Below are 56,092 nucleotides of genomic sequence, written 5' to 3'. Positions count from 1 at the left end.
TGGGCATCGACGAGCCGCGCGTCGCGGTCGTGGCGGCCGTCGAAACCGTGAATCCCAAGATGCAATCCACGCTCGATGCGGCCGCGCTCACGGTCATGGCCACACGCGGGCAGATCACCGGCGGCCTCGTCGATGGCCCGCTTGCTTTCGACAATGCGGTCAGCCCCGCGGCCGCAATGACGAAGGGCATCGTTTCGCCGGTCGCGGGCCGCGCCGACATCCTGCTCATGCCCGATCTCGAAGCCGGCAATATGCTCGTCAAGCAACTCATGCTGTTTGCCGGCGCGGACGGCGCGGGTCTCGTATTGGGCGCACGCTTACCGATCATCCTCACTAGCCGCGCCGATTCGCTGCGCGTGCGCCTGGCGTCGGCCGCGCTCGCCAAGCTCGTTGCCGAACGCACGCACCACGACGCCGCCGCATCATGAGCGATCCGTTTCTCCTTACGTTCAACCCGGGCTCATCGACGATCAAATGCGGGCTGTTTCGCGTAACCAGCGGCTCGCCGATACGCATTGGCAGCGGCAACATCGATTTTCGGAGCGCACCGTTGTCGCTGAACATTTCGAATGGTGGCGAAGCTGTGCGCGTGCCGTTACGCGCACCGCTCACGGAGGATCTGCATGCGGTCATCGATGAAACGCTCGAATGGTTCAAAGACCATTTTTCGTTGAACGATTTCACGTTGGTCGGGCATCGGGTCGTACATGGCGGCGACCGATTCAAAGGCCCCGTCGCGATCGACGATCGCACGCTCGCCGCCATCGAGGAGCTCGTCCCGCTCGCGCCGCTGCACCAACCGCAAAGCGTTCGGCTCATTCGTGCCATCCGAACGCTGCGGCCACACTTACGCCAAACGGCATCGTTCGATACCGCATTTCATCAGGGGCAACCCGATCTCGTGCGGCGCTTTGCGATCGCCCGGCGTCTTTTCGACGAGGGCATCAAGCGATACGGCTTTCACGGCCTGTCATATCAGTTCATCGCCTCGCAACTCGCTCGTCATTTTCCTGCGCTTGCGCATGGCAAGATCGTCGCAGCCCACCTGGGGAGCGGAGCGAGCCTCTGTGCGCTCGAGCGCGGTGCGAGCCGCGACACGAGCATGGGGTTTTCGACGCTCGACGGCGTTCCGATGGCAACGCGATGCGGCGCGCTGGATGCCGGTGTCGTGCTGCACCTGCTCGGCCAGCGCCAGCTCAGGCTCGCCGAGGTTCAAGCATTGCTCTATCACGAATCCGGCCTGCTTGGCGTCTCGGGCATCAGCGCCGACAGCCGCGAATTGCTGGCGAGCGCGTTGCCACAAGCGCGCGAAGCGCTGGACCTGTTCGTCTTTCGCATTGCCGGCGAAGTCGCCAGGCTGGCGACCTCCATGGGCGGACTCGACGCACTTGTTTTTACAGCCGGCATCGGAGAGCACCAACCTGCCATTCGAGCGGCGGTCTGCGAACGCCTGGCATGGCTTGGGGTTCGGATCGACGCTCCGTCGAACGCACGCGACGCGCGCGTTATCAGCGATAGCACGAGCAAGCTAGACGTGCTCGTGATCGCGACTGACGAAGAGCAGGTGATCGCGCAAGAGGCTGTATCCATTCTTGATGGCCAGCGCTCGGCGACAGCGTTGGGAGGCACCTAATGAAAGAACACGCCGGCACAGTCACCGAGCCGCATGCGGCATTGCCGCGTTCGGCGGAACTCGACGCGATCGCGCCTACTCCGGCCGCCGATGACCAGGACGTCTCGCTAGTCAGGGCACAGCAGGAAGCCGCCGAGCGCGTGCGGCAACTGATCGCGAGCCCAAGCTACCGGCAGGCCGACGAAGACCGGGCCTTCCTGTTGCGCCCCGAGATGTGCGGCGTGCGCCTGCAACTGGACTTCTGGAAGACGGAGGAAATCCTGCAGCGCCACGGCATCGAGCACACGATCGTCGTGTACGGCAGCACCCGGCTCATCGAGCCTGCGGCGGCGCAGCAGCGCCTCGACGCGGCGCGGCAAGCGCTCGCCGGCGCGCCCTCGGATCCACAATGCCGAAGAGCAGCCGCCATCGCCGAGCGACTGCTCGCGAAGAGCGCGTACTATTCGATCGCCCGCGAATTCGGTCGACTGGTCGGACGCGCGTGCGCGTCAGGCGCACCGCCGCAGCTCGCGATCGTCACCGGCGGCGGCCCGGGCATCATGGAGGCCGCCAATCGCGGCGCATTCGAATCCGGCGCACCGAGCATCGGCTTGAACATCTCGTTGCCGCGCGAGCAGCTCCCGAACCCCTACATCAGTCCCGACCTTTGCTTCAAGCTCCATTACTTCGCGATCCGGAAGCTCCATCTGCTCGAGCGCGCCAAGGCCGCCGTGTTTTTCCCCGGCGGCTACGGCACGTGCGACGAACTGTTCGAGGTGCTCACGCTCCTGCAGACGGGAAAGATCGCACCGCTGCCCGTGGTGCTCGTCGGCGAGCAATACTGGCGGCGTGCGATCGACTTCGATTTCCTCGTCGAGGAAGGCACGATCGCCGCCAGCGATACAGCGCTGTTCTCGTTCGCTGAGGATGCCGAGGAGATCTGGCAGTCGATCGCACGCTCATGAGGATGGCTGCAATCCACGGGCGAAAACGGCGCGTGTGCCGTCCTCGCCCATGAAGCACTAGCTACCAAGAGAGCCCGACATCTCACCCGACGACGAGATTGTCGATCACCGCGTGCACGCCCGGCGCGGACCATGCGGCGCCACGAGCGGCCGAGCGCTCGGCGTACGAACCCACCGTGCCGGTCAGCGTCACCGTGCCGTCGCGAACCTTGATCTGGATATGCTTGGCTTCTCGCTCGGCATGCCGCTGCATCGCCTTGCCGATCTTCTCCGCGACATTTTCTGCCGCCTTCGGGCCAGCCACGTCGATCAGGTTCGTCACGCCGGTCACGCTGCGCATTTGGCCGATCGTGCGCCCGGCGAGATAGCTCAGGTGGGCGTTGGCGAGCTCGCCGCGCAACGTCACCCAGCCATTTTCGACCTGCACCTGGATGGCGTCTTGCGGAACCCCGACGGTCCAGCGCAGCAGCGAACGCACTGCATTGGCGATGTCTTCGTCGGTATGCACGTCGTCGTGCGGCAACCGGACATGCATCTCGACGACCACGGCCTTCACGCCCGCGACTCTTTGGGCCGCCTTCTCGGCGGCGATCTTTTCCGCGTAACTCGAGGGGTGGCCCGACAGCGTGACGATGCCGTCCGTCACCTCGACGCCGATCTGCGCCGAATGGATCAGAGGCGAGAACTCCAGTTCCTCTTCGACTTCGTGCTTCAGTTGCTTGTCCGTTTTCATCGCGCCCTCCTTCGGGCCACATGCGCAATCGTGCTGCCTGACGCTCAATTGATCTGCAGACGCTTTTGCTCGGTGTCCTTCTTCTTTTGCAGCGTCAGCGTCAGCACGCCATCCTGATACGTCGCGGACGATGCGCCCTCGTCGATGTCGTTCGCGAGCGAGAACGAGCGGCTCATCACACCCGAATAACGTTCGCGGCGAATCACCTGCTCTCCTTGCTTCAGTTCCTTGTTGCGCTCGGCCTTGGCGCTGATCGATACCACGTTGCCGTCTATTTTCACGTCGATGTCTTCCTTATTGACGCCCGGCATCTCGGCTTTCACGGTATAAGCGGCATCGCTTTCCGAAACGTCGATCTTGATGTCCGAGAGCGGCGCGCCGCCTTCGAGCGTCAGGCTGCGCATCGGCCGGAAGAAGCCCTGGAACAGGTCGGCCACCGGCTCGAGCGAAAACGGGTCATAACGGGTCGGGCTGCTCATAGCACTCACTCCTTGGTGGAAACTCACAACACAGGTGCGTGCGCACCCGTGACAGTGCCTGCGTCTCGCGCTCCGGCAGCTTCGTGCCTCGTCGGTTGCATGAGACCATGCACGAACTACTCTAGCCAGTGTCGTCGCCAGCCGATTGACTTGCGTCAACTCGCAGCCATCTGCGCTGCACCGCCGTAAAGGCGCTCGCGGTTCCTATTTTTTTTACCGCATATGCATGCCGCCGTTCACCGCGATATCAGCGCCCGTTACGAACGCTGCATCGTCCGAACAAAGGAACGCCACGAGCGCGGCGACTTCATCGGGGCGTCCGAGTCGACCAACCGGAATCTGCGGCAAGATGTGCTTTTGCATGACGTCCTCGGGCACCGACGCAATCATCGCCGTATCGAGGTAGCCGGGCGATACCGTGTTGACCGTCACGCCGCGCTTGGCGACTTCGAGGGCCAGCGCTTTCGTGAAACCGTGCACGCCCGCCTTCGCGGCCGAATAATTCGTCTGTCCAAAAGCACCGCGCGAGCCGTTCACCGACCCGATATTCACGACACGCCCGAAGCCGCGCTCCACCATCCCGCCGATGAACGGCTTCGTCACGTTGAACAGAGCGTCGAGGTCCGTGCGCATCACCGCATCCCAATCCGCCTTCGTCATCTTCGCGAGGGTGCTGTCCCGCACGATGCCCGCGTTGTTGATCAGCACGTCGACTGTGCCGTGATCGGCGAGCACACGTTTCGCGCATTGGTCGCACGAATCGAATTCGACGACGTCCATCTCGTAGGCGTAGAACTTGCGCCCCGCGTCGCGCTCGTGCATGAGCCACGTCGACACGTGATCGTTGCGCTCGGAATGCGACATCGCGACCGTCATCCCCATGGCGTGAAGACGCCGGCTGATCGCCGCGCCGAGGCCTCCCATGCCTCCGGTGACAAAGGCAACCCGTTTAGCGGACATGCTGTTCTCCTCGAAAGAGAAATGCGCTGGACACCGGCGCGGCGTATCGGCAAGCGTCGTCAGCGGCGCAAAGAATTCGCTTGACGAGATCACTGTACGCAGCCGCTTTCGCACGCAGTTGATTTCCATCAATCAAACGTGAACCGTCCCGATGCGCTCTATGCGATTCGCTCTATGCGATGCGTTCCAGCATCGGCGGATTGTGCATCGGGAGCCCATGCTCGATTGATCTGTGTCAATCCGCAATAAAACGCCGCTTCTAGACTCTTAATTACGCAAAGGCACTTCCGTTCCCTTGCAGACCAAGAGGTTCGATCATGTACCAACGCATCCTCGCGCCGATCGACGGTAGCGGCACAGCACAGCGCGCGTTCGAATTCGCGCTCCAGGCAGCCCGCGAGAACGGCGCAGAACTGATTCCGCTGTACGTCGTCGAGGTTCCGATCGCGGCCTATCAGGCGCCCGGCTTCAATCCGGCGATCGTGCGCGACACTTTGTTCGAAGAAGGCGAGCGCCTGAAGGCGGAAACACTCGCCGCCATGCAGCGGGAAAACGTCAAGGGCGAGCCGTACGTGGTCGAAACCGCCGTACCCGGCGGCGACATCGCGGAATGCATTCTGGAACAAGCGCGTGCCAACCACTGCGACCTCGTCGTCATGGGGACGCATGGCCGGCGCGGCGTCCGGCGGCTCATGCTCGGCAGCGTCGCCGAGCGCTTCTTGCGCATGGCTTTCTGTCCGGTGCTGTTGATTCCCGGCAGCGTCGAAGGCGCCGCCCCGGCGGCGGCTGCAGCGCCCTCCCAAACCGAAAAGGAACCGTCATGACCTATCAGACTTTGCTCGTCCATGTCGACGACAGCCGCCATAGCGAAGCGCGCGTGGACCTCGCGCTAGACCTCGCGCTCAAATACAACGCGCACCTGGTCGGCCTGTATGTGGTCTGCCAGGAGATATTCCGCCCGCTACTCAAGCGCGACGACAGCCTCAATTTGGGCACACTGGAAGCGCAAGGCGTGGAGCGCAGGTTGCGCGCACAGGAACAGTTCACCGCCGCAGCCAAGCGCGCCGGATGCCGGTTCGAGTGGCAGGCGCCCGCGGGTGCCGCGGTTGACGCCGCCACCTTGTACGCCCGCCATGCGGATCTGCTGATCGTGGGTCAGGAAGACCCCGACGACCCGGCGTCGTATGTCGCTCGCAATTTCATCGAAGATCTCGTCATGACAGCCGGGCGTCCCGTAATCGTGGTGCCGTACGCAGGCCGCGTCGCGTCGTTCGGCGAGAACGTCGTCGTGGCGTGGGACGGCAGCCGTGAAGCCGCTCGCGCGCTCGCCGACGCGCTGCCGATCCTCAAACGCGCGCGCTTCGTAACGGTCTCGACAGTGGTGAAGCACCCGGACAGCGACGAGCCGGCGGGGTTCGACGTCTCCGGTTATCTCGAGCGGCACGGCATACGTGCGGGGTTTGCCTCGATACCGCGCGCGTCGGGTGTCAGCACCGGCGCGACGCTCCTTAACCAGTTGAGCGACGTGCACGCCGACCTGCTCGTGATGGGTGCCTATGCTCATGCACGCGCACGGGAGCAGGTGCTGGGCGGCGTCACGCGTACGATGCTCGAAACGATGACGGTTCCCGTGCTGATGTCCCACTGATTCACCGCGCGGCCGGCGCCGTATGCGAGAAGCGCACTCGACGTGCGTCGGTCTGCGCCTGGCCGTATCCCAACTTTCACGCTGAGCGCGTCTCTTCCGGAAACAGCAATGAATGTGCGGCAAAAGCAATATGCAACGGGTACGGTCTGGCTGGTGGCTGCGGTGTTCGGCTCGTCGGCATTCGCGCAGCAGCATGAACCCACCGAGCTGATCGATCAGCAGCATTGCATGTTCTGCCATACCGTCGACGCGCCGTTTCTTGCGCCGTCGTTCCATCAAATCGCCGACCGCTATCGGGACAAGCCGCACGCCGCCGCAATGCTCGAGCACAAACTACGTCTGGGCGGAAAAGCGCACTGGGGCGACACGTCGATGCCGCTGCCCGCGGATCGCGGCGGCCCGCTGTCGCCCGAGGACGCGCATACGCTTATCCAATGGGTGCTGAGCCAGTAATGACGAGGGCACGCATGGTCGCCGGCACCAGGCTAAAAATTTCCCGCTGCGCGATGTTCATAGCGTTGCGCACACGGAGAAGACAGTCGGGCGTGCGTAGAATCCCCTGCTGAATTCGACGGGGTCTGCCGGGGCCACCCGCGATGAGCAGGCCTTGCGTTCACGCGCCGCAACGGATGCGGATACCCCGAGCCTATCGGCTCAAAGCCGATTGGGCGCGCTGCAACCACTCGCTGTTGTGGTCACGGGCGTAACGCGTCCAATGCCTCGCATCGTGCACGATCTCGGCGTAAAGTTCGCGCGCTCGCCGACGATCGGCGTCGTCGCCCTGCGTCGCCAGCCAATCGGCGTACAAGCAACGAGGCGCTGCATCGCTTGCGCTGGCGAGCGCGACCTCGAATGCGGCGCGCGTGCCCGGTGCGCCGATGGCCGCCAAAGCTCGTGCGTACAGCAAGGCGGGTTCGGATTGCTGACGGGCGACGGGATGAACGGCGAAGAGCCTTTCCAGCGTCTCCTGCGTACCCGCGGCGTCGCCGTTGGCAAACTGCGCTCGCGCCAATCCCTGGAGCAAGCCCGGATCGGACGAGAACGGCCCCGTAGCCGCCGCTCGGTAATGTTCGAGCGCTTCGGCGGCGTTTCCCGCATCGAGCAGCGCGGCACCGAGCCGCATGCGATGCGCGACGGTCGGCGCGCGATCGAAAGCCACGCGCGCCTCGCGTACAGCTCGATCCGGATCGACGAACTGCGAGAAGGCCCGCGTTGCCGCCCTCGCTCCACGCGACTGGCGCAGGCTGGGCAAGTAAACAACGAACAGATAGACCAGACTGCCTAGGCCAGGGAAGAGAAACAGAATCACCAACCAGTACATGTTCTGCTGCGTGCGCACGGCATGCACCGCAAAAATGAGGGCGATGACGATGTGGATGCTTATTCCGAAAATACGCATTTGGAGAAGCTCGATCGTGGTCCGTTGTCGACGGTGCGCCGGCGAATCGGCGAACGCCATTGTGACAGAAGTGATGCCGCGCTCTCTCCAATGGCGAACTACCGGGCAACGATCGAATGGGCGCACAACGGGCGGGCGCTTCGCATAGCGTTCTTTCAACGGCACAGCGGTCCCCCACAAGACAAAAAGATCATCCTATGCAACGAGGGCCGGAAGATCGATCATTTGTAGTCCAGGTATCGCTGTCAGCGAGGGCTGAAACAAAGATGAATAGCTACCCGATCGAAGTCGATTTCCCCGACATTGCCGCGCACGCGCCTGGCAATACCGGTATCCCGTACCTGTACACGTTCGATTCGGGCGTGGCCGGCCCGCACGTCATGATCAACGCCCTCACGCACGGCAACGAGGTCTGCGGGGCGATCGTCGTCGACGAACTCTTGCGCGCACGGTTGCGCCCCCGTCGCGGCAAGCTCACGCTGTCGTTCGCCAACGTAGCGGCGTATGCGCGATTCGATCCCGCCGCGCCGGACCGGGCGCGCTTCGTCGATCAGGACTTCAACCGCGTATGGACCGCGGCGAAGCTCGACGATCTCGCGACGCGTTCGGCGGAACTGGACCGCGCCCGCGCGATGCGGCCGGCGATCGATACCGTCGATCTGCTGCTCGACCTTCATTCGATGCACGAGAAAAGCTCGCCATTGATCGTCGCCGGTCCGCTGCAAAAGGGCGCCGAACTCGCGGTCCGCCTCGGCACACCGGCCACGGCGATCCTCGACGAAGGTCACCCCGAAGGCCGCAGAATGCGCGACTACGAGGGCTTCGGCGATGAAGCGAGTCCGAAGAACGCCCTCCTGATCGAATGCGGGCAGCACTGGGAGCGAGGTGCGGTCACTGTCGCGCGAGACAGCACCGCGCGCTTCCTGCTGTTGGCGGGCATCGTCGACGAAAGCGATCTGCCGGCCGAATGGCTCAGGCCGCTCCCCGAGGAAATGCGCGTCGTGCGCGTCACGGAACCGGTCGTTGCGAAGAGCATGGACTTCCGGTTCGCCGCACCGTATACGGGCCTCGAAGTGCTCGAGAAGGCCGGCACCGTCATCGGGTGGTCAGCCGGTCAAGCCGTCACCACACCCTACGACGACTGCGTGCTCGTCATGCCGTCTCTACGCCAGTTGCGGCCCGGCGTGACAGTCGTCCGGCTCGGGCGAATCGAACAGCGCATCGCCCTTTCGCCGGACAAACAGCAACAAACAACGTAATTGCATGGTGTCGCGATCGGGTACGCGACCGAGAGCCGACCCGCTCAGCCACGCACCGGAACGCCATAAGCGCTGACGATGCGTTCATCCTGCTCGGCCGCCGAGAACGACTCCCACTCGAGCCCGTTCACATCGATGCTGCTCGAATAGGCCTGCACCGCATCGTCTTCGAACCCGACATGGCGCAACTGACCAGCGCGCTCCGGGTTCTCGTTGATCGAGAAGTTGAGCAGATCGGTGCGCCACATCGCGTACTGGCCCGGCACCACGGCGGACGGCGGCTGTCCGAGGCGGCGGCTATAGTCCGCAATGGATTCGTCGAGATTCGCAACAGCCAGCGCAATGTGAAAACGCTTCATGATGGGGTCCGCAATGAGTAGTCGACTTCAAGTCGTGCTCATCGTACCTGCGGCACACCCGCGCAACCAGTTCAGCGGTCATGCTGGTATGGACATTACCTGTCTGCCATGCCGGCCGGCCATGCGGATTCGAGCGTTCACGCAAAACAGCGCATCACTTTCGAGCGGATGGCGTGCCGACGCATGCAAATCGCACGACCTGACAGCGAAACAGCCTGCAATCGCGGAGCGCGGCACGCTCGTGAGTTTTTACTGCGGAATTTTGCCGGTCGCGGTACCTGAAGCGCCCTGCGGCGACATGCCCTGCTCACGCTTTTGCATCAGCGTGCCACCTTGTGGGGATGACGCTGGGTGGCTCGGATCCGCGTAGCGCGTGGTGCTGCCGGGCGCCTGCTGGCCGGGTTGTGTGCCTTGCTGCGTGGTGTCCGGCTGCTGGGCGGGCTGTGTGTTCTGGGCCATGGCGAGCGGGCTTGCGATGACCAGTTGCGCACAGGCGGCTATCAGTATTGGCCTGAAGAATTTCATGGTACCTCCCGGTTCGTGCGGATCGATCGAGTCGGCGGCAAGCCATCGTGCCCGCCGCCTCCCATCGATCCTTGCGGCAAGCCACGTGCCAGGTCTGGACGTGGACACGTGCCGTTGCACCGCATGATCCCGGCTCCCGCCACACTATCGCATCGCTTTCTCCCGCCCATACAGCATCATCATCACGATGATCACGAGCCCGAACACGACCTGCCGGAAGACATCGGCGGGCAGCTTGATGCCCATCGAGGCGAAATAATCCTGCGGCTGCAGCACCGAAAGAATCGACTGCAAGAGGGTAATCAGAATCACGCCGGCTACGGTGCCGAGATAAGTACCGCGGCCGCCGAGCACATTGGTTCCGCCCAGCACGATGGCCGCGATCGTGGGCAATAGATAGGGATCGCCCATGGCCTGGTACGAGCGGTTTGCCCATCCGGCCAGCAGCACGCCGCCGGCCGCCGCGCAAGCGCCGGAAAACGCGAAAGCGATCAACGTGACCCTCCGGCTATCGACGCCGGAAAGAAACACCGCCCGCTCGCGATTTCCGATTGCATAAATCTGACGACCGAATACGGTGCGTGTCAGGATATAAACGGTAATGGCCCCAAGCGCGATCCATACGAGCAGCGGATTGGAAAAACCGGGGATCCACTGACCACTGGCAAGCTCGATCATGAGTGGCGTCGCCCGGTCCTGAGGTGCGAACCCCCCGGTGTGATAGACCATGAGGCCTTGGGCGACGGCATTCATGCCGAGCGTGAAGATCATGGAAGGCGCCCGCAGATAAGCCACACCCCAGCCGTTCACCACGCCGATCAAAGCGCCGCATAAAATCCCGAACGGGACGGCAAGCGGTACGCCAAGCGCGTTGCCGAGAATGCCCGATGCGCCGGTGGCCATCATGCCGCCGATGCCGATCGTCCACGGAATCGAGAGGTCGATCTGTCCCATCAGAATCACGATCATCTCTCCGGTCGCAATCACGCCGAGGAACGCCGCAACCTGAAGTTGTTGACCGAGATAGTCGACGGACAAAAAGCCTGGTTTGGCAACGGCGCCCAACAAAAGGAGCAGCACGATGCAGCCAAATGCGATCAATGTCGCGACGTCGATCTTGGGCAAGGAACGAAGCATGGCGGCTTTAGCGATAGAGATCGAGCTTGTTGCGCACGCGCAGCAGGCGCAGCGAGCCAAGGCTGACGGCGAACAGCAACACCACGCCGACGAATAGCGGCTGCAGCACCGGATTGATGTTGAAGACAACGAGCAGATCGCCGACCGTGCGCATCACGAACGCCCCGAAGACAGAGCCGACTACGCCGCCCGAGCCCCCGAAAAGCGAGGTGCCGCCGATCACCAGCGCGGCAATCGAGTTCAGCGTATAGTCCCCGCCCAGCGCGGCACGCGCTTCGCCGGAATACGTCAGACACGTGAGCAACAGCCCGCCCACCGCGGCGAAGAGCCCCGCGAGCGTATAAGCGCAAAGCTTGGCTCGCGCAATCGGAACGCCGGACATATAAGCGGCCTGTTCCGACGAACCGACCGCATAGGCCGCTCTGCCTAGCGTGGAGTTCCGGTAGGGCATCCAGATCAGAACGACCGCCCCTACGATCAGCACCACCGACGAAGGCACGCCATAGGTCGATCTCGTCATCAGATCGGCGAAATCGCCGTTGACGTCACCGCCCGGCTGCGGTCGCAGCGCAAGCGCAATCCCAAAGTAGATCGCGCTCGTTGCAAGCGTCGCAATGAGGGGCTGCAGCCGCCCATAGACGACGATCAATCCATTCGCGAGACCGCATGCGAGACCTGCCGCGAGGACGCCGGCAATGCCGAGGATCGTCATGGCCGGACTGCCCGTGACGATGACCGATGCGAGGCAATTGGTCAGCATGAAGATCATGCCGACCGACAGATCGAGCCCGCCCGTGAGCACGGGCACGGTCTGCGCCATCGCAACGAGCGCCAATAGCGCACCCTTGTTCGCGGCGGTATTGACGACATCCGAGCTCAGCCCCGTCGGCTGCGCGGCGCCATATACCGTGAACATGATTGTGAAAATTACGGCCGCCGCGAGCGCGCCGCGCTCGGCGGCGAGCCGATATCGCCAGTTTTTGTCGCGCGCTCCGACCGTCATCTTCGCCCCTCGTTCCACCGTTGCATCGGCAACCTCTAAGCAGCGTTCGAAGCCGGCCGCTCGCCCGCCGAAGACAAGTTCAGCGCCGCACCCACGAGCGTGCGCTCGGTCAGCTCGGCGCCTTGCAGCATCCGGCTGATCGTGCCGTCGTAGAAGATGGCCACGCGGTCGCAGCAACCGATCAGTTCGTCATAGTCGGTCGAATAGAAGAGCACGGCCGTTCCCTGCTGCGCGAGCCGGCGCAGCAGCAAATAGATCTCCTGCTTCGTGCCGACATCGATGCCGCGCGTCGGATCGTTCAGGAGCACGATGCGCGGGCGCGTCATCAGCCACTTGCCGATCACCACTTTCTGTTGGTTACCGCCGGAAAGCGCGGCCACGGGACCGTCGAGGCCATCCGATTTGATGGCCAACTGCCGCACGAGCGCGTCGAGCTGCTCGGCCTCCGCCTTGCGGTCGATGCGGCCGAACCGGCTCAGCGTCTCGATCGCGGCAAAAGAGAGATTCTCGCGAACCGTCATCGGCAGCATCAGCCCTTCGTTCTTGCGGTCTTCCGGAATCAGCGCGAGCCCGAGTTCCGGCGACTTCGCCTGACGCGGGCTGCCGATTTTCACGGGCCGGCCAGCCACTTCGATCGTCCCCTCCACACCGATCAGCGCACCGAATAGTGCGAGCAGGAACTGTCGCTGGCCCTGACCGTCGAGACCGCCCAGACCGACGACCTCGCCCGGATAGACTTCGAGCGAAATATCGTTCAATTCCCCGGCCCAGGACAAGTTACGCACGGCAAGCGCCGGTGCTCCTTCGCGCCGCGTTCCGCCGAGCGGCGGGAAGGCACTCGAATACTCACGGCCGATCATCATTTCCACGATGGCATCGTCCGATCGCGTGCCGGCGGCGAAGGTTTCGATGTAGCGACCGTTGCGAAACACGGTGCATTCGTCGGCAAGCTCGGCGATTTCGTGCATGCGATGGGAGATGTACACGATAGCCATGCCCTCGGCCCGAAGCTGCTTCAGCAAGGTGAAGACCTTGGCTACATCGGCTGCTGTCAACGCCGAGGTCGCCTCGTCGAGGATCAGCACTTTTGGCCGCCGTGCCAGCGCCTTGGCGATTTCCACCAACTGCTGGCGCGAGAGCGGAAGCTGGCCTACGGGCGCGGCCGGGTGGATATCCTCGCCGCCGACCCGCGCCAGCATTTCCTGCGCCCGCCGCCGCTCCTGCGCGCGATCGATCAATCCGAGACGGCGAAGCGGATCGGCAATATTGATGTTGTCGGCCACCGTGAGATCAGGCAGCAGCGAAAGCTCCTGAAAGATGCACGATATGCCCGCGTCCGCCGCCGCGGCGGGCGTAGGGAAGCTGACCGGCATACCGCCAAGCACGATGCGCCCGCGCTCGGGTTGGACCACGCCTGAAAGGATCTTGATGAACGTGGATTTGCCGGCGCCGTTTTCGCCGAGAAGCGCATGAATCGAGCCCGCGCGACACGAAAACCGCACGTCCTCGAGCGCCCGGACGCCGCCGTAATGCTTCGACACACCCTCCACGCGGAGCAGTGGATCCGATGCTCCCTCCCCCATCGTCGTGCCTCCCCTTTTCGGCCGCGGCAACGATGCGCGGCCAAGCTCAAGCGTTCAGTTGTTCTGGCTGCTCTGCTTCGCAATTTCCTCGGCGGAGAACCCGATATTGCAACTGGGGAAGTTGTTGCCGGCGAAGAAGCTGCCCGGCAGTTTGGGGAAGACGTTCTTGTCCGGCGTAAAAGGCGAATAGTCGACCGAAGTGGGCAGCGCGATGCTTTGCGGCACCACTTTGCCTTGCAGCGCCGCAATCGCGGTTTTGATCGCCACCGCGCTTTGCGCCGGCCCGGTACCGCCCGACTGGCAGGTCAGGTTTGCCTTGTCGCACAGCATCCGATAAGCGTTCTCCGTCTCGCCGGAGATCGGCGCCTTGAACTTGCCCGCATCGAGCATGGCCTGCACCGTGCCTTGGGAGCCGCCCTGCACATAGATACCGTCGAAAATGCCGCCCGCGGCGATCGCATCCGCGGTCGCCTTCTGCGCGTCGCCCGGGGCCCAGTTGCCGATCACGTCGACTACCTTGACCTTACGGCCCGACTTGTCGAGTACTTCATGAAAGCCCTTGTCGCGGGCGAGATCCACCGGTTGGCCGGACGGTCCGCGTACGTGCAGGAACGTCAGATCGCCGCTCTTCTTTTTGGCTTCCTTCAGCAAGAACGTCGCCGCCATTTCACCGAGCCCGACCTGGTTCACGTTGACCGAGATTTGATCGGGGCTGTCGATGACGTTATCGAACGATACGACGACGACACCCTTCGCATTGGCCTTGCGCACCACGCCCTTGAAAGCCGCGGAATTGTTGGCATCGACGATGATGGCATCGAAGCCTTGATCGATGAAATTGTTGGCGGCCGCAATCTGCGCCGAGATGTCCTGGCCAACCGAGACGACCTTGAATTCCTTGATGTCGTTTTTGACCGCCGGCTGGGAAACATAAGCTTTGGCAACGCGGATCATCTGCACGCGCCAGTCATTGGCAATAAAACCGTTGACGAGCGCGATTCGATAGGGGCCCGGTTTGGCCGGCCACTGGAAGTACTTCGTGTCGGCCGCCTGCGGCTTGAAACAGCCCGGATCGGCGCCGGGCCCGCTGATCACCTTCGGGCCTTGCGCAACTGCTGGAGTCGATAACGCGACCGCCATCAGTGCGCCAACGATCATGGGATGCAGAGCTTTATGCCAAGCTTTCATTGACCTATCCCCATCGAAAGGTATATCGCCGCAATGCGGGCAAGTGTGGAGAGTGGCGATTGCCCTGTCAAGAAGTGAGAGGGATCGTCACTTAATGGGATGTCGTGGAGCAGGTCGTATTTTGCGCTGCAGCAGCGGGCGTCGCACCGCCGATCAATTCCCGTCCGACGGCTTTTCTCCGCTGTCCTCCGTTCTGAAACCGGCCATCTGTTCGGCCAGATCCTGCGGCCGCGCGTGCCGTTCGGGGTGTACATCCCAGTCGAACACCGTGCGCGCCACCTCTGCGTGGCCATGAACGCAATTACTCGAGTCGGCGCCGCTCGTCTCGTATTCGGGATAAATCGGCTGCCGCTGAACTGCCTTCATACGCGCGAGTTGATCATCCGTCATCTCCCCATGGTCGATTACGCGCGACGCCGATTGCGGATCGATGAGCTTGTCGTCACCCGCCTTGATTGCCGGGCCCTTCAGAGCATTGACGCGAAACGGCGTGCCATCGGGCAGATAGCCGCTCACCTTGGAGCGGCGTACCTTCGGTGCATGCGGATCGGTGCGTCGCGAATGTCCGATGGCGCGCGCCAACTCCGGCTCTCTTGCGCGCTCGGCTTCCGACGTTTGATATTGGATGTGTCCGGGATCCGTGACGTCGCCTGCTTCATTGATCTTCGTGTCGCTCACCACCGTGCTGACGCGCCTGCCCGGCAGCGCCGACAACATGGGCGAGACGCTGCGAGCCCGTGAGGCACCTTGGGAAGGCTCTTGTTCGGCCGTGCGGTTGTTCGTCCTTTTTCCAGCGGTGCTGCCCGTCTGGCTAAGCGCTCTCGCGGCGCGGCCCACTCCTCTGCCATGCATTCGGCCCTCTCCGTTGTCGCGATTTATCGTCGGAGTATCGGGTCGAGGCCGTTGTCATGTTTCAAGCGGCAGCGTAAAACCGCTCCCGCCAGCGAAATGTGGGGCGTCCCCTTCGGTATCGGGCCCGAGCGAAGAATCGACCGATTTCAAGGCCTCCATCGATACACGACGACACTGGATCCGTTGTAGTTGTCCTTCGCGATCAGGTACTCCCCGTTCGTTCTCAGATAGGCCCGCAGTCCATACATCGAATCCACGTCGTTGCCGACGTCGATCCTGCCTTCCCTGCTGTTGGTCAGCGTCGCCACTCGCTGGCCGCCGCTCAGGCTGAATACGTCGATGTTCGGCACCGTATGGACGTACCCCACGAAAAGATAGTCTCCAGCGGCTGCAAGCGACTTCGCGCTCGCGTTGTCCAGTACCACGACCGGGTTCGGTCTACGGGTGTTGCCGGCAAGCCAACCGTGATAGACCTCGATGCGCTCGCTCATCTGCGTCCAGTCGAGCGTACTGCCGCTGCCCTGCGCCAGAATCATCGTGTCGCTCTCGGGCAAGTAAACGATTCGCACGAGCGGACGAACGCTGGCCGGGACGGGGATCGTTTCGGGCGGGCTCCACCTCGGTTTCCCATCGGCGCCGAACCCGAGAAGCCGGTAGTGGTAGATCGCGTCGGTCTTATCGAGCGCTGCCCAGACGTCGCCCTTGCTGTCCAGGCAAAAGCCTCCTGTCACTTCCCGCACCGTATCGAACAAGTCGCCGGGCAACGAGCCGTCCGGTATGGCGATATATCCATGCGCGGGATTGAAATGAAAGAAATGAAACGTTCTAGGGTTTTGACTTGCCGCGACCAGAATGAGATTCCCTCCCACGCGGGCCAGTTGTCCGAAATGCTCACCGCGCTGGCTGCCGTCGAGGCGCGGGTCCGAGGGAAACTCGAACGGATCGACGGTATTGGCAAAAAAGACGCCGCCCGACTTTCCACGATAGATGTTCGTACCGCTGTAAAAATCGGTGGCATCGTTACCGGGATCGGGTGCGGCAATCGCTTCGAAATTGAGCGAATGCAATTCCCACTGCATTCGACCGGCCCTGTCATACGCCCGGATATCGGTGCCGCCGGTCCGGGCGAGGTCCCATCCACTACCCCAGGGATTGTTGAGGACATAGAGATTGCCGCTGTCATCGCGTCCGATCCCTACCACGCGATTGAAGCGTTTCTCGCCCGTTTGCCCTTTGATGCCCGTCGAGGTATCGAGGTAGCCGCCGCGCACACCGAATGTGCCCACGAGTCTGGGAAGCCCGTTCGAAAACGAATATCGCTTGATGTTCAAATCGGGGCCTTCGTCGCCCACCAGCAGCTGCTTCGAGGTCGAATCCCAGAAAAGCGCGGACGGCCGCGATTCCTCCGGCAAACGAATGGCCGTCAATTGACGCCCGGCCGCGCTGAACTCGACGATTTCGCCCTCGTCTTTCCGGGCAACCCAGACATTTCCGGCATCGTCCGCGGTCAGCGCGCCCGGTTTCTGAAAAGCGATATCGCGCTGCCAGATGCCATCGACGGTATAGATGCGAACCCGGCTGCCGGGAAAGTCACTCGCGTAGACCAACGATTTCGACGCCGCAAGACCGGCGATTCGATCGGCATGAACGCCGACACTCGCATTGCTGACCTGGAACACCCGGTCGCGCAAGCCAGTCGTTCGATCGAAACGTCCGACCGCCCCGCTGCCGGCACGCGCGCTCGACTGCAACTCCGCAAAGATCGAGGTGGCATTTCCGGCGATGGCCCCGCCTTGAACGTCGTTGTGCCGGCCGATGGAGCCGATCGTTTTACCGTTGCGATAGATTCCGATACCGCCCGCGCTCTCGTCCCACATCGATGCCGTATAGATCGTGCCGTCAGGCGCGACCCACATCGAACGGGCCGCATTGCCGACATGCTCGGCGAGCGAACCGTAAGAATTCGCGAGCCAGTCCGTGGTGTATCCCGCGGCACATGACGGCGCAACCGCCGCGACCATGGCGCCGAAAAGCGCCATACGCATTATTTTGTTTTTCAGCATCGATTTTTGTCCTGAGCTTGCTCGCGAACTTCAATCATAGCAACCGGAATTTGTTGAAAAATTCCCGCAAGCCTTACGCATATTTTTTATTCAATATAGTTAAAACGATCGCTGACGATAACGCGCGCCGTGCCCGCGAAACGCGATCGGAGAAGACTTGATTGCGTTCGCAGCGCCCGCGCTTCGTATCGGTATCGCGGCGGCGTCAGCTTACGTGCTATTTCTTTTGGTTTTATGTTTTGCGCCGCGACCTCTCGCGCCGCACGCAGACGATGCAACGTTTTTTCGTCCAACACATTTCGCACAGAGACGCGGCAGAGGTCGCTCAACAATCGACCTTCGCGTCGCCTTTTCGAAGCCGGAACTCGGCTGTTCCGGCCCAGCGGGCGGCGCCGGCGGCGACATCGAAAGGGGCACTGGCCGGATTACCTGTGTCGCGCATCGGCACATGCAGGCCCGATCGCTCGGAGCCCGACGTCGCCAGGCGCAGCGCGACGTCTTTTGCGGCTCCCGGCAACAAGGCGCATGTGCCTACCGTGAGAGATGCGTTGGTCGCTGCGCTCCTTTCCAGAGCGCAGATGCTTGTCTTGTCGAAGGGGAGGTATGAACCGCTTGTCGTGCGGTATATGCAGGACAAGCATGGCATCCATATCGAGCCGTCGGGGGATGCAATAGCAGGTGAGGTTTTCATAAACCGCGGAGCGAAGCGATTCAAATACATGCGGGATGCCGAAATTCCGAATTTCGTCGCCCGCCGTGAACTGAGCGTCGGCTTCGCGGGCTCCCACCAGGTACATGGCGCTCGGGCGGCCGGCGCCCCACCCGGGCTGCGCGATATTCCGGTGATCGCGCATCCGACTGCACGATTCGTTTTGGCGGCGCATGAAGCCAACATCGATATCCTCCTCAAAAAAATCAGCAACGGACAAACGCTGATACTCACGACGGAATATGTTCCATCGGGTCGTCGCATCGCGGCCGAGAAAGGATGGCCCGTGTATCTTTACCGCTCCGGCAAAGGCATGGCGGAAATCGACGCCGGGGAGTTCCCAGAGCGATTCGATGGCGTAATCGCAATCGCCGACACCGGAAATACGCTTGCCGCGAACGACCTTCACATAGTTCGGGAATTCGATCCCCTTGCGCCGCTTGCGATCCATTTGCTATGGCAAGCAAAGGACCGCAAAGGCAGTGGTCGAACCAGTAGCATGGAGCTGCTCGACGTTCCGTCGGAGAGCCCGGAACGGCAAGCCCGATGGAATCCTTGGCTCGACGGCTCGCACGCCGACAGAATCAAGAAGATGCTTGCCGCCCCGCATCGGCAGGCCCGCACCGAGCACAGCCAGACCGGGAATGAATGGCCGTCAGGTCGCATCGAAGACCCCCGATAAATACTTGAGCGGTTTCGTGCGCTCTCTCACAGGCGGCGAAACATCCGGGAGCAACAATGAATGTACGGACACGCGAGGCCGGCCTCCGCTCTTTCGAGCGGTAGCGTCCCCTTTGTGCCCAACGCCAACCCAATGGAGCGAGCCGTGAGTATCAAGACTTCGGGAACCGCCCATCCGGCCTTACACGGCATGGCTGCGGCGTCATTATTCTGCGTTACGCTCTGGGTGCTGCCGCTGTCGACCTACGCGGCACCGCCCGCCTCCTCACCCGCCAAGACTATTCGTCCCTCGCCCGACAGCGGCAGCCGCAACGGCAGCATTGAAAGCGCACCCAACTACGCGATGTTCGTCGACCGATACGGGCCCGCCGTCGTCAATATCCGTGCAGCGGGCGACGCGGACCGACCGGCGCAACTCGACGCGATCGCCCCCGACGATCCGATCGGCGCCCTTCTTCAGCCCTCTGCCTCGCAACAGGATCAATCCTCGCCCGCTCGTGTCATGTGGGGGCGCGGGTCGGGGTTCATCGTCAGCCCCGATGGGCTCGTCGTGACGACGGCACACACCGTGAACCGCGCGGACGAGGTCACGGTGACGCTGACCGACCGGCGCCAGTTCAAGGCACGCGTGCTCGGCGTCGATCCGCGAACCGATGTCGCGCTGCTTCAAATGCAAGGCGCGTCGAAACTCCCTGTCGTGCGGCTTGGCGACGCTGCGAGGGTAAACACCGGGGAGCCCGTGTTGACGATCGGCGCGCTCGAGGGCGCGCAAAACACGGTCACTGCGGGGATCGTCAGCGTCGCGCCACATGTGTTGCCCGACGGCACGACGTTCCCGTTCTTTCAGACCGAGATTGCCGTGAACCCCGATAACTCGGGCGGTCCCCTGCTGAACCGAGACGGCGCGGTAATCGGCGTGGACGTGCAGCTTTACGTCGACGCACCACGCTATCAAACGATGACGTTCGCCATCCCGATCAAGGCGGCAATCGAACTGCGTACACATTTGCTGGGTCAGGCGAAGGTCGGCGGCGGCAGTCTCGGCATTGCTACGCAGGATCTCGATCCCGGTCTGGCGACGGCGTTCGGCCTATCGCGACCGCAAGGCGTACTCGTCACGCTCGTCGCGCCGACGACGCACGGCACCGCTGCCAACGGTCTGAGGGCCGGCGATGTCATCACGCATGTCAACGGAAAGAGCGTCGATCACGCCGCCGACTTGCGCGATGCCGTCGCGGAGCTGGCGCCAGGCTCGAAGGTCACGCTGAAAATCGTCCGCAACAACAAGCCGATGGCGTTGAGTGCAACGGTAGCCGCGTCCGCCGACGCCGCGGCACCCAGCAGCGACGATCTCGACCGGGTCGGTCTAGCCGTCCATCCGCTCAGCGAAGCGGAACGGCATGCAAGCGGGGTCGAAGCCGGTTTGCTCGTCGACGCGGCCTCCGGTCTCGCGGCGGATGCCGGCATCGAGCCCGGCGATATCGTGGTGTCGGTGAACGGAAAGCCCGTTGCGTCTCGCGAAGCGTTGGCCGCGCTCGTCGCCGCGAGCCCGAAGGTCGCCGCGTTGCTGATCGTTCGCGATAACACGCGTACGTTCGTGTCGCTGAAATCGAGGTAGCGCGGCCCGCGCCGGGCGAAACCGGTTTGCTCCGTTACCGGCCGGCGCCCGGCTCCGGCGCCGCGAAGCTTCCCGTATCCCTCAGGCGCGCCACGGTCCTCGCGCCCAAAAGCGTCAACACGGGCCGGCCGCGCCCGCCGCCCGTGTGTTCGATATCGATCAACTCGCGCGCAACGAGCGACGCGACGTTCGAGTCGTCGATATCGACGCGCTCCGGCGCGTCCGTGGCGACAAATAGCAAAGCGATCTCATGCGGCGTCAGCATTCCGCTCCCCATGTCGGATCGATCGTCGAAAGTGCACGCAGTTTGGCTCAAGCGCCCCGCTCCCGAAACCGGACTCGGGCGGAATGTCGGGTAGGACTTCCTTACTCGCATGTAGGGATATTCCTATTCGTCTGACACGAGACCCGCTAGCGGCAAACGCACGTTCCCTAGCTTTTTCCAGCCTTTCAATTGCGCCCTCTCATGAAAAGAACCACACTTTCAAGACGCACGAGAATGCGTATGAGAGGCGCCTGATGATCAAGGTCCTACTCGCGGACGACCACACCGTCGTGCGGCAGGGGCTGCGCCATATTCTCGAGACGGCCGGGGATTTCGAGGTCGTCGGTGAGGCGGGGGATGGCGCGGCGGCGCTCGATCTGGCTAATCGCGTCGACGCCGACGTGCTGCTCCTCGATTTGTCGATGCCCGAATGCACGGGACTGGACTTGATCAGCCATATCCGTGAGGCAGCGCCGCAATTGCGCATCCTCATCGTGACGATGCATGCCGAGCAACAATACGTCGCCCGCGCTTTCAGTGCGGGGGCCGCGGGCTACATGACGAAGGAAAGCGCCGGGCTCGAACTCATCTCGGCGCTCAAAAAGCTTGCTACCGGCGGCGTCTATATCAGCGTGCCGATCGCCGAACGGCTCGCGGGCCGGTTGCGCGAGCCTGGGCAGGCGTCGGCTCATCAGCGGCTTTCGCGGCGTGAACTCGACGTACTGCGTCGCCTCGCCCGGGGCAAGTCGGTCACTGAAATCGCCACCGAACTCGACCGTAGCGTGAAAACGGTCAGCACATACAAGCAGCGTATCCTCGAAAAACTGAAGCTGCCGCATGAGGCCGCGCTGATTCGCTACGCGGTTCGTCATCATCTGATCGATGCCGAGGAAGAAGAATAGGCAAACATCGGCCATCCGCCGCGCGGTGACGCAAATGAACGAGTTGCCCGACCCATCCCAGATGTTCATGTCGACGTCGCCGCCCGGGCCTCGCGACAGGCGGCTCGCTGCGGGGATCATGGGCGTCTCGGCCGCACTCTTCATCGCACTGGTTCCGTTCGCCGATCGCCCGCTACCGGAGGTATGGGCGTTCATCCCGCTCTATCAAGCGGCTTTGATCGTCAATGATTTCGTCACAGCGGCGCTTTTAGTCGGACAGTTCGCGATCCTGGGTTCAACCGCGCTGCTCGTTCTCGCGTTCGGTTACCTGTTCACCGGCTTCATGGGCAGCGCTCACGCGCTTACGTTTCCGGGCCTCTTCACGACAACCGGGTTGCTTGGCGCAGGAGAACAAACGACTGCATGGCTTTATATGTTCTGGCACGGCGCCTTTCCCATCGCAATCGCAGCCTACGCCCTTTGGAAGCCTACCGCCCATGTGCGCAGCGGCGCCTGCGCAGTCTGGATCGCAGCCTGCGTCGTCGCAGCGTTGCTGGCAACGAGTGCGCTCGTGACACTGACCACAACGGGCCACGCTCTGCTGCCCCGCATCATGGCGGGTCACCGCATGACACCCTCAGTGCTGGTCGTCGTCTGGACGGTATGGGGGCTCAATCTCGCCGCGCTCGTCATCTTGTGGCAACGGCGGCCACACGCCATTCTCGATATCTGGTTGATGGTCGCGCTAGGCGCGTGGCTTTTCGACATCGCCCTCTCGTCCATTTTCAATCGAGGCCGATTCGATTTGGGCTTCTACGCCGGGCGCATCTACGGGCTGCTCGCCTCGTCGACCGTGCTCTTCGCGCTGCTCTTCGAGCATGCCAAGCTCTATGCGCACGTCGTCAATGCCCTGGCGGCAGAACGGACCGAACACCTGCTCGTGCAGGAGAAAACAGCGCAGATCAACGAGGCGAACGCGCGGCTCGAGCATCGTGTGGCTGCGCGCACGCGCGAACTGACCGCGTCGAATGCGGAACTGCGTCGCGAGATCGCGGAGCGCGAGCGCGCCGAGCGAGCCTTGAAAACATCGCGCGAGGAAGTGCGTGAGCTGTCGGCCACCTGCGCCACCGCGCGGGAGGCCGAACGGCGCCGCATCGCACGCGAGCTCCACGACGAACTCGGACAAACGCTCGGCATGCTGAAAATCGACCTCGATTGGCTCATGGACAATGTTCCGCAAGACGACGCTCACGTCGCCCGAAAGATTGCCTCGATGCATACGCTGTTGAGCGGGACGATCAAGTCCGCTCGGCGCATCGCCTCGGACCTCCGTCCGCTGGTACTCGACGATCTTGGATTCGTGGCCGCGACGCGCTGGCTCGTGACGAACGTCGAGCAACGATACGGCATTCATTGCAAACTGACCTTCCACCCGGCCGATCCCGCGCTCGTCGAGCCTTACGCCACTGCCGCCTTTCGAATCGTTCAGGAGGCGCTCACCAACATCGCACGTCACGCGCAAGCGTCGCACGCCGACATTACTGTCGCGCTCAGCGACAGCCAACTCCTGCTGCGGGTCCGCGACAACGGGATCGGATTCGATTTAACCCGCCCGCGAAAGAGCGGATCGTACGGACTCATTGGACTGCGCGAGCGCGCCTATCTGCTGGGAGGCACCTTCGAGATCGAGGCTTCGCCCGGCAACGGCACGAGCGTCGAAGTCCGCATCCCGCTGGAAACAAGCCGCAACAACACGGAGCCGTGGGCGAGCGGCGCCCGCAGCACCGGACAGGCTTAACGTCATTCGTATTACAAAACAGAAAGCGCCCCGGCTGGCCGAGCGCGGCGCCTTGCCTCGCGCAACGCGGGGCATCGAACGCCGTCGAGGGCCGATTGCTGGCGACGTTCGCCGTTTTCGCCAATAATGCGTCGATAACAATCGCAGGACGGAGGCGCCATGGAATATTCCCCCGAAGCCATTCGTACCGTCGCGGTGGTCGGTCACACCGGTTGCGGCAAGACTTCGCTCGTCGAAGCGCTCCTCCACGAAAGCGGTACGATCCATGCGCCAGGCAGCGTCGAGCGCGGCACCACGGTCTGCGATTTCGATCCGCTCGAGCGCAAATATCACCATTCGCTGAGTTCGGCGATCGCGCACGTCGATTACCGCGACACCCGCATCTATCTGGCCGATACCCCGGGTTATCCCGACTTCTCGGGCCTGTCGATCAGTGCGCTGCCCGCCGTGGAGACAGCGGCCATCGTCATCAACGCACGCGCCGGCATCGAAATGACGACGCGGCGCATGATGGCCTGGGCTCAGGCGCGCAAGCTGTGCCGAATCATCGTCGTCAATGGCATCGACGGCGAGAAGGTCGATCTGCCCGATATCGTCGCTCAGATTCAGGATACGTTCGGCAAAGCGTGCCTGCCGATCAATCTGCCCGCCCAGGGTGCGCAAGCGGTGGTCGACTGCTTCTTCAATCCTTCGGGCGAATCGGACTTCCTGACGGTAGCCGCGGCGCACGATGCGCTCATCGATCAGGTGATCGAGCTCGATGCGAATCTGATGGAGCTCTATCTCGAACAAGGCGAAGCGATCAGCCCCGAACAGCTGCATGAGCCGTTCGAGCGCGCGTTGCGCGAAGGGCATCTGGTGCCGATTTGCTTCACCTCCGCCGCCACGGGCGCCGGCATTCGCGAACTCCTCGATATCTTCGTGAAGCTGTTGCCGAGTCCGCTCGAAGGCAACCCGCCTCTTTTTTATCGCGACGTCGATGGCCGTCGCGAGGCCGTTCAAGCTCAACCGCTCGCGGACAAACATGTGCTCGCGCACGTATTCAAGATCGTGGTGGATCCGTACATCGGCAAAATGGCCGTGTTCCGGATTCATCAAGGCACGGTTCGGCGCGACAGCCAGCTCTATATCGGCGACGCACGCCAACCGTTCAAGGTCGCGCATTTGATGACGCTCCAGGGCAAGGAACACGTCGAGATAGCGCGCGCGGGACCGGGCGATATCTGCGCGACGGCCAAGGTCGACGAGATCGGCTTCGATGCCGTTCTTCACGACTCCCCCGACGACGGCAATATTCATCTCGCGCCGCTCGCGTTTCCCACACCGATTTACGGCCTCGCGATCGAGCCCGAGCGCCGCGGCAACGAGCAGCGCCTGTGGGAAATCCTTCAGAAGCTGACGGCCGAAGACCCTTGCTTGCGAATCGAACATTCGGGCAACAACGAAACGGTCGTACGCGGTCTTGGCGAGCTGCATCTGCGACACATGCTGGAACGGCTCGCCGATCAATACAAGGTCTCCGTGCTCACCCGGCCTCCCAGGATCGCGTATCGGGAAACGATCGTCGCGCAAGCGGAAGGACATCATCGGCACAAGAAGCAGACCGGCGGCGCCGGACAATTCGGCGAAGTCATGTTGCGCGTCGAACCCTTGCCGCGTGGCAGCGGCTACGAATTCGTCGATGCGGTCAAAGGCGGCGCCATTCCCGGTCAATTCATGCCGGCCGTCGAGAAAGGGATCCTGCAGGCGATGGAAAGCGGGCCGCTGGCCGGCTTCCCGATGCAGGACGTGCGTGTGACGGTTTACGACGGCAAGAGCCACCCCGTCGATTCGAAGGAAGTTGCGTTCGTCACGGCGGGACGCAAGGCGTTCATCGACGCCGCGCTGAAGGCGCAGCCTCTCGTCCTCGAGCCGATCGTCAATATCGAAGTGATGACGCCCGAGGCGGCCATCGGCGACATCATCGGCGACCTGTCCACGCGCCGCGCCCAGGTACAAGGCACGCGCGCACTCGCCGGACACGCCGTCGTGGTAACGGGAAAGGTGCCGCTATCGGAGCTGACCGATTATCAGTCCCGCCTCAACGCCATAGCCGGAGGACATGGCAACTACAGCATCGAATTCAGTCACTACGACGCGATCCCGCCCAATCAGCAGGAGCGGCTCGCCGCGGAATATCGCAAGCAACACGAAGCTGCGGCGCAGTGAATGCGCCGTCCAGGGCGTGCCTCGATTGACGTGGCGCGAGACTTGCGCACCGACTCAGACCGCCCTCGTCCACACCTTCTGCGATGCGACACCCGTTTTTCACGATCGGTCATTCGACACGCACGCTCGACGAGTTCGTGGGCCTGCTCGAGGCCTCCGATATCGAACTGCTCGTCGATGTGCGCAGCTTTCCGCGCTCGCGAACGAACCCGCAGTTCAACGTGGACACGCTGCCGGATGCGCTGGCGGCGCACGGAATCGAGTACCGTCATCTGCGGGAGCTCGGCGGACGGCGAGGCAAATCGCAGCGCACCGAGCCTTCGGCGAATGGATACTGGACGCATCCCGCGTTTCGCAACTATGCCGACTACGCATGCACCGCGACCTTCGCGCAAGGCTTGGCCGCGCTGCTCGACTTGGGCGCGCGCAAGCGCTGCGCCATCATGTGTTCCGAGGCCGTCTGGTGGCGCTGTCATCGCCGCATCATTACCGACTACTTGCTGGCGCGCGGCGAAACGGTCAGACACATACTGGGGGATCGTCATGTGGAAGCCGCCACCATGACGCCGAGCGCTCAACCTCAGCCGGACGGCACCATCGTCTATCCTGCCGGCACGCAGTCGTGATCAGGCACGATCCGCGTGCCGCCGGCTCCATACGAAAGACGCGAAAAGGAGAAACGCATGTCGAAGATCAAGCAGAAAATCGCCCCTTTTCTCTGGTTCGAAGACCAGGCCGAAGAAGCGGCGCGCTTTTATACGTCGGTATTCGACGATAGTCGCATTATCGACATCAATCGCTACCCGGACGCCGTGCCCGACAAAGCCGGTTCGGTCATGCTCGTCACGTTCGAGCTCGCAGGCCAGGTGTTCTATGCCCTGAACGCCGGGGCGCACCAGAAGTTCAACGATGCCATCTCGCTTCTGGTCGATTGCGAAACGCAAAATGAAATCGACGCCCTGTGGGCGAAGCTCACCGCGGGCGGCGAAGAACGGCCGTGCGGTTGGCTAAGCGATCGCTACGGCGTGTCATGGCAAGTCGCGCCGACGCGGCTTCTCGAACTGATATCGGACGAAGATCGCGCGGTTGCTTCGGCGGCCATGCGCGCAATGTTCGAGATGAAGAAAATCGTGCTGGCGGATATCGAGCGCGCGGTCGCCGCACTCGGTCGGTGAGATCACTGAGGTTCGAGGTGAACAAGCGCCTCCGAGCGCGCTGGCCGGCCGAGGAGAAAGCCCTGCGCGTGCGTACAACCGCAAGCGCGGACGAAGTCGAGTTGCTCGTTCGTCTCGACGCCCTCGGCCGTCGTCGGCATCCCGAGTTCGCGTGCCAGTGCAACGATTCCGCGTACGACCGCCGCCGATTTGCTCTGATGCACGGCCGTTTTGACGAACGATCCATCGATCTTGAGCTTGTCGAACGAAAAGCGCACGAGCGTCGACATCGTCGAGTACCCCGTGCCGAAGTCGTCCAGTACGAGCCCGACTCCCTGTGCCCGCAGGTTCGCCAAATTCCGGCGCGTGTGCACGTCGTCGCTCAGAAACACGCTTTCCGTGACTTCGATATTCAGCCGCTGCGGCGGCAGGCCCGTTGTCTTCAGCACCGTTGCAACGGTCGATGCGAACGAGGCCTCGGTCAATTGAACCGGCGATACATTGACAGCAACCACTGCGGCATCGGGCCAACTCAGTGCATCGATGCACGATTGGCGCAGCGCCCACTCGCCGAGCGGCACGATCAATCCGGTTCGCTCGGCGATCGGAATGAAGGCGGCCGGCAACAACTCACCCCGACTCGGATGCGTCCAACGGAGCAATGCCTCGCGGCCTGTCACCACCCTCGTGGCGATCTCGACGACAGGCTGGTACTCCATGCGCAAGCCCCTGAAAGTGCGCAGCGCGCCTTCGAGATCGCTGCGCATGAGACTCAGTTCTTCGTTCGTTGCATGCGCCGAGGGATTGAAAACGGCCGACGCGCTCTTGCCGCTGCGCTTCACCGCATACAACGCCCGGTCCGCGCAGATCAGCAACTGGGCGCCGGTATCGCCGTGATCGGGGTAGAGCGCAATACCGACGCTCGCACCGACATGCACCGTGGCATCGCTCAATACGAACGGCTGTGAAAGCGCCTTGACGATGCGATCGGCAAGCGCGGACGCGTCGGCCGACAACGTCGTACCGTCGGACACGACGACAAACTCGTCGCCGGCCAGACGCCCGACGAGTTCGCCTTGCGGAGCGATCTCGCACAAGCGCGCCGCCGCACCTTGCAGAATCTCGTCCCCCGCAGCGTGACCGAGGCTGTCGTTGATGGCCTTGAAGCCATCGAGGTCGATCAGCAAAACGGCGAATGCGTGGGCTCGGCGCGGCGAAGCGACGCTCGTTCGCTCGAGCAAAAACTCGCTGATACGGGCGCGATTCGGCAAACCGGTGAGACTGTCGCGATGAGCAAGCCGATGACTGCGCTCACGCGCGGCAAGCAATGCGACGGTGTCGCGATGGCTCCGCAGGGCAACGGTGAAAAATCCGGCCGCGCAAAATGGCGCTTGAAACAGCAATACCAGCTTGCCCGATCCAGGGGAAAGCGCTGCGCCCAAGCCCAACAACCCGAGGATTGCCGAAATCTGCACCAGAACGAGGCGCGGCGTACCCGCGTTGCGTCCGGCCAATCCACCGATCACGCCGACGGCGCAAACGTTTCCAAGCAGGAACAGCGTCGAGTCCCCACTGGTATTGCATAAAAACGTGCCGAAGCCGAAAAGCGCACTCCAGAGGAGGCTCGCGAAAAGAAAGAGCGCGGTGGGCGTTGACGCTTTGCGCGCGCTACGTCGACGGCATACATGAACCACCGTCAAACGCACCGCGAGCAACGCAAGCACGGCGCCGCCCCAGCCCGCATACAGGCTCCTGCGATGAAAATAGTACGCCGTTGCCGCTACACTGATTTCGCATATCGATGCAAAGACTATTTCGGGCGTGCGAGTGAATAGATTGGCTAGCAGCGTTTGTCTGTTTTCGAAGCTCAGATGCGCATCGGAGGAGACGAGCCACTTGAAAAAAGCCGACTTCGGTTCGCTAAAAGCCATATCCAACGGATTCGACGGTAGGAGGGTCGGCGTGAGCCTATCGCGCGATTATTACGTGAAATCGTAAGAATTGCCAAAGAAAGCGGAAACGGGCGAAAAAAGATCGACGCAGCGCATCGAATCATCGGCTTCGCTTCGAAGATCAACCTTTCGCGATCGAACGAACAAACCATCGTCGAGCGCTTAACGTTGCGCTCGAGGCAACGCGCTTTGCAAAACCCGATGATCCGTGTCGCCGCATTCAACGATCCGAAATTGCCGTCAAGTGTCGCCTGACCGGTCAGATAAAACCTCCATGGACAGACAATCATTGCCGCCCGATAGCGAGGTCTCCTCGATCGCCATGAATGAGTCGCTTGGGATCGAAGCAGCCGAACTCGAGGCGCGAGCGAATTGGCACTTCATGAAGCGTGAATTCCGCGATGCGCTGGCGTGTCAGTTGCAAGCCGTTGCCATCCGTCAGCGCGCAAATGACGTGACGGGTGCTGGAAATGGCGCACAAAACGCGGGTCTCCTCTATTTTCTTCTAGGCCACCACGAAGATGCGATACGCGCTTACCGCGAGGCGTTGGAATCGCGTACGAGCACAGGCGACCTTCGCGGGCGAGCCGTGGCATTGGCGCGCATGGCCGAGGTCTATCAGCATATCGGCCGACACGCCCAAGCCGTTCAACTGCTGGAGCAGTCGTTGGACCTTCTCTCACGGGCCGGCACGAGTGAAGACATCGGGACCGCGCTGAACAACATCGCCGTGTCGTACCGGGAACTGGGCGAGTGGGACAAAGCGATGCGATGCTATGAGCGATCGTTGGAGAATCGTAGAGAGACCGGCGACATCGAGGGACTCGCGGCAACGCTTCATAACCTCGGCGTCCTGTATTCCGACCAGTCGCACGACGACCAAGCCCGGAAGCTGCTCGAGGAAGCCCGCTGCCTTCGGGAAACGATGGGCGACATACAAGGAGTCGGGCAAACGACGCTTCGGCTCGGCATGCTTCACGAAAAGCATGGAGACTTCCCGGCCGCTATCGCCGCCTACGAGCGTGCGCTTGCATTGGCCCGGCGAGGGGACGTGCAAAGCAAGGACGATGAAGCCGCTGCACTGCTCAATCTCGCGGATGTCCATTCGAATCAAGGCAATATCGAGCGCGCGCTCGCGCTGCTGAGTGACGCCGAGAAGCTCTTCAACGAAACCGGCATGACGACCGGCGTGGCCATGGCGCAATACGGGCGCGGCAGCACGTTGGCGGCAGCGGGCCGTACGACCGAGGCGCTGGCCTGGTTCGAGGCGGCACAATCGCATTTCTTGCGGCTGCACGACCGGCCTCGCCTCATCTCCACGTTCATTGCCATGGGTACGCTCTTGTCGCGCACCGAGCGGCACAGGCAGGCTCGCGACGCGTTTTCGTCCGCGCTCGAATTGCAAAGACAATTGGCGCTGCGCGCCGACGAGGCGATCACGTTGCAATTGATCGATCGGGAATCCGCCGCCTTAGGCGACACCGGAACCGGTCTCAATCGCCATTAGCAGGTTCATCGTTACGGCCGGCGGTCGTCCATATCAACGGAACGCAACGAACAGGCCGCTCGCCCCCGCCTGCACGCGCCCCCGAATTGCGCTAACCTGTGCAGCGCTCGGCTGAGATTGGCCAACTTCTTACTGGCGACGCAATGACGCAGCCCCTTCGAATCGACTTCGTTTCCGATATCGCATGCCCCTGGTGCGCAATCGGCCTATCCTCGCTGCAACAGGCACTCTCCCGGCTAGGACAAGCCGTCGACGCACAGATCGTCATCCATGCGTTCGAGCTCAATCCGCAAATGCGGCCCGAAGGCGAGGCGATCGTCGATTATCTGGGCAAGAAATACGGACGCACGCCGGAAGAGATCGCCGAAACGCAGGCGGTGATCCGCGAGCGCGGCGCGAGCGTCGGCTTTACGTTCGGCCCGCGCAACAGGGTCTACAACACATTCGATGCGCATCGGCTCTTGCACTGGGCCGGCATCGAAGGCAAGCAGTTGCCGCTGAAACTCGCGCTCATGCAGGCCTATCATTCCGACGGCAAGGATCCGAGCAATCGCGACGTGCTCGTCGAAGCGGCGCAAACGGTCGGACTCGATGCCGAGCAAGCGCGCGATGTTCTGGATAGCGGCCGGTATGCCGATGAAGTCAGAGCCGAAGAACGGGATTTCCAGGCACTCGGCATCCAGTCGGTTCCGTCGATCATTTTCAATCGACGCTACCTGGTCAGCGGCGGACAGCCGGTAGAAGCATTCGAGCAAGCGATCAAAGAGGTTTTGGCGGAAACATAGTTTGCGTTTATCCGCCATCGCGAGAAAGCCGCGAGCGCAACGCGATGCGTTTGCGCCGATCGGCGCAAACGCGGTTGGATGCTCCAGGCAAGAGGCTGTCTCAGCCGAGCGGCGAGACTCTTGCCGGCACCGGTGAGTCTCTCGCCCGTTACGACTTGGTCGGCGCGAGCGAGCCCATCCCGTGCGGCGTCTTCATCGTCGTGCAGGTACCCGTCGGCACGTTCTTGTAGTGCTCGCCGTCATAGTCCATCTTTTGCGTGCCGGCGCAAGTGGTCCCCGCGCCCGCCTTGCAATCGTTATGGCCGGCAAGCGCCACGCCATAGCATTTTTCCACGTTCTGAGCGGCAGCGTTCTGCGCGAATGCGCCGGTTGCCAGCGATGCGAGAACCAGGGCTGCTGCGGAAAGCTTGTTCGTATTCATCAATTCGCTCCTAGATGCCATCAAGTGGTTAGCGATCGCGTGCACCGCATCATGCGGCCTTGCCCGACTATCCGAGCACGGCGCGGGTGCACTGCGCGATCTGCCAGGTAATTCGCCCTATGTGCGCAAGCGGTTACAGCGGTCGAAAAATTTTCGACACGGACTTCACGAAGCTGCGAATGCATCGGCGACAACCTCGATGAGTGCTTGCATGCGGGCCGTCTTATACAAGTCCAGATGGGCGACGAGCCACACCTCGAAGTGCTCGCGGCGATGCGGCATCACACGCACGAGTTCCGGCTCGTCGTCGGCGCGAAAGCATGGCAGCCCGGCAAGACCGAGCCCGGCGATTGCCGCCTCGAACAGCATCATCGTCGATGAAGTCTGAAACGCCACCCGCCCGCGGTTGGTAGGCTCGCCGCAGAGGGCGTCCCACATCGACGGGACCACCGGCTGCTGATACATGACGAGGTCGTGCCCTTCGAATGCCTCGCCTTCACGCGGTGTGCCGCGCGCGGCAACATAGGCGCGCGAAGCGTAAATACCCATTTCCAACTGGGCCAGCCGCCTGACGACGAGCTCCGGCGAATCAGGCCGAACCGTCCGGATCGCGAGATCGGCCTCGCGCCGCGTCAGATTGGCGATATCCACCGATGTCACGCAGACGATGTCGATACCCGGATGCGCACGACGCAGCTTCGCGATGGCGGGCACGACGAACTTTTTGCCGAGCGAGTCCGTCGTCGCCACGCGAATCGTGCCGCTCAGCGCTTCGTCCATCCCCGCCACACGCCGCTCCATCGCCAGGGCCGCCTGCTCCATCGCCTCCGCCGGTGCGACCAGCGCTTCGCCCGCCGAAGTCAACACGTACAGCGAGGGCGTGCGCAGGAAAAGCCGCGCGGACAGCGCCGTTTCGAGCGCCGCGATGCGCCGCCCGACAGTGGCCTGATCGACGGAGAGGCGGGCTGCCGCGCCGCGCAGTGTGCCGGCTCGCGCTACCGCCAAAAAGAAACGCGCATTGTCCCAATGAATCATCGCTGCGAAGGCCCTCCGAGGCTGGATTCGCGCCGGCGATGCAAATTTGCATCATAGAAATGCGATATTACTGCTTTATTGCATCGGGGTGCGTTCGTAGACTGGAGGCATTCAGCCAACGGAGGAACGAATGTCCGATACCGTTCTCGCACGCACGGACGAATGCAAGCTGCAGCGCCGCGACGCATGGCGCAGGCGCGTCACGCTGGGTCTGGTCGCCGGCGGCATGTTCATGGCGGTGCTCGATACCACGATCGTCAACGTCGCGCTGCCCGCGTTGCGTGCGTCGCTCGGCGCGGCGGTGAGCGGCCTCGCATGGATCGTCGATGCTTACACGCTGACTTTTGCCGCGCTGATTCTCGCCGGCGGCGTCGCCAGCGATCGTTTCGGCGCCAAAACGGTGTACCTCGCCGGGCTTGCCGCATTCGTCGCGGCGTCCGCCGCGTGCGGTCTCGCCCAATCCGTCGGCGCGCTCGTCGCGGCCCGCTTCGCGCAAGGCGCCGGCGCCGCTCTGTTTCTGCCCGCCTCGCTTGCCATCGTGCGCGCCACGTTCGACGATGCGCAGGAGCGGGCCCGGGCCATCGCCACGTGGGCGCTCGTCGCGTCGGCCGCGGCCGCGATCGGCCCTGTCGTGGGAGGATTGCTCGTCGATAGCTTCGGATGGCGCAGCGCATTCCTCGTCAACCTGCCGACGGGCACGGTTGCTTTCGCGGGCGCGCTGGTTTCAGTCCGACAGGCAGCGCGCACCACGTCCGTGCGCCGCTTCGATTGGGGCGGACAGCTGTCGAGTGCGGCAGCGCTCGGCGCACTGTGTTTCGCCGCAATCGAATTGCCGACTCGCGGTCCGCGCTCGGCCGAAGTCGTAGCGGCTTCGCTAGTGTTTGCCGCCTGCGTCGCAGCACTGGTTTTCTTCGAGCGCCGCTCGAGCGAGCCGATGGTACCGCTGGCGTGGTTTCGAAACCGGATCTTCCTGGCGATGAATGCGGCGGGAACGCTTGTCTACGTGGGCTATTTCGGACTGCTGTTCAATCTGAGCCTTTACCTGCACGGTGCGCTCGGTATGAATGCGAAGGCGACCGGATTCGCCCTCTTGCCCATGGCGGCAAGCCTGTCGTTCGGCAACCTGCTCTCGGGCAAGCTCCACGCACGCCTCGGCGCCGCTCGCTTGATGACGATCGGCCTGGCCGCGGCTGCGGTCTCGGCGCCCCTCACGGCCGCGCTGTTCTCATGGGCGGCACCGCGCCCATTCATCTATGCCTCGATGGCCGTTTTCGGAGCGGGCACCGCTTTATCGGTACCGCCGATGATCGCCACCGTGCTCGAGCAGGTACCCGCAGAACTCGCCGGCGTGGCCTCGGGGCTGCTGAACGCGTTGCGCCAGGCGGGTAGCCTCATCGGCGTCGCGTTGGCCGGCGCGGTCACGATGCTTGCCGCGCATCTGAGCGTTTCGTTGTGCGTCGTCAGCGCGGTGGGCGGCACGGCGTATGCCGCGGCCGCTATGCTGGCGCATGCGTTCGGCGCCGAGCGCGGCACTCAATAACCGAGAATCGGGTCCCAGAGCGCGCGGCCGTACTGGACACCGTAAAACGCATTCATCGCGAACGCAGATCTTCTCGTTCGAGGCGAAACCGTTGATAGCTCAGCGCTTCGCTCGCGTTGTATCCGACTCGTTGCATCCCAAGCTTTCGAGCGACACGCAGCGACGCCGTATTCGCGGACGCGATCTCCGCGATGACGCGCGGCAACCGTAGCGTTGCGAAAGCATGATGCACGAGTGCGTGGGCGGCCTCGGTGGCGATTCCCCTACCCCACGCATCGCGCACGAGACGCCAACCGATCTCGACCTCGGGCCCCGCTCCATGGTCGGGAATCAGCAACACCCAGCCGATGAACCGCTCGGGCGCGCTGCGCTCGCGTATCGACCAATAGCCGAGCCCAGGGGGATACGCCCTCGTCATGCGGAATGCCACGAACTGTCGATGCGCGACCGGGTCCCGCCAAGGCCCGGCGATATGACGCGTGACCTCGGGATCGCGATCCATGGCGAGGCACGCCTCGAGGTCGGCGAGCGTGCGCTGACGGATCAGCAACCGAGGGGTATCCAGGGCAGGCAGTTCGGGAGTCGAAACGGACATGGCGAAAGGATAATGGGTTTTCTGTCTCGAATTCGGCTGGACGAGCAATGAATCGCATAACCGTTGCGGGAACAAGTCTTTCTAAAAGCCGACATTTAAAATCGGATCGTAATATTTTAGACAGCCACATAGGGATTAATACCGATAAACGGCCAACCCAATCATGCAACCGCTTAAAGTGCGCGTACACTCGTTAGGCCAACCCCACGGGACGGCCCCGCCAGCGCGATCCGCGGCGCGGCTGACGATCCGAAGACAAAAAGGAGAACGCAAAAATGGCTTGGACGCGTGAGCAGAAAAACGTCACGATCGCAGCCTATCTAGGCTGGACCCTCGACGCATTCGATTTCTTCCTGATGGTTTTCGTCCTCAAGGATATCGCTGCAGAGTTCAACACGAAAATCCCGGCCGTCGCAGTTGCGATCACCCTCACGCTGGCAATGCGGCCGCTCGGTGCACTGATCTTCGGTCGGCTCGCCGACAAGTTCGGCCGCCGGCCGACCCTGATGATCAACATCGCCTGCTACTCGGTCCTCGAACTGCTCTCTGGCTTCTCGCCGAATCTCGCCACACTGCTCGTCATGCGCTCGCTGTTCGGGATAGCGATGGGCGGGGAATGGGGCGTCGGTTCCGCGCTCACGATGGAAACCATTCCCGCCAACGCCCGCGGTTTCGTCTCCGGGCTGCTGCAAGCCGGGTACCCGAGCGGATACCTGCTTGCTTCGGTGGTGTTCTGGCTGCTGTTCGACGTGCTGCATTGGGGCTGGCGCAGCATGTTCTTCGTCGGCATCATCCCTGCGCTGCTGGTGCTCTACATTCGCAAGAACGTTCCGGAATCGCCCGCATGGCGCGCCATGGAGACGCATCAACGCCCGGGCCTGATCGATACGCTCAAGAAAAACTGGGCGCTCTCGATCTATGCGATCGTGCTGATGACGGCATTCAACTTCTTCTCCCACGGCACACAGGACCTCTATCCGACGTTTTTGCGCGTACAGCACAGCTTCGATCCGGCAACCGTCTCGCGCATCCTGATCGTCCTCAATATCGGCGCGATCGTCGGGGGACTGTTCTTCGGCTCGATGTCGGAAAAGATCGGTCGTCGCCGCGCGATCTGCATCGCGGCATTGATCGCTTTGCCCGTGCTTCCGCTGTGGGCGTTCTCGGCTAGCGCCGTCGCACTCGCGATCGGCGCGTTTCTCATGCAAATCTCGGTACAAGGCGCGTGGGGCGTGGTTCCGGCCTACCTCAACGAGATCTCGCCCGATGAAATTCGCGCCACGTTCCCTGGCTTCGTCTATCAACTCGGCAATTTGATCGCTTCCGTCAACGCCACGATGCAGGCATCGCTCGCCGCCAGCCAGAACAACAACTACTCGCTCGCGCTGGCCGCCGTTGCCGCAATAGCGGCAATCGTCATCGCGGTGCTGATTCTGTTCGGGCGCGAGCAACGTGGCGTGGACATGCTGCGCTCGGCGCAACACGTCGGCGAATCCGCATGACGGGACGCCCGTGATACCCGATGCCTGACCGCCGTCAGAGCTTGACGGACCGAAGTAGCGCCACATTGCGTCGCCTTCGGCCCGTCATTTCGTCGCCGGTTGGCGGACTCTAGAGGACTCCACCCACAAACAACGCTTGCCGCCGTATCGATACGTTTTTATCGTTCCCGAAACAACGAGTTTCAATCAAGAACTTGAATCGCTTGTTCGCGGCCGGCTAACCGGCATGGGAGGCGCACATGGCAGTTCGCACATCGAACCGGATAACCGGCGACACGAAGGCACGCATTCTCGACGCGGCCGAAGACATCTTCATCGAATACGGTTTCGAGGCCATGTCGCTGCGGCAGATCACGTCGCGCGCGGACGTCAATCTGGCCGCGGTCAACTATCATTTCGGCAGCAAGGAAGCGTTGATTCACGCGATGCTGTCGCGTCGCCTCGATCGCCTCAACGAAGAACGATTGAAGATGCTCGAGCGCTTCGACGCAGCGCTCGGCGACCGGCTCACGTGCGAACACGTCCTCGGCGCGATGTTCATCCCCGCGCTGCGCCTGTCGCGCGATCCACAAGCCGGCGGGCGCGCGTTCCTGAAGCTGCTGGGCCGCGCCTATACGGACCCCTCCACATTCATTCACAACTTCCTCAGCGGCCATTACGCGTCGGTCGCCGAGCGCTTCTTCGACGCCTTCCAACGCGCACTGCCTCATTTGCCTCGCGAGGAGCTTGGCTGGCGACTGCATTTTGCGATCGGCGCGCTGTCGGGCGTGCTCGCGGGCGGCGATACCGACAATCTCATCGCCGAGTTCTCCCAAGGGCAGACGATGAGCGATCTGCAATTGATTGCGCGCCTCGCGTCGCTGATGGTTGCCGCGCTGAAAGCACCGTTGCCCGACGCGGCCCAACTCGCAGCTTTCGCCGCCGTGCTGGGCGACGCCGCGGACGGAACCGATGCGGCCGTTGCGATCAGTGCCTGCGGCTCGCTCGATCGTCACCCCGCTGCCTTCGAGGACGATCCGCGCGCGACGGCCCCGAACGGCGGCGCAAGCGATGCCGAAGCAGCGCCGGGATCCGGGCCGCGGCCCATGCCCATACCGGAGCAGCGCGGAACCCAGCGCTCGGCGCTCTGAGCCTAAATAGGCATCAACGCAGTTCGATCGCTACCTCAACCGTATGCGCATGCCACGATCGCTCGATCACTGGGTGTCCCGCATGCCTGGCCAATCGGGTCAGCACGAATGCGTCCGACGGACGCAACAGGCCGACGATGCGGCCGTGACTGCCGGCGAGGCGCGCGTACCATAGCGCGCCAATGTCGCCCTCGACGGGCGCGACGGAGGCCGTCGATGCGCCTGTCGACACGGCATCGGCCGCAAAGGCAATGCTTCGCCCGAGGGACGCGTCGACGAGAACGGTCGTGGCCGGCGCGACCGTCCGGCTGGCCGCCGCGCGCGGCGCGCTCGCAAGCGATTCCGGGCTACCGCCGCACACGCCGGCGATCAACGCCGCCGAGTCCACGATGAAGCTTCGCCGATCCATGAAGGTGGGCTCCCGCAATGTCCCGCTACGTATAGCCACGCCGATCGCGCCAGGCGCGCGGCCAGATGCCCGATTTGCCCGGCGCCAGGATGCCATCGGGATCGAGCGTGTCCTTGATCGTTTCCGACAAGCGCAGCAACGCACCATCGTTGAAATCGTATTGTGCAGCCGCCAGGTCCATGTAGGCCAGATGGGTACGGTACTGGCCATACCCCGCCGCGCGCGCATCGCTGATCAACACGCGCAGCAAGTCGCCCGCGGCATCGGTCTGGCCTGCATCGTCGCGATCGAAGATCGTTGCGACGATGTGATGCAAATGGCGCGTGCCGGCGGTGAAGCCCCCGTAGTAATCGAACCCGTATTCGGCACAACGGGTCTTCGCGAGCCAATACTGCCGCATCGCGTCGCGCCCCGTGAACGGGCAGATGGGCGAAAAATCGACGTGCGCGCCCGCGCCGCCGCGCCAGTCGAGCATCCGGAATGCGGTCATGGTCGGAATGCCGGCCATGTTGCGGTCGCCACCGCCCTCCGGTCGGGCGTCGCCGGCATACCGCGCAGCCTCGATGCGCACGCCTCGCACGCGTGAAAACGCCCGCTTGACGACCGAAAACTGCGCTTCGACGATTTCGGGCTCGCCGTAAAGGCCGAAACGCAGATTCCATCGCCCGATCCCGAGCCGCTTGGTCATCGCATCGATGGCGGACTCGGGCATCGGCCCCTGCCCGTCATACCACTCGCCGCGCGACGACACCCCCGCGGCAAAGCGCACCGCGCCTTCGACGACAGCGTGATTGCGAATCGTTTCGTCGAGCTTGAACGGACGCAACGTCTCGACGATCGCCTCCAGGTCCGCTTCGCCGCCGAAGCGCAGATGCGCGAGCAGATAACTGGCCGGCCGCGGCATCAGAGCGATGCCGAGCTTGGTCACGATGCCGAAGTTCGACTGCATGAACATGGCATCGTACGAGGGGCCGAAGCCCGGCTTGTAAAGCTGCCACGACCTGCCGATCTCGATGCCACCCATTCCGGTGCGCACGATGTCGCCCGTCGCGAGCACCACTTCCATGCCGCATTGCATCGCGGCATGGTCGCCGTAGGGCGTGTAGCCGAAGCCGCGCTCGAGCGTATTGCCGACGACGCTGCCCCAGCCCGCTGCGGGCGGATCGATCCATAGTTTCGCGCCGCGCGCGCGCAAGTGCTCGTGCAGATCGAAGTAGGTCACGCCGGGCTCGACCAGGGCATAGCCGAGGGTCTCGTCCACTTCGAGGATGCGGTTCATGCGTCGCAGATCGACCACGATCGATCCGGACAGGCGGGGCGCCGCCCCTCCGTATGCATAATTGCGGCCGGTCGAGACCGGCCAGAGCGGCAGACGATAGCTGCGCGCGATGCGCAGCACTTCCCTGATTTCGTCGACCGAACCGGGCAGTATCGCTGCGGATGCCGCGAAGCGCGGCTCCTGAGGGCCCGGTGCGAACGGATCGGCGTATTCGATCAGTTCGTTGTCCGAAACAACGACGTGAGTTTCGCCGACAATCGAACCGAAGAGGCGCAGCGCTTCGTGAAAACGCTGTGCACTGCAATGGGGCGGCAGCACGCTCATCGAGGCCGCCGCGGCGAAAGACGCACTGACGATTTCATCGAGTCCCCTTGATTGCGGCGCAATGTCCGCTGGTCCGCTTGTCCGCTCGACGCGAAGCTGCGCTGTTGGACTCTCGGCAAGCTTCGGCATGCGATGCTGCCGACATTGTCCCACGAGCGCGCGCTCTTCTGGCCGCGCCGTGCGCGGGCACTCGCCGTGCTCGGACAGGCGCAGCGCCCGTGGTATCGGAAACCGCGCCGGGCGAAAACGAATGACGCCGCGCGCCTTTTGGAACATTTCGTTACGCGCGCGTGGGCCCGATGCGCGTGCGAAAGGACCCTCGCGGCGGCACACACGGGTTAAAATCCCCGCCAGCCACGAATTTCGCGCGTAGCCACCGCGCTTCACTAACCAACCTGGGACAGCCCCTGCTGTCGTCCGTGCAATGCCGAATCCCGCAGAATCCCATCCGCAGAACGACTTCATGAACGCAGCGCGCAAAGAGCGCAAGCGCGTCGAAATCTATCTCGTGAACGGCATCCGTCTGACTGGATGCATCGAGTCGTTCGATCAATATCTCGTCATGCTGCGCACACCCGTAGGGCTGCAAGGCATTTACAAGCGTGCCATTTCGACGATTCAGCTCGATACCGGCACCCGCCCGGGGCCGCGCGGCCCGCGTACCGGCGGGTATGGCGAGCGCCACGGTCCGCGCGAGGGCTCAGGCGCGCCTCGCGAAGGCCGCGAGCCGCGCGAATCGCACGGCATGCATGGGTCATCGGAGCGCTCGAGCGACGCGCCGGTGGTCGTGACGCGCAGACGCCGGCCGTTCAGCACGGGCCCGCATGGCAACGACCACGGCAACCACCACAGCAGCACCAACAACGACGACACCAACAGTAACGACAACAACGAATAAGGTGCCTCGCCGCGAGGCACCTCAGGATGTCAGCGCAGGCCCGCCATCGCGGGTCGAGCATTGCGCTGCCGCTGCGAAAGGCTCTCGAGCAACGCCTCCGCGCGGGCGCGCTGCTCGCGAGTCAGTTCGAATTGCCGGCGGATGCTCAAGATCCGCTGCCGCCAATACTGCGCCGTAAGCATACGATTCTCGGGTTCGCGAATCGCCCGTTCGAGATGATCCAAATCCGCGTCGACCAAATGAAGCGCATACGTCCGGCGCGCCGGTTCCGTCTGTTGAATTGCCATTGCAGTCCTATATCGAAAACACCGTGCCTCTGGTCTGCAAGTTCGGTGCCTCCGTGCGACGAATAGCGCTCGACGGAGAGAAATAGGCGCATCGCAGCGAATGTCTTGCTGCTGAGGAATCGTAGACGCGGGCGATTGATTGGCAACGATTACATCCGTTGCGGAAGAATGTGCCTGCATAAAAGACGCCGAACGCGGCCCTGCCGAATTCGTCCGACGAAAATATCACTTGCTGACCCGCGCGTAGACGCAAGTGTCCCGCAGCGTCCCATCGGGATCGATTCGCTCGTGCCGCAGAACGCCTTCCAGCTGCATGCCCGCACGCTCGCAGACCCGCACACTTCTGACGTTACGCTCATCGACAAACGCCGCAATCCGGCGCGCACCGAGCCGCGATTTCGCGAAATCGAGCAGGCCGCTCACCGCTTCGGTCACGAGCCCCTGACCCAGGCACGAGGCACGGCCCCACCAGCCGATATCGAACGCGGGAATCGACCAGTCGGGTGAGCGCAGCCCGCAACAACCGGCGAGTGTCGACGTACGCCGCACAAAAATCAGAAACGGGAAGTCGCGTCTCGCGACGAAATCAGCGAAACCTTCCCGGCAGAAAAGTTCGGATCGTTCTACCGAGGGAGCTTCGAGCGCCCACGGCAATGATGCCGGGAACTGACGCAGCGCGTCCAGCGATTCGACGAGCGCTTCGTAGACCAGACGTCCGTCGCCCGGGCGGGGGCAACGGACGACCAAGCGCTCCGTTTCGAACGCATCGGGGATGTCGATCAGCAGCGGATCCATGGCTCTGGGCTCGATGCAATACCGCATGATAGCCGGCCCGCAGCCCAGCCCGGCCCCGCACACTCGATCTGGGACGGCGTGCGTCCCGCTCAGCGCGTGCGGTGCGGCAAGCCCGCGTCCGCCTCGCGCTGCAACTCACGCACCTGACGCTTGAGCGCACGCAATTGATCTTGCGCGGCGCGCTTTTGCGCGTCGAGCGTAGCCGCCTCGCCGCGCGCCTGCTTTTGGCGATCGGCGGCGAGTGCTTGCTGCTGGTGTGCAACGTCGAGATCGGCCTGCAAACGCTCGGCCCGCGCTTGCGAAAGCGCGATCAAATGTTCCGTATAGGCTTTTTGCGCGGCCAGCTTGGCCCCGCGCAACTCGACATCAGCGAGCTGCGCGCTCTTTTTCGCGAACTCGGCATAGACCGCTTCCGCGCGGGCCTCGTCCTGCGTCTTGATCACGCGCCAAAAGTTTTTCTGTTGAAAGAGCGCGACGTAGTAGGTCAGCTCTTTCCCATAGAGCAGCAGGCTCGCGCCGTAGCTGCCGTTGTAGCTCGTGCGAAGCTCGGTCAAGTCGCTGCCGTGCATGAGACGCTGCAACTCGGCGACGTTGCCTTGCGCCGCTTCCTTCGAGTCTTCGGCTTGGGATACCGCCGACGCTGCCGGGGCTTGTTCGCGTACCGGCGATGCGTCGGACGTCGCCATGGCGGGCGTTGCCGCACCCGCCGTCGGCGGGATCGAAGCACTCGTCGTTGTCGTTGCCGGTGCCGCCGCACTGCCGCTCGATTGCGCGCCGGCGCAGCCGAACATGCCCAATCCCCCGATCATGACGAGCGCCGCAAGCGCTGTCCCCCGTACTTGTGGTAGATGCCTCATCGTCGATTCCCGCGCGAATAGTTTTTATCTGAGCAAGCATGTTTTACTGACTCAAGCGTGTCATTATTACTCAGTTTCGCGCGTTTCGGGCTCCTCCTCGAAGATTTGGTATTTACGCATCTTTTCCCATAAGACCTTGCGGCTGATACCGAGGTGCTGAGCGGTATCCTGCCGGCGCCACGCGTTCGCGCTCAGCGCCGCCAGCACGCGATTGCGCTCGGCCATGTCCCACTTGCTTCGATCCACGATGAGTTCGTTCGCGCTGTCGGCCGGAGCCGGCTGCGCATTGCGCGCGTGTGCGATCAACCGCTTCAGCCGGACGGCATCCCACGCGCCGATCTGGCGCACGGTCACCCCGATGCGCTCGGCAAGATTGCGTAATTCGCGCACGTTGCCGGGAAAGTAGGTATCGGCCACCGCATCGGCGAGCCAGTAAGGCACCGCGGGCAGGCTCGCCATGCGCTCGGCGCCGAGCACAGATGCGATGAAGGCGTTGAAGATCGCGATCTTGTCGACCGCGCCGCGCTCCTCGAGCGACGGGATGCGCAACTCGATGACCGCGAGCCGGTAATACAAGTCGGCGCGAAATGCACCGTCCTTGACCAATTGCGTCAGATTCTTGTTTGTCGCGGCAACGAGCCGAAAGTCGACGCGCACGGGCGTCGCCGAACCGATGCGCGTGACGGCGCCGTCTTCGAGTACGCGCAGCAGTTTCACTTGCTGATAAAGCGGCAGATCGCCGATTTCGTCGAGAAACAGCGTGCCACAATCGGCCTGCTCGAAGTAGCCCTTGTGCGCACCCACGGCACCGGTAAACGAGCCCTTCGCGTGGCCGAAAAACAGCGACTCGAAAAGACCGTCGGGAATCGCGCCGCAATTGACGGGGAGGAACGGGCCGGCTGCATAGCGGGAGTGCTTTTCGTGCAGCAATTGCGCGATGCGCTCTTTGCCCACGCCAGTCTCGCCCCGAATCAGCACACTCGTGTCGCAATCGGCGAACGTATCCACTTCGCGAAGCAACGCTTGCATGGGCTCGGAATGCGCGACGAGCGCCGTCGGCTCGGACGTTCGCGCGGTATGCGCGCGCAACTGCGCAACGAGCTTGGAGACCATCCCGCGCAGCTCGGCGCACGTGAAATCGAGCGGCAACACATGCGCGTACTCGTGCGGAAACATGGCGGGATCGCGCTCGCGCGGCACGGCACCCACCCAGACTACCGGCATGCCGTTGGTCGCCTGCCAATCGTGCAGTGCACGCGCCGCGCCGTCGATGACGCTCACGCTGACGATGGCAAGCGATGAGCGGACTTCGCCGCGCGGGGGCGTCATCGTCACCCCGTCCGCGCGAATCACGTCGACGTCGAAGCTCGCCATGCAGCGCATGACGCGCTCGACGATATCGGCCTTGCCCTCCCAGACATAGATGTCCAGTTCCTCGATTGTGTTGGCGGCTCTCATTGTTCGCTTCTTCGATGTTTTCAATAGACGAGTTTCGACACGCCGCAAGTCAACGACAGATCGTGGATCGTTGCGACGCCGACCTGCACCCCGAGCAGTTGCAGCAACGGAACGAGCGCCGCATCCAGATCCTCGGTGACCAGCGTGAGCGCGGGCGCAAGGAACGCGACGAGCGCACTGACGACAGGTCCCAACGGCAAACCCAGCGCCCCTCCCAACAGCGTGACCGATAACGCGCCGGGCTCGGCGAGTGTGGCGGAGAGTCCCGACAGTGCATTCGCCAGCACGCTGCCGACAGCGTTCGAACTCGCGCTCTGATAGTCGTCGGCGTTGCCCGCAATGCCGTCGAACTCGAATGTCGCCGAATCCTGTGCCGGGACTACGGCGGGAAGGGCCGCGTTCGCCTTCACGACGATCAGATTCGAGACCTGGATCAACGTTGCCGGCCGAGTGCAGCTGAACGGTTGCGAGGCCGATAGATTGGTGGGTGCGTCGCCTATGCAGACGTTCGCGAGGCCCGGCGTCGCACCGATCGTCGAGTTGCTGGCAGCGGCACTCGTCGCGCAATGCGCGGCTTCGAGCCAGGCCTGCCCCGGCGCAACCTCGAGCGAAAGCGGCAGATTGGCACCGACCGCTCCGACGAAAGGAAGCATGACGGGACCCAATCCGATGTTCAGATAAAGCCGCACCTGTGCAGTTCTTGCCTGCGTACGCCATGTCTGCGTCGCCGGATTCATCCCCGCCTCGCCGAGCGCGAGCACCGGCGGCTGAAGAATTTGCACTTTCAACGTGGTCTGCAGCGTGCCGAGCGCGAGGCCGGCTGCGATATCCGTCGGCGCTTGTCCGGCTTTGGCGATCTCGGCCGCCACGACGAGCGCATCGAACGGGCTGATCGTCGCGCCCACGGCACTCTGCGTGTGGGCGAGGTCCACCGAAAGCAGCCCGGGCGCTGTGTCGGTCGCACCGAGCGGAAACCTCACGGACGTCGAAAGACCGCTTGCCACGATCGCTTGCAACGTCGCGAGATCGGTCTGCAGGTTCGCATCGGCCACCGATGTACGCGATAACGCACTCAGCATCAGGTTGGCGAGTTGCGCCGCATCGAGTTGCGTCGCCAGCAATGCGTCGACCGTATCGACACCCAGCGCCGCCATCAGATCGCCGACCTTGATGCGCGCGCCGGCCAGCGATTGATACGAAGCCAGCGAAAGATCGAGGTTCGCGCCCAGCAAGCCGTTGAGCAGACCGTTGATGAGGCCGCCTTGCAATTGCGCGAGCGTCGTGCCGATCGTGAACGCGCCGAGATTCGTCGCCTGCGCCGTTGCGGTGGCGGCGATCTGCCGTGACGGCCCGAGAAAGAAGTACGGGACTGTGCGCACGGCGCGGACTTGCACGGCGTTCAAAGGCGAGGCGTTGGCGCTGGCAAAATAGCTCGGCGCGGTATTGGTCGCGGTATCCCAGCGGCCGCAAACGACCGTCAGCGACTGTCCCGCCGCCGCCGAAAAGCCGTTGGCCGCAGCGCTCGCCCGCGCCGTGGCCGTCGGTGCCGAGCACTCGTCGTCCATCGTTTGCGCGCCGGCGAGCGCAGCAAGATCGGCGATCCGCTGCAGCGACCGCCGTGCGAAGAAGGCGTTGCCGACATCGAGCGCGCCGAGGACCGCGACTGCCAGCGAAAGAAAAATCGCGACGACGATTGCCGCCGAACCGCGCTGCCGATCGCGGCGCGGCGAGCGGGACCTGTCGAATGGGCGGCGGCGCGCAGCCTGCATCGCTCAGTTCGCCCCGCTGGGCGAGGCGCCGACGGCGTTCATGTAGTTGGCATGTCCTGCGTTGCCGCCCGCGCCAAGCGTCGAATCGAACGAACTGGGAATCTTCGTCTTGAAAGAGTCCAGATAGCGTGCGTAGGCCAGCGCCGCTTGTGCGCCGAGCACGGGCAATGCCGGCGCGGCCTGCGCGTTGCCGCGCTGAAGGTCGAGCCAGCTTCGTGTCGCCTCGCCGATCGGCAAGGACGGCCGCACCGCGGCAGCAGGCTCGCCTGGCGCTTCAGCCATCGCTGTCGCGCACTGGCCAGCCGCAAGGAGCACGGCCGCGCCGAATGCGGTCTTGGCGACCGTGCACAGGGTGTCGGTGGAGTAGCGTGTCGTCATATCGTCCTCGTCACGGCGAATGCGTCATTGCGCGAACCGCTGCAACAGCGGCAACGGCGTTCGGGCGCTCGCCGTCGCCGTCGACGGCCCGTTCGTCGCCGCCGGAACCTCCTCCGGGCGTACCTGCGGCTGCCTCGCTTTTTCGGTGCCTTGTATCGAGCGGCGCCCCTTCCGTGCGAGCGCGACTTTCGCCGCGTCCTGGCGCACCGCTTCACGCACTTCGCTCGAAAAATGCTGCTCGTCCATCAATGCACGGGCATCGCGTGCATGGCCCTGCGAGAGCAGCAGCAATGCGACATTGGCCAGCACCGTCGCATTATGGGCATCGAGTTCCGCCGCCTTCATGAGCGGAACACGCGCCCCTGCCACGTCGCCTTCGCGCAACCGGGCATAGCCGAGGTCGGACAACGTCGCGGCGTCCGTGGGCGCGAGCGCCGACGCCGCTTCGAGGTCGTGCGCCGCCCGATCGAAGTCGCCCGCGGCGCCCGCAACGAGCCCCAGCCCGCGGTAGCCGCGCGAGGCAAGCGGCGTCGCGAGCAGCGCGCGATACGCGTCGGCGCTGGCCTCGGGCTGTCCCGTGAGGCGCAGCGCATCGGCGCGCAGCAGCGTCGAGTCGGGGGTCACGCCGTATTGCTTTTCGTATGCGTCGATGTGAGCCAGGGAGGCGAAATAGAGCCCCTGCGACTGCATCCGGTCGATCAGCGCGAGATACATGCCGGGCGTATCGGGCTTCGGTTCGGGTCGAGCGTTTTGCAGCATCGCGGCGCGTTCGGCCTGCGGCCCCACGCCATAGCCGGATGGCTTGAATGCGCAGGCGCTCAGGACGAGCACCAGCGCCGCGGCGAGAAAGCGGCGCGATGGCGGCGGAATCGGGCTCGAACGGTTCATCGGATGATCGATCGTCGTGGTCGGAATAGTGTTCTTCAATACGCGGCTTGCTATCGGGTGTGCCATTCGTCAACGATGCGTAGTCGAAAGCGCGTGCGTGATGGCAACGATGCCCGGTCCCGCCGTCACGATCAGCAGCGCAGGCAGCAACGTGAGGATCATGACGCCCGTCATCTTGACGGTCAGTCGCCCGATCCGCTCCCGCAAACGGGCTCGGCGGGTCTCGCGCAGCCTTTCGCCGAATTGACGAAGCGGCTCCTGAACCGCGCCGCCGTGCCGGTCGACCTGGATCATCAGACGCGCGACGGCCCGCAAATCCTCGTTGCCGAATGCGCCCGCAAGACGCTGCAGCGATTGCTCGCGCGTGCGCCCCGCCACGAACTGCCGCTGCGCGATCTCGAGTTCGTCGGCAAGCACGGGCAGCATCGTCCGAAAATCGTTGATGATCACCTGCAAGCTCTGGTCGAGCGACAAGCCGACACCTTGCAGCAGCCTGAGCAGGTCGACGAATGCCGGCGTCTCGTCGGCAACGCTCGTGCGCCGGGCCGCGGCGCGGCGGCCAAGCACCGCTTTCGGCAGCATGAATCCCGCGACGACGGCCGCACCCAGATAGGCAGGCTGCGTACTGCCGTCGATATACGGGCTCACGAGCCACGCGTAGAGGGCAAGCGCGAGCGCCGCGCTCGCGAGTCGCGATATCAAAAAGATGCCGCGTGCATTCGCGTCGGCGAAGCCGCATCGCTCGAGCAGCGACCGGTCCTCGTCCGCGACGATCAGTTTGCCGAGCGGCGTATCGAGCCAACGCATGCCGGCGCTGCCGATCCGGCGCAACCAGACCTTGCCGCGCCGCTCGGCCTCATTTCGCGCCGGCGAACCCGCCTTCGGGCGGCCGTCTCGCGTGGCGGCGAATGCGGCAGACTGCGCGTTCGGCGAATGCATCGCATGTGCCGCATTCGTCGCATTCGACGGCTCGGCACGCAAACGCGAAGACCCAGGCGCGCCGCGCAGCGGCTCCGGATCGCGCCCGGCCACGGCCGGCACCGCGCGGCGCGCGAGCGCATCGTCCAGCAAACGCATGCCGCGCCGCGCAGCGAGCCGCCGCACCAGAATATGCAGCGCCAGCATCGTCAAGCCCAATGCGCCGAGCGTCAATGCAATCGAGGCGATTCGATCCGCAAGCATCACGACCTCAACCGGGCAAGACGATAGAGCAGGCAGCCACCGGCGCCCTGAAGCCCGAATGCGACGTAGACGAGCGTGCGGCCGCCCGTGTCCTGCCACATCGCATTGAAATACTCCGGATTCGATGCAATCAGGAATCCGCCGATGAGGAGCGGCAGCACGGCGAGTACCCATGCCGACATGCGTGTTTCCGCCGACATCGCGGCGAGCTCGCGCTCGGCCTGCTCGAGGTCTCGCATGAAGGCGGACATGCGTTCGAGCATGACGTCCGCCCGACCGCCGTACTTGACGGACAAGCGCAGCACCGCGCCCAAGAGCGCAAATTCCCGCACGAGATAGACGCTGCCGACCTGCGTCAACGCGCGATCGATTTCCACGCCGGCACGCATCGTCCGCGCGACGCGCTCCAGGCACTCGCGCAACGGCTCGTCCGTCGTGGCGAGCGCAGCCTGGAAGGCTGCCGGCACGCTGTTGCCCAACGTGATGAGCCGCACGATACCGTCGAGAAACGTCGGAAGCTGCTGCACGATCGAGAGCTTGCGTCGATGCGCGCGCGCGTTGACGGCGAGCGCGAGTGCCGCGACGCAGGCAACGCATGCGGCGACGGCCGCGAGCGTGCCCCCGTCGAATGCGACCCAAACCGTGATGGCGCCCGCGAGACCGAACGCAGCCAGTATCGGCATGCGAGCGCCGTCGAGGCCCGCGCGCGCGGCCATGTCATCGAGGAACCCCCGAAAGGATCCGCCTGGCTCGGATGCGGGTGTGCCGCCGGGTTTCGGCAGAGCGGCACGCCCAAGCGGCCGAGCCGACTTCGGCTCGGCGTTGCCATCGCGCGATGCATGCGTCACGGGCCGCGCGAGACGGCTCTCGACGAAGCGCTCCGTGCTGACGCGCTCCTGCCTGCGCACCGCGCGTTGCCATAGCAGCAAGCCAAGCGCGGCGCACACGAGGGCGAAGGCGAGCGCCACGATCGAAGCGACGACGCTAGACACGGAAGCCCCCGCCCATATCGAAGCCGCCGCCGAACGTTCCCCCCGTGGCATGCCGCGCACGCGCGAGCTTCGGCGAATGCGGATGGATGCCGAGCGATACCCAGTTGTCGATCTCCTCTCCGTCGGCGTCAAGGATCGGCTCGTAGCGATACAGCTCCTGCGTTGCGATGATCGTATCGGAGAGGCCCGTCACCTCGGTGACGGACAGAATACGGCGCCGGCCGTTCGAGAGCCGGCCGATCTGGACGATGAAATCGATCGCGTTCGCAATCTGCCGACGCAGGCTCGATTCCGTTCCCTGGAAACCCGCGAACCCCGCCAGCATCTCGAGCCGATAGAGGCACTCGCGCGGCGAGCTTGCGTGCACGGTCCCCATCGAGCCGTCGTGGCCGGTGTTCATCGCCTGCAGCATCTCGAGTACTTCGCCGCCGCGCACTTCGCCGACGATGATGCGATCGGGTCTCATGCGCAGCGAGTTGCGCAGCAAGTCTCGAATCGTCACGAGGCCCGCACCGTCGAACCCGCCGGGACGACTCTCCAATCGCACCACGTGCGGGTGATTGAGCGAGAGTTCGGCGGTGTCTTCTATCGTGACGATGCGCTCCGGCTCGGGGATATGAAAGGCGAGCGCATTCAAGAGCGACGTCTTGCCGGAGCTCGTGCCACCCGAGATCAGCACGTTGCAGCGCGCGGCAACCGCCGCCTCGAGCAGCTGCCCAATCTCGTCGTGGTATGTGCCGTTCTCGAGCAGGTCCGAAGGACGCAGCGGGTCCTTGCGGAATTTTCGGATCGAGACGACCGGACCGTCGATCGACAGCGGCTCGATGACCACGTTCACGCGGCCACCGTCCGGCAAACGCGCGTCGACCATCGGGTTCGATTCGTCGAGGCGCCGGCCGATCGGCGCAAGAATGCGCCGCACGATGCGCAACAGATGTGCATTGTCGGTGAAGCGCACCGGCACTTTCGCCAGCATGCCGTAGCGCGAGACGTAGACGTCGCGGTATCCGTTGACGAGAATGTCCTCGACGGCCGGATCGCCGAGCAAGTCTTCGAGCGGCCCGAAGCCGGCAAGCTCCTTGGTGAGTGCCTCGGCAATGAGCCGGACTTCGGCCTCGTTGATCGGGATATGGCGCAGCCGCACGAAGCTGTCCATCTCCAGATCGACGAACTGCTTTATCGCGCCGCGCGACCATCGCCCGAACTCCGCCCCGAGTTCTTCGATGCGTGTCAGCAAATGCTCGTGGGCGGCGTTCTTGACGTCGTGGAACTGCTGCGTATGGGCGAAGGACGTGCCGTCGTCGGCGAATTCGATCGGGTTTGCCATCGTCTATGACCGCTCGTGAAGGAAAGGTATGAAGCGCCGAATGCGTTCGAGGATCGACACGGTCGCGCGTGCCTCGTGCACCTGCGCTGCGCTCTCGTCCGAGCGCCCGACGACACGCTGCACGAGCGCACTCACCGCGCGCACATAGGGGTCGCGCTCCGCCGTTTCCGCGAGCAGTTTGCCCTGATTGGCCGCCTGACCGAGCGGCACGCTGCGCGCCGGCAACGTCGCGACGAGCGGCAGCTCGAGACGCAGTGCGATCTGCTCCGCCGAGAGTCCGAGATGCGGAGCGAACTTGTTGACGACGAGACCGAGCGCGCCGGCCTCGAATTGCGCCGCCGTCAATTCGCGGATCAACGTGCTCGCCGAAACGACGGACGCGATCGACGGATCGCAAACGAGCCACACTCCATCGGCCGCGCTTGCAACATGCGCGATGAATTCGATGTTGGTAAAACCGCCAAGGTCCACGATCTGTTGATCGAAGAACGCCCGCAGCCGGTTCAGCAAGGCCACCGCGGAGGTGAACGAAATCGTGCGCAGCAAGCTCAGGTCGGGCGGCAATGCGGTCAAGGCAAGCCCGCTTGCGTGGCTCGCGAACGCGGTATGGACGAAAGTCTGATCGAACCGCCTCAAGTTGCGCACGGCTTCGACGAAATCGAATTCGCCGCGCGCATTCAGGTAAAGCATGGCGTCGCCGGCCGGCAAGCCGAGATCCACGAGCGCCGCCTGACGTCCGGCCGCGGCGCCGCGCCGTTGCACCGTCACCGCGAGATTCGCGGCGAGCGTAGAGACCCCGACACCGGGCCTCGCACCGATCAGCGCGGTCAGCCTTCCATGCCGCACCACGGGCTCGGCCACGTGCTCCAAAACGTTGCGTGCGATACGTGCCGCCTCCTCGGCGCTTGCGCTCAGATCGATGAAATCGCGTACGCCCGCACGCAACGCGGCCAGCGCGCTTTCGGGCTCGGCGATGGTGCCGACGGCGACGACCTGCAACTGTGGCGCAAGCGAGCGCACCGCATGGACGGCCTGTGCCGCCGCGACGCTACGCCCGCCCGAGAAATCGACGAATACCAGCAACGGATTGAGTGTTGCAATGCGCTCGGCGAGCGCGGCGGTGCCGAGTTCGGCCGGCTCGACGGCGCCCACGGCCACGAGCGTATCCGCGAGCCAGCGTATGTTCGTCGCGCTCGCGGACGCGAAGACGAAAGATTCGACGACCGCCCGCTCGGCCAGTGGCACCACCCTAGCATTCATGCCGCACCTGTTCCCCGGCCCAACACGCCATGTGCCGGGCTCATTTGGAAAAACCCGGGCCTGCGTCGCGCGACAGCGCGCCGCCGAGATAGCTGCGCCACACTGGCCCGTCGTGCTGTTCCGCTTGTTCGCCCGGCGTGGCCGGCAGCCGCGCGCCTTTGGCGAGCGGCGAGACGAGATGCGGCGTGACCACGATGACGAGCTCCTTGTCGCTTTGCTGATAGCTCAGTTCCTTGAAGAACGCGCCGATGATGGGCAAATCGCCGAGCAGAGGCACCTTGCTCACGTTCGAGCGCGTTTCGCGATCGATCAGGCCGCCGATGACGAAGCTCTCTCCGTCACCGAGCTCGACCGTGGTATCGGCGCGCCGCGTCGTAATGGCCGGCACCGATACGCCGTTGATCGTGATCGCGTTCTGGAAATCGAGCTGGCTCGCCTCGGGCGCGACTTTGAGCGCAATGCGCTTTGCGCTGAGGACCGTCGGCGTCAAGGTCAGGCCGACGCCATAGGGCTTGTATTGAATCGACGTCGTCCCGAGCGCCTGCGGTACCGGGACGGGGATTTCGCCGCCGGCCAGAAAACTGGCGCTTTGACCCGACAGCGCGACGAGCGAAGGTTCCGCCAACACCATCGCGAGGTTGTTGCCTTCCATGAGGCTCAAGTCGGCGAAGAGCCCATGGCTGGCCGAGTTCAGCACGAGATTGAAGGCCGACGCGATCGGCGCGTTGGTCTGCGCCTGAAAGCTCGATGTCGCGCCGCCCGTGAACGAGCTCAGCGCGGACGGCGCGAACGAGCCGAACGCAAAGCCGTTGCTCTGCTTGAACAGGTTGATGCCCGCTGCTTTGAGCACGGCGCGGCTGAATTCGACGACACGCACATCGACTTGCACGATGCCGGGTGTCTCGATCGTCGACATGTCGACGATACGGCCATCCTTTCCTTTGGCCGCCGTCGCGGCAGCCACGGCTTTACGGTGCGTCTCCATCGACGGGGTCGAGCCGGAGATCACGGCATCGCCGCCGAACGCCCGCACGCGCGGCGTCGTGCCGTCGAGCAACACTGCGCCCTCTCCCGGGCCGACCTCGATCGGATAGACGATGGGCGTTGCACGCCCCCTCAACCAGACCATCAAGTTGGTGGCACCCGGCGCCTTCCCCACGAGCAGCACGCCACCGGCTCTGCGGTTTTCATCGCCTTTCATGACCAGCACATCGGCCACTGCGGGATCCCCGATCGCAACACGGGCGAGCGCCCCCCCAGCGTCGATCTGGCGCTGCTCGCCGACTGCGAGCGAAACGTTCGCCCCCGAAGCCGCCCGCTCGGTCGATGCGCCATTCGCCGTTCCTGCCGCGCCGGCCTGGCCGACGAAACCGACGAAACCGACGAGGCCGATCGCCACGCCGGCCGTCAAGACGATGCCGCGAACCACCGCTCCCGCCCATCCGCTCGATGCTGCCACTAGACGCCTGTTTGTCATGTCGTGTGATCCGTTGCCGCTGGCAGTCCGGTTCGATATTCCCTACAGCGTTGCCCGCCGCGAAGCACTTTCGGCGCGAGCAGCGTCATCTTGCTCAACTGCCGGGCGAATCGACATGCCCTGCCCGCACCACCTCGACCCGCTCCGCGCCGCTTGTCGCCCGGCGCATCGTTGGCGGCCGAACCTCCGGGGTCGCCTCGACGCCGCCATCGCTGCCCGAAAGCGCACCGAGCGAAACGCCGGCGTCCGCCACCGTCGACGGCCGGACCGCGCGCGTCGCGCTCCCCCCCACCCGCGCCAACAGAGCGCTCGACGAGCGCTGCCCGCCGTCGATGTCATGTGGATTGCGCAGCGCGAGCAGCAAGTGTCCCGCGCTATCGGCGAGGGCAAGGCGATCGACTTCCTCCGTCGGCACCGCAAGAACGACGGTGCGTGCGTGCACGTCGTGCGCGTTCGGCCCGCCGCCCGCGGGCAGCGCATCGCCAAACGCGAGCACGCGCACCCGCGAGAGCAGCAGCTTCGCTTGCGATCGCGCGATCTCGCCATGGCCGCCGATGCCCGCGCCGTCGCGTTTCAGAGTCAGGAAAACGTCGACGACATTGCCGGGACGCACGCGATCGCCTACTGCGCCCGCTTCGTCGACACGCACCGCCACCGCCCGTTCTCCCGGCTCGACACGGTCGGCGAACTCCGACGAAAGCTGGCCTTCGAAAACGGGCGTTCCCGGTTCGATGTCCGCAAGCGGCACGCGCTTCGCGACGAGCAGCGGTTCGACGATGCGCCGCTCGGAAATGCGCTCACTTTGTCGACACGCAACGCGTCCCGGGCGATGGGCTGCCCTGCCGGCAGCCGTCTTGCCGCGACGACCACGGCAAATCCGGTCTTCGCAACAGACACGGTTCCGGCGGCGTTCGGCGCATGCCTGCCGAGCATCCAGGCGTAGATTCCGAGCAAGAGCGCCGCCGCGATGAGGACGCCCGCCGACACCTTCGTGAAGTTCAACATTGCGCCCCCGCCTGAGCGATGGAGCGAGCGCGGCAAAGTCCGGCAGACTCCCACTGCCCGCCCGGCGAAGCGTGCGCATCGTTCATAACAGGTTCTCCGGATTGATCTGCGCTGTCGCGGCACTCGTCAGCGTTCCGGGCAATGCCAGGCCCAGCAGCGGCAACGTCGGCACGAGCGGACGGCTCGCGTAGTCGTAAGTCAGCGTCACTTCGACGCAAGCGAGCGATGCGTCGTAACTGCATGCCTGAGCCTGAGCCGTACAATTGGCGGCGCCGCGCAGCCATGCCGCGGAATTCGTTGCCGCCGTGCAAGCGCTTTGACTGCGCGCGCTCAGCGCGGCAGCCGCGCTTGACGCACTCTGATAGTTGAGCGCTGCGCGCGCACCTTCCTCGGCTGCAAGCGTCAAGCTTTGCTTTGCCACGAAAATCATGCTGTAAGTCACGATGCCGTAGAGCATCACGAATAGCAGAGGGAATACGAGCGCGAATTCGATAGCCGCTGTGCCGTTCTGGCGCCTACGAGCGCAGCTATGTATCGGACACCATGAGGCCTTCAAGGCGCCACTCCCGGCAACGGCGCGCCGACGAGCGCAATCACCCCCGCTCCGACAAGCAACGCGGCGTAGGGCGCCGCATGGTGCGCGCCGACCGCGAAGGTCGGCGCATTCGCAGTACGCCATGGCTGGCGCGACCGTCTCGCCATGACGATCAGCGCAAGCGCATGGAGTGCCGCGGCGAGCGACGCGAGCACCCATAGTCCGATGAGCGCATGAACCCCGCACCACGCGCCGAGCGCTGCGAAGACCTTCACGTCCGCCGCGCCCATGACGCCCAGCAGGAAGAACGGCAGCAGCACGGCAAAGCCGAGCGCCGCGCCGTTAGCGGCCTGCAGCGGCGCAACGGGGAAAGGCCCCGCCTGCGTCGCCGAACAAAACGCAGCCGCAACGAGGCCCGTCGCGACCAGTCCGTTCGAAACCCGCCGGTGTCGACAGTCTGAAAGCGCGACCGCGGCGGCCCAGCAGATGAACACTGTGCTTCCCGGCTGCATCGTCGAAATGAAAGTCAATGTCAATTGGCCGCAGGGGCCCGCACGGATTGCAGGACGCAATCCGCGATTTAACATTCTTTTAGAAAGAGGCTTGCCTTTCGGCGCTATTTGCGCCGCGACTACGGCGTCAGACTGGTGACAATGTTGGTGAACACCGTCACGATACTCGTCTTTACGTTGTTCAATGAGGCAACGATTGCAAGCGCGATAAGCCCCGCTATCAATGCGTACTCGATTGCGGTTACACCCCGTTCTTCCCTCAGGAAACGTCCGATGAGCTTGCTCATGTTGATCCTCGTATTTTTTTAACGGCGGTCGTGCAGAACAATCGGATTTCATGCAGCGGAAGGCCACGCTCCGGCACCGTACACTGCCGAGGCGCGAATCCCACTTGCAAACAGCGAATAGTGTTGAGAGTCCCCTCGCATGCTGACGCATGCGTTCATGCTTTATCGACAAGAGCCGAAAAAGGCGATGGCAGCGCCTTGCCCGATCCTGTATCTCGTATTGCCGAATTTTTCTTGCAGCTCAGGTGGTCTTTTACACTGAATCCGTTCATTCGCTAAGTTAGGGCTTACGATAGTTTAGATTAACTCCACTAAAAGTCGAAATCGAAGTTGGCCGCGTTACGGCGATCGTCGTAACGGAAGCAGCGCGCCGTTACGTTACACGCGCACTCGGAAGGCGCAAAAAAGGCCGGGGGCCTGTTTACTTCTCACGTCGCCATTTCTCTTGGAGAGCGGCGCCAATGCTCGATTAGCCGATAAATACCGATTTGCCACCATCGCTGTGGCGCGACAATCTGGATGAGAGACGCGCGACAAACAAGATGAGAATGTCGCGGCGAGGTTGATGATGCCGATGTTGATTGACGCTGACAAGCGTTTGTTGATTGACGCTCGGCGCATGTTGCA

Annotated in this window: 55 protein-coding genes and 1 pseudogene (1 of these 56 cut by a window edge); 21 read left to right on the top strand and 35 right to left on the bottom strand. The window is 63.5% G+C overall.

The features are described from left to right. The 3 genes in view from GWC77_RS13600 to GWC77_RS13590 are tightly spaced (each overlapping or abutting the next) and all read left to right on the top strand, a layout consistent with a single transcriptional unit that may run on beyond the window. On the top strand, positions 1–428 hold the 3' end of the coding sequence (locus tag GWC77_RS13600) for a bifunctional enoyl-CoA hydratase/phosphate acetyltransferase (RefSeq protein WP_367949045.1). The gene continues 532 nt to the left of window position 1, outside the view; only the last 428 of its 960 coding nucleotides appear in the window; the start codon falls outside the window, past its left edge; its stop codon occupies positions 426–428. Next, a complete protein-coding gene (locus tag GWC77_RS13595; RefSeq protein WP_173257529.1) occupies positions 425–1,633 on the top strand; it encodes an acetate/propionate family kinase in 1,209 nt (402 codons plus the stop codon). Before GWC77_RS13600 ends, GWC77_RS13595 begins: the two co-directional genes overlap by 4 nt. Then, positions 1,633–2,577 (top strand): LOG family protein, encoded by a 945-nt coding sequence (locus tag GWC77_RS13590; RefSeq protein WP_173257527.1) that lies wholly within the window; start codon positions 1,633–1,635, stop codon positions 2,575–2,577. Before GWC77_RS13595 ends, GWC77_RS13590 begins: the two co-directional genes overlap by 1 nt. A gap of 82 nt (positions 2,578–2,659) precedes the next feature. On the opposite strand, the gene GWC77_RS13585 is transcribed toward GWC77_RS13590, so the two are convergent. From GWC77_RS13585 to GWC77_RS13575, 3 genes are all read right to left on the bottom strand, one after another. Next, positions 2,660–3,310, bottom strand: coding sequence for a BON domain-containing protein (locus GWC77_RS13585; RefSeq protein ID WP_173257525.1), 651 nt, complete (start codon positions 3,308–3,310; stop codon positions 2,660–2,662). 44 nt (positions 3,311–3,354) lie between these two features. Further along, positions 3,355–3,789 carry an Hsp20/alpha crystallin family protein gene (locus GWC77_RS13580; RefSeq protein WP_173257524.1) on the bottom strand — a complete coding sequence of 145 codons (435 nt, stop codon included), beginning with the start codon at positions 3,787–3,789 and terminating at the stop codon, positions 3,355–3,357. A 213-nt stretch (positions 3,790–4,002) separates the two neighbouring features. Next, positions 4,003–4,749, bottom strand: coding sequence for a beta-ketoacyl-ACP reductase (locus GWC77_RS13575; protein ID WP_173257522.1), 747 nt, complete (start codon positions 4,747–4,749; stop codon positions 4,003–4,005). Between the two features lie 317 nt (positions 4,750–5,066). On the opposite strand from GWC77_RS13575, the gene GWC77_RS13570 reads away from it, so the two are divergent. The 3 genes from GWC77_RS13570 (at position 5,067) to GWC77_RS13560 (ending at position 6,850) form a co-directional block, all read left to right on the top strand. Next, the gene (locus tag GWC77_RS13570) at positions 5,067–5,573 is read left to right on the top strand and encodes a universal stress protein (RefSeq protein ID WP_173257520.1); all 507 of its coding nucleotides are present in this window, start codon (positions 5,067–5,069) and stop codon (positions 5,571–5,573) included. Further along, positions 5,570–6,397 carry a universal stress protein gene (locus GWC77_RS13565; RefSeq protein WP_173257518.1) on the top strand — a complete coding sequence of 276 codons (828 nt, stop codon included), beginning with the start codon at positions 5,570–5,572 and terminating at the stop codon, positions 6,395–6,397. Before GWC77_RS13570 ends, GWC77_RS13565 begins: the two co-directional genes overlap by 4 nt. 108 nt (positions 6,398–6,505) lie before the next feature. Continuing rightward, on the top strand, positions 6,506–6,850 hold the full coding sequence (locus GWC77_RS13560; protein WP_173257516.1) for a c-type cytochrome: 345 nt from the start codon (positions 6,506–6,508) through the stop codon (positions 6,848–6,850). 193 nt (positions 6,851–7,043) lie between these two features. Here GWC77_RS13560 and GWC77_RS13555 read toward each other — a convergent pair whose 3' ends face one another. Continuing rightward, entirely contained in the window at positions 7,044–7,796 is a 753-nt protein-coding gene (locus GWC77_RS13555) for a hypothetical protein (protein WP_173257514.1), read from the bottom strand. A 266-nt stretch (positions 7,797–8,062) separates the two neighbouring features. Here GWC77_RS13555 and GWC77_RS13550 point away from each other — a divergent pair, with 266 nt between their 5' ends. Continuing rightward, on the top strand, positions 8,063–9,055 hold the full coding sequence (locus tag GWC77_RS13550) for a succinylglutamate desuccinylase/aspartoacylase family protein (protein WP_173257512.1): 993 nt from the start codon (positions 8,063–8,065) through the stop codon (positions 9,053–9,055). 44 nt (positions 9,056–9,099) lie between these two features. On the opposite strand, the gene GWC77_RS13545 is transcribed toward GWC77_RS13550, so the two are convergent. The 8 genes from GWC77_RS13545 to GWC77_RS13510 form a co-directional block, all read right to left on the bottom strand. Further along, complete coding sequence (locus tag GWC77_RS13545; RefSeq protein WP_173257510.1) at positions 9,100–9,414, bottom strand: hypothetical protein; 315 nt, start codon at positions 9,412–9,414, stop codon at positions 9,100–9,102. Between the two features lie 249 nt (positions 9,415–9,663). Further along, a complete protein-coding gene (locus GWC77_RS13540; protein ID WP_173257508.1) occupies positions 9,664–9,939 on the bottom strand; it encodes a hypothetical protein in 276 nt (91 codons plus the stop codon). 144 nt (positions 9,940–10,083) lie between these two features. Then, positions 10,084–11,076, bottom strand: a complete 993-nt coding sequence (locus tag GWC77_RS13535; RefSeq protein ID WP_173257506.1) for an ABC transporter permease — start codon at positions 11,074–11,076, stop codon at positions 10,084–10,086. A gap of 7 nt (positions 11,077–11,083) precedes the next feature. Then, positions 11,084–12,079 carry an ABC transporter permease gene (locus tag GWC77_RS13530; protein WP_173257504.1) on the bottom strand — a complete coding sequence of 332 codons (996 nt, stop codon included), beginning with the start codon at positions 12,077–12,079 and terminating at the stop codon, positions 11,084–11,086. 35 nt (positions 12,080–12,114) lie between these two features. Continuing rightward, positions 12,115–13,662 carry a sugar ABC transporter ATP-binding protein gene (locus GWC77_RS13525; protein WP_173257502.1) on the bottom strand — a complete coding sequence of 516 codons (1,548 nt, stop codon included), beginning with the start codon at positions 13,660–13,662 and terminating at the stop codon, positions 12,115–12,117. Positions 13,663–13,716: 54 nt separating this feature from the next. Then, positions 13,717–14,850, bottom strand: a complete 1,134-nt coding sequence (locus GWC77_RS13520) for a substrate-binding domain-containing protein (RefSeq protein WP_173257500.1) — start codon at positions 14,848–14,850, stop codon at positions 13,717–13,719. A 153-nt stretch (positions 14,851–15,003) separates the two neighbouring features. After that, positions 15,004–15,702 (bottom strand): type III effector, encoded by a 699-nt coding sequence (locus GWC77_RS13515; protein WP_254366946.1) that lies wholly within the window; start codon positions 15,700–15,702, stop codon positions 15,004–15,006. A gap of 146 nt (positions 15,703–15,848) precedes the next feature. After that, complete coding sequence (locus GWC77_RS13510) at positions 15,849–17,765, bottom strand: SMP-30/gluconolaconase/LRE-like region family protein (RefSeq protein ID WP_173257498.1); 1,917 nt, start codon at positions 17,763–17,765, stop codon at positions 15,849–15,851. A 272-nt stretch (positions 17,766–18,037) separates the two neighbouring features. Here GWC77_RS13510 and GWC77_RS30300 point away from each other — a divergent pair. The 3 genes and pseudogenes from GWC77_RS30300 to GWC77_RS13500 form a co-directional block, all read left to right on the top strand. Continuing rightward, positions 18,038–18,835 (top strand): annotated as a pseudogene (locus GWC77_RS30300) (hypothetical protein); the annotation flags it as partial. A 138-nt stretch (positions 18,836–18,973) separates the two neighbouring features. Continuing rightward, positions 18,974–19,156, top strand: coding sequence for a hypothetical protein (locus tag GWC77_RS29580; RefSeq protein WP_254366944.1), 183 nt, complete (start codon positions 18,974–18,976; stop codon positions 19,154–19,156). A 144-nt stretch (positions 19,157–19,300) separates the two neighbouring features. Beyond that, positions 19,301–20,773: a trypsin-like peptidase domain-containing protein gene (locus tag GWC77_RS13500; protein ID WP_173257494.1), complete on the top strand. Its 1,473-nt coding sequence runs from the start codon at positions 19,301–19,303 to the stop codon at positions 20,771–20,773. A gap of 34 nt (positions 20,774–20,807) precedes the next feature. Here GWC77_RS13500 and GWC77_RS13495 read toward each other — a convergent pair whose 3' ends face one another. Continuing rightward, entirely contained in the window at positions 20,808–21,038 is a 231-nt protein-coding gene (locus GWC77_RS13495) for a hypothetical protein (protein ID WP_173257492.1), read from the bottom strand. A gap of 254 nt (positions 21,039–21,292) precedes the next feature. On the opposite strand from GWC77_RS13495, the gene GWC77_RS13490 reads away from it, so the two are divergent. From GWC77_RS13490 to GWC77_RS13470, 5 genes are all read left to right on the top strand, one after another. Next, positions 21,293–21,940, top strand: coding sequence for a response regulator transcription factor (locus tag GWC77_RS13490; protein WP_173257490.1), 648 nt, complete (start codon positions 21,293–21,295; stop codon positions 21,938–21,940). A gap of 34 nt (positions 21,941–21,974) precedes the next feature. Next, a complete protein-coding gene (locus GWC77_RS13485; protein WP_254366943.1) occupies positions 21,975–23,717 on the top strand; it encodes a sensor histidine kinase in 1,743 nt (580 codons plus the stop codon). Between the two features lie 159 nt (positions 23,718–23,876). Beyond that, positions 23,877–25,925 carry an elongation factor G gene (gene fusA, locus GWC77_RS13480; protein ID WP_173257486.1) on the top strand — a complete coding sequence of 683 codons (2,049 nt, stop codon included), beginning with the start codon at positions 23,877–23,879 and terminating at the stop codon, positions 25,923–25,925. A gap of 83 nt (positions 25,926–26,008) precedes the next feature. Continuing rightward, positions 26,009–26,551: a DUF488 family protein gene (locus GWC77_RS13475; protein WP_173257484.1), complete on the top strand. Its 543-nt coding sequence runs from the start codon at positions 26,009–26,011 to the stop codon at positions 26,549–26,551. A 57-nt stretch (positions 26,552–26,608) separates the two neighbouring features. Then, entirely contained in the window at positions 26,609–27,100 is a 492-nt protein-coding gene (locus GWC77_RS13470) for a VOC family protein (protein WP_173257482.1), read from the top strand. A gap of 2 nt (positions 27,101–27,102) precedes the next feature. Here the strand turns inward: GWC77_RS13470 and GWC77_RS13465 are convergent, their stop codons facing one another. Further along, positions 27,103–29,010, bottom strand: coding sequence for a bifunctional diguanylate cyclase/phosphodiesterase (locus GWC77_RS13465; RefSeq protein WP_173257480.1), 1,908 nt, complete (start codon positions 29,008–29,010; stop codon positions 27,103–27,105). A 295-nt stretch (positions 29,011–29,305) separates the two neighbouring features. Between GWC77_RS13465 and GWC77_RS13460 the strand changes: the two genes are divergently transcribed. Continuing rightward, a complete protein-coding gene (locus GWC77_RS13460; protein ID WP_173257477.1) occupies positions 29,306–30,538 on the top strand; it encodes a lipopolysaccharide assembly protein LapB in 1,233 nt (410 codons plus the stop codon). A gap of 143 nt (positions 30,539–30,681) precedes the next feature. Next, positions 30,682–31,323, top strand: a complete 642-nt coding sequence (locus tag GWC77_RS13455) for a DsbA family oxidoreductase (RefSeq protein WP_173257475.1) — start codon at positions 30,682–30,684, stop codon at positions 31,321–31,323. A 148-nt stretch (positions 31,324–31,471) separates the two neighbouring features. On the opposite strand, the gene GWC77_RS13450 is transcribed toward GWC77_RS13455, so the two are convergent. Both GWC77_RS13450 and GWC77_RS13445 read right to left on the bottom strand, forming a co-directional pair. Beyond that, positions 31,472–31,744 carry a DUF2282 domain-containing protein gene (locus GWC77_RS13450; RefSeq protein WP_173257473.1) on the bottom strand — a complete coding sequence of 91 codons (273 nt, stop codon included), beginning with the start codon at positions 31,742–31,744 and terminating at the stop codon, positions 31,472–31,474. Between the two features lie 165 nt (positions 31,745–31,909). Next, positions 31,910–32,776, bottom strand: a complete 867-nt coding sequence (locus GWC77_RS13445) for a LysR family transcriptional regulator (RefSeq protein WP_173257593.1) — start codon at positions 32,774–32,776, stop codon at positions 31,910–31,912. Between the two features lie 133 nt (positions 32,777–32,909). Between GWC77_RS13445 and GWC77_RS13440 the strand changes: the two genes are divergently transcribed. Further along, on the top strand, positions 32,910–34,319 hold the full coding sequence (locus GWC77_RS13440; RefSeq protein ID WP_173257471.1) for an MFS transporter: 1,410 nt from the start codon (positions 32,910–32,912) through the stop codon (positions 34,317–34,319). A gap of 52 nt (positions 34,320–34,371) precedes the next feature. Here GWC77_RS13440 and GWC77_RS13435 read toward each other — a convergent pair whose 3' ends face one another. Next, positions 34,372–34,914: a GNAT family N-acetyltransferase gene (locus GWC77_RS13435; protein WP_173257469.1), complete on the bottom strand. Its 543-nt coding sequence runs from the start codon at positions 34,912–34,914 to the stop codon at positions 34,372–34,374. Positions 34,915–35,189: 275 nt separating this feature from the next. On the opposite strand from GWC77_RS13435, the gene GWC77_RS13430 reads away from it, so the two are divergent. Both GWC77_RS13430 and GWC77_RS13425 read left to right on the top strand, forming a co-directional pair. Beyond that, positions 35,190–36,416 carry an MFS transporter gene (locus tag GWC77_RS13430; protein ID WP_173257467.1) on the top strand — a complete coding sequence of 409 codons (1,227 nt, stop codon included), beginning with the start codon at positions 35,190–35,192 and terminating at the stop codon, positions 36,414–36,416. Positions 36,417–36,655: 239 nt separating this feature from the next. Then, positions 36,656–37,546, top strand: a complete 891-nt coding sequence (locus GWC77_RS13425) for a TetR/AcrR family transcriptional regulator (RefSeq protein ID WP_173257465.1) — start codon at positions 36,656–36,658, stop codon at positions 37,544–37,546. Positions 37,547–37,559: 13 nt separating this feature from the next. Here the strand turns inward: GWC77_RS13425 and GWC77_RS13420 are convergent, their stop codons facing one another. Then, positions 37,560–37,955, bottom strand: a complete 396-nt coding sequence (locus GWC77_RS13420; RefSeq protein ID WP_173257464.1) for a hypothetical protein — start codon at positions 37,953–37,955, stop codon at positions 37,560–37,562. Positions 37,956–37,980: 25 nt separating this feature from the next. Further along, a complete protein-coding gene (locus tag GWC77_RS13415) occupies positions 37,981–39,558 on the bottom strand; it encodes an FAD-binding oxidoreductase (protein WP_173257591.1) in 1,578 nt (525 codons plus the stop codon). 424 nt (positions 39,559–39,982) lie between these two features. On the opposite strand from GWC77_RS13415, the gene hfq reads away from it, so the two are divergent. Continuing rightward, on the top strand, positions 39,983–40,456 hold the full coding sequence (gene hfq / locus GWC77_RS13410; protein ID WP_173257463.1) for an RNA chaperone Hfq: 474 nt from the start codon (positions 39,983–39,985) through the stop codon (positions 40,454–40,456). A 29-nt stretch (positions 40,457–40,485) separates the two neighbouring features. Here the strand turns inward: hfq and GWC77_RS13405 are convergent, their stop codons facing one another. The 16 genes from GWC77_RS13405 to GWC77_RS13330 all read right to left on the bottom strand — a co-directional run bounded on the left by GWC77_RS13405 (position 40,486) and on the right by GWC77_RS13330 (position 55,465). Next, entirely contained in the window at positions 40,486–40,743 is a 258-nt protein-coding gene (locus GWC77_RS13405; protein ID WP_173257462.1) for a hypothetical protein, read from the bottom strand. Positions 40,744–40,968: 225 nt separating this feature from the next. Further along, positions 40,969–41,538 (bottom strand): GNAT family N-acetyltransferase, encoded by a 570-nt coding sequence (locus GWC77_RS13400; protein ID WP_173257461.1) that lies wholly within the window; start codon positions 41,536–41,538, stop codon positions 40,969–40,971. An 89-nt stretch (positions 41,539–41,627) separates the two neighbouring features. Then, on the bottom strand, positions 41,628–42,395 hold the full coding sequence (locus GWC77_RS13395) for a DUF2968 domain-containing protein (protein WP_173257460.1): 768 nt from the start codon (positions 42,393–42,395) through the stop codon (positions 41,628–41,630). Between the two features lie 66 nt (positions 42,396–42,461). Beyond that, complete coding sequence (locus GWC77_RS13390) at positions 42,462–43,853, bottom strand: sigma 54-interacting transcriptional regulator (RefSeq protein WP_173257459.1); 1,392 nt, start codon at positions 43,851–43,853, stop codon at positions 42,462–42,464. 20 nt (positions 43,854–43,873) lie between these two features. After that, a complete protein-coding gene (locus GWC77_RS13385; protein ID WP_173257458.1) occupies positions 43,874–45,622 on the bottom strand; it encodes a TadG family pilus assembly protein in 1,749 nt (582 codons plus the stop codon). Positions 45,623–45,625: 3 nt separating this feature from the next. After that, complete coding sequence (locus GWC77_RS13380; protein ID WP_173257456.1) at positions 45,626–46,000, bottom strand: DUF3613 domain-containing protein; 375 nt, start codon at positions 45,998–46,000, stop codon at positions 45,626–45,628. Positions 46,001–46,024: 24 nt separating this feature from the next. Beyond that, positions 46,025–46,888 carry a tetratricopeptide repeat protein gene (locus tag GWC77_RS13375; RefSeq protein ID WP_173257454.1) on the bottom strand — a complete coding sequence of 288 codons (864 nt, stop codon included), beginning with the start codon at positions 46,886–46,888 and terminating at the stop codon, positions 46,025–46,027. 69 nt (positions 46,889–46,957) lie between these two features. Next, positions 46,958–48,070, bottom strand: coding sequence for a type II secretion system F family protein (locus tag GWC77_RS13370; protein ID WP_173257452.1), 1,113 nt, complete (start codon positions 48,068–48,070; stop codon positions 46,958–46,960). Then, the gene (locus GWC77_RS13365; RefSeq protein WP_173257450.1) at positions 48,070–49,062 is read right to left on the bottom strand and encodes a type II secretion system F family protein; all 993 of its coding nucleotides are present in this window, start codon (positions 49,060–49,062) and stop codon (positions 48,070–48,072) included. The genes GWC77_RS13370 and GWC77_RS13365 overlap by 1 nt, the downstream gene beginning before the upstream one ends. Further along, positions 49,055–50,389 carry a CpaF family protein gene (locus GWC77_RS13360; RefSeq protein ID WP_173257449.1) on the bottom strand — a complete coding sequence of 445 codons (1,335 nt, stop codon included), beginning with the start codon at positions 50,387–50,389 and terminating at the stop codon, positions 49,055–49,057. The genes GWC77_RS13365 and GWC77_RS13360 overlap by 8 nt, the downstream gene beginning before the upstream one ends. A gap of 3 nt (positions 50,390–50,392) precedes the next feature. Continuing rightward, complete coding sequence (locus GWC77_RS13355; protein WP_173257447.1) at positions 50,393–51,649, bottom strand: fimbrial protein; 1,257 nt, start codon at positions 51,647–51,649, stop codon at positions 50,393–50,395. A 40-nt stretch (positions 51,650–51,689) separates the two neighbouring features. Beyond that, the gene (locus GWC77_RS13350; protein WP_173257445.1) at positions 51,690–53,126 is read right to left on the bottom strand and encodes a type II and III secretion system protein family protein; all 1,437 of its coding nucleotides are present in this window, start codon (positions 53,124–53,126) and stop codon (positions 51,690–51,692) included. Positions 53,127–53,220: 94 nt separating this feature from the next. Continuing rightward, the gene (gene cpaB / locus GWC77_RS13345) at positions 53,221–54,210 is read right to left on the bottom strand and encodes a Flp pilus assembly protein CpaB (RefSeq protein ID WP_254366942.1); all 990 of its coding nucleotides are present in this window, start codon (positions 54,208–54,210) and stop codon (positions 53,221–53,223) included. Positions 54,211–54,213: 3 nt separating this feature from the next. Then, positions 54,214–54,666 carry a TadE/TadG family type IV pilus assembly protein gene (locus GWC77_RS13340; protein WP_367949047.1) on the bottom strand — a complete coding sequence of 151 codons (453 nt, stop codon included), beginning with the start codon at positions 54,664–54,666 and terminating at the stop codon, positions 54,214–54,216. 17 nt (positions 54,667–54,683) lie between these two features. Then, positions 54,684–55,178, bottom strand: a complete 495-nt coding sequence (locus GWC77_RS13335; RefSeq protein WP_173257589.1) for a prepilin peptidase — start codon at positions 55,176–55,178, stop codon at positions 54,684–54,686. Between the two features lie 119 nt (positions 55,179–55,297). Further along, a complete protein-coding gene (locus tag GWC77_RS13330; RefSeq protein ID WP_173257443.1) occupies positions 55,298–55,465 on the bottom strand; it encodes a Flp family type IVb pilin in 168 nt (55 codons plus the stop codon). Positions 55,466–56,092 lie beyond the last annotated feature (627 nt).

The organism is Paraburkholderia sp. NMBU_R16, assembly GCF_013282575.1.
In the GTDB taxonomy this organism is placed as follows: Bacteria; Pseudomonadota; Gammaproteobacteria; order Burkholderiales; family Burkholderiaceae; genus Trinickia.
The sequence above is the reverse complement of the archived record's forward strand: the minus strand, read 5'-3'. Positions and strand labels throughout refer to the sequence as shown.

What these genes read in the sequence shown, in the direction of transcription:
- GWC77_RS13595 (WP_173257529.1), top strand. Translation starts at nt 425, where the DNA reads ATGAGCGATCCGTTTCTCCTTACGTTCAACCCGGGCTCATCGACGATC.
- GWC77_RS13590 (WP_173257527.1), top strand. Translation starts at nt 1,633, where the DNA reads ATGAAAGAACACGCCGGCACAGTCACCGAGCCGCATGCGGCATTGCCG.
- GWC77_RS13585 (WP_173257525.1), bottom strand. Translation starts at nt 3,310, where the DNA reads ATGAAAACGGACAAGCAACTGAAGCACGAAGTCGAAGAGGAACTGGAG.
- GWC77_RS13580 (WP_173257524.1), bottom strand. Translation starts at nt 3,789, where the DNA reads ATGAGCAGCCCGACCCGTTATGACCCGTTTTCGCTCGAGCCGGTGGCC.
- GWC77_RS13575 (WP_173257522.1), bottom strand. Translation starts at nt 4,749, where the DNA reads ATGTCCGCTAAACGGGTTGCCTTTGTCACCGGAGGCATGGGAGGCCTC.
- GWC77_RS13570 (WP_173257520.1), top strand. Translation starts at nt 5,067, where the DNA reads ATGTACCAACGCATCCTCGCGCCGATCGACGGTAGCGGCACAGCACAG.
- GWC77_RS13565 (WP_173257518.1), top strand. Translation starts at nt 5,570, where the DNA reads ATGACCTATCAGACTTTGCTCGTCCATGTCGACGACAGCCGCCATAGC.
- GWC77_RS13560 (WP_173257516.1), top strand. Translation starts at nt 6,506, where the DNA reads ATGAATGTGCGGCAAAAGCAATATGCAACGGGTACGGTCTGGCTGGTG.
- GWC77_RS13555 (WP_173257514.1), bottom strand. Translation starts at nt 7,796, where the DNA reads ATGCGTATTTTCGGAATAAGCATCCACATCGTCATCGCCCTCATTTTT.
- GWC77_RS13550 (WP_173257512.1), top strand. Translation starts at nt 8,063, where the DNA reads ATGAATAGCTACCCGATCGAAGTCGATTTCCCCGACATTGCCGCGCAC.
- GWC77_RS13545 (WP_173257510.1), bottom strand. Translation starts at nt 9,414, where the DNA reads ATGAAGCGTTTTCACATTGCGCTGGCTGTTGCGAATCTCGACGAATCC.
- GWC77_RS13540 (WP_173257508.1), bottom strand. Translation starts at nt 9,939, where the DNA reads ATGAAATTCTTCAGGCCAATACTGATAGCCGCCTGTGCGCAACTGGTC.
- GWC77_RS13535 (WP_173257506.1), bottom strand. Translation starts at nt 11,076, where the DNA reads ATGCTTCGTTCCTTGCCCAAGATCGACGTCGCGACATTGATCGCATTT.
- GWC77_RS13530 (WP_173257504.1), bottom strand. Translation starts at nt 12,079, where the DNA reads ATGACGGTCGGAGCGCGCGACAAAAACTGGCGATATCGGCTCGCCGCC.
- GWC77_RS13525 (WP_173257502.1), bottom strand. Translation starts at nt 13,662, where the DNA reads ATGGGGGAGGGAGCATCGGATCCACTGCTCCGCGTGGAGGGTGTGTCG.
- GWC77_RS13520 (WP_173257500.1), bottom strand. Translation starts at nt 14,850, where the DNA reads ATGAAAGCTTGGCATAAAGCTCTGCATCCCATGATCGTTGGCGCACTG.
- GWC77_RS13515 (WP_254366946.1), bottom strand. Translation starts at nt 15,702, where the DNA reads ATGCATGGCAGAGGAGTGGGCCGCGCCGCGAGAGCGCTTAGCCAGACG.
- GWC77_RS13510 (WP_173257498.1), bottom strand. Translation starts at nt 17,765, where the DNA reads ATGCTGAAAAACAAAATAATGCGTATGGCGCTTTTCGGCGCCATGGTC.
- GWC77_RS29580 (WP_254366944.1), top strand. Translation starts at nt 18,974, where the DNA reads ATGGAGCTGCTCGACGTTCCGTCGGAGAGCCCGGAACGGCAAGCCCGA.
- GWC77_RS13495 (WP_173257492.1), bottom strand. Translation starts at nt 21,038, where the DNA reads ATGCTGACGCCGCATGAGATCGCTTTGCTATTTGTCGCCACGGACGCG.
- GWC77_RS13490 (WP_173257490.1), top strand. Translation starts at nt 21,293, where the DNA reads ATGATCAAGGTCCTACTCGCGGACGACCACACCGTCGTGCGGCAGGGG.
- GWC77_RS13485 (WP_254366943.1), top strand. Translation starts at nt 21,975, where the DNA reads ATGAACGAGTTGCCCGACCCATCCCAGATGTTCATGTCGACGTCGCCG.
- fusA (WP_173257486.1), top strand. Translation starts at nt 23,877, where the DNA reads ATGGAATATTCCCCCGAAGCCATTCGTACCGTCGCGGTGGTCGGTCAC.
- GWC77_RS13475 (WP_173257484.1), top strand. Translation starts at nt 26,009, where the DNA reads ATGCGACACCCGTTTTTCACGATCGGTCATTCGACACGCACGCTCGAC.
- GWC77_RS13470 (WP_173257482.1), top strand. Translation starts at nt 26,609, where the DNA reads ATGTCGAAGATCAAGCAGAAAATCGCCCCTTTTCTCTGGTTCGAAGAC.
- GWC77_RS13465 (WP_173257480.1), bottom strand. Translation starts at nt 29,010, where the DNA reads ATGGCTTTTAGCGAACCGAAGTCGGCTTTTTTCAAGTGGCTCGTCTCC.
- GWC77_RS13460 (WP_173257477.1), top strand. Translation starts at nt 29,306, where the DNA reads ATGGACAGACAATCATTGCCGCCCGATAGCGAGGTCTCCTCGATCGCC.
- GWC77_RS13455 (WP_173257475.1), top strand. Translation starts at nt 30,682, where the DNA reads ATGACGCAGCCCCTTCGAATCGACTTCGTTTCCGATATCGCATGCCCC.
- GWC77_RS13450 (WP_173257473.1), bottom strand. Translation starts at nt 31,744, where the DNA reads ATGAATACGAACAAGCTTTCCGCAGCAGCCCTGGTTCTCGCATCGCTG.
- GWC77_RS13440 (WP_173257471.1), top strand. Translation starts at nt 32,910, where the DNA reads ATGTCCGATACCGTTCTCGCACGCACGGACGAATGCAAGCTGCAGCGC.
- GWC77_RS13435 (WP_173257469.1), bottom strand. Translation starts at nt 34,914, where the DNA reads ATGTCCGTTTCGACTCCCGAACTGCCTGCCCTGGATACCCCTCGGTTG.
- GWC77_RS13430 (WP_173257467.1), top strand. Translation starts at nt 35,190, where the DNA reads ATGGCTTGGACGCGTGAGCAGAAAAACGTCACGATCGCAGCCTATCTA.
- GWC77_RS13425 (WP_173257465.1), top strand. Translation starts at nt 36,656, where the DNA reads ATGGCAGTTCGCACATCGAACCGGATAACCGGCGACACGAAGGCACGC.
- GWC77_RS13420 (WP_173257464.1), bottom strand. Translation starts at nt 37,955, where the DNA reads ATGGATCGGCGAAGCTTCATCGTGGACTCGGCGGCGTTGATCGCCGGC.
- GWC77_RS13415 (WP_173257591.1), bottom strand. Translation starts at nt 39,558, where the DNA reads ATGAGCGTGCTGCCGCCCCATTGCAGTGCACAGCGTTTTCACGAAGCG.
- hfq (WP_173257463.1), top strand. Translation starts at nt 39,983, where the DNA reads ATGCCGAATCCCGCAGAATCCCATCCGCAGAACGACTTCATGAACGCA.
- GWC77_RS13405 (WP_173257462.1), bottom strand. Translation starts at nt 40,743, where the DNA reads ATGGCAATTCAACAGACGGAACCGGCGCGCCGGACGTATGCGCTTCAT.
- GWC77_RS13400 (WP_173257461.1), bottom strand. Translation starts at nt 41,538, where the DNA reads ATGGATCCGCTGCTGATCGACATCCCCGATGCGTTCGAAACGGAGCGC.
- GWC77_RS13395 (WP_173257460.1), bottom strand. Translation starts at nt 42,395, where the DNA reads ATGAGGCATCTACCACAAGTACGGGGGACAGCGCTTGCGGCGCTCGTC.
- GWC77_RS13390 (WP_173257459.1), bottom strand. Translation starts at nt 43,853, where the DNA reads ATGAGAGCCGCCAACACAATCGAGGAACTGGACATCTATGTCTGGGAG.
- GWC77_RS13385 (WP_173257458.1), bottom strand. Translation starts at nt 45,622, where the DNA reads ATGCAGGCTGCGCGCCGCCGCCCATTCGACAGGTCCCGCTCGCCGCGC.
- GWC77_RS13380 (WP_173257456.1), bottom strand. Translation starts at nt 46,000, where the DNA reads ATGACGACACGCTACTCCACCGACACCCTGTGCACGGTCGCCAAGACC.
- GWC77_RS13375 (WP_173257454.1), bottom strand. Translation starts at nt 46,888, where the DNA reads ATGAACCGTTCGAGCCCGATTCCGCCGCCATCGCGCCGCTTTCTCGCC.
- GWC77_RS13370 (WP_173257452.1), bottom strand. Translation starts at nt 48,070, where the DNA reads ATGCTTGCGGATCGAATCGCCTCGATTGCATTGACGCTCGGCGCATTG.
- GWC77_RS13360 (WP_173257449.1), bottom strand. Translation starts at nt 50,389, where the DNA reads ATGGCAAACCCGATCGAATTCGCCGACGACGGCACGTCCTTCGCCCAT.
- GWC77_RS13355 (WP_173257447.1), bottom strand. Translation starts at nt 51,649, where the DNA reads ATGAATGCTAGGGTGGTGCCACTGGCCGAGCGGGCGGTCGTCGAATCT.
- GWC77_RS13350 (WP_173257445.1), bottom strand. Translation starts at nt 53,126, where the DNA reads ATGACAAACAGGCGTCTAGTGGCAGCATCGAGCGGATGGGCGGGAGCG.
- cpaB (WP_254366942.1), bottom strand. Translation starts at nt 54,210, where the DNA reads ATGCGCACGCTTCGCCGGGCGGGCAGTGGGAGTCTGCCGGACTTTGCC.
- GWC77_RS13335 (WP_173257589.1), bottom strand. Translation starts at nt 55,178, where the DNA reads ATGCAGCCGGGAAGCACAGTGTTCATCTGCTGGGCCGCCGCGGTCGCG.
- GWC77_RS13330 (WP_173257443.1), bottom strand. Translation starts at nt 55,465, where the DNA reads ATGAGCAAGCTCATCGGACGTTTCCTGAGGGAAGAACGGGGTGTAACC.